The sequence below is a fragment of the Streptomyces naganishii JCM 4654 genome (assembly GCF_014650575.1).
In the GTDB taxonomy this organism is placed as follows: domain Bacteria; phylum Actinomycetota; class Actinomycetes; order Streptomycetales; family Streptomycetaceae; genus Streptomyces; species Streptomyces naganishii.
Genome location: NZ_BMVF01000008.1, coordinates 56584 through 114254 on the forward strand (window position 1 = coordinate 56584; position 57671 = coordinate 114254).

The window sequence follows — 57671 nt, forward strand, 5'->3', positions numbered from 1 at the left end:
TCGAACTCGTACTGAGTGCAGGCGCTGACGATGGCGAGAGGAAGATCACGGGTACGGGGGTCGGCACGCAGCCGGGCGGCGGTACGGAGCCCGTCGAGCCGGGGCATGACGACGTCGAGGGTGATGGCATCGGGCCGGACCTGATGCACGACATCAAGACACTCGGCACCATCGGCCGCGGTCACGACCTCGAGACCCTCGAGCTCGAGATTGACCCTGATCAACTGCCGGATCACCTTGTTGTCATCCACAACAAGCACCCGGCCCGGAGCGGCTGGCACAACTCGAGAGTAGGTCGCCCCCGGCCACCGCGTCCGGGTTTTCCCCACTTCCACCCCGTGCGGGGTACACCTCCACACAAAGTAGACGCGGAGGTCACTCGCGTCCGCCCCAGGAAAACGTTCATGACCACCCCCGCAGAGCTGGTAGTGTTCTACCCGTCACCGCGCAAACACCGCGCCCGACACGCCCCCGTAGCTCAGGGGATAGAGCAACGGCCTCCGGAGCCGTGTGCGCAGGTTCGAATCCTGCCGGGGGCACCCAGCATGAGGTGCCCAAAGACCCCGTCACCAGCGGAAACGCTGAGGCCGGGGTCTTCGCGTATGTGCAGGCGTATGCGGCCCGGAGCGGGCGTATGCCGGGGTCTGTGGACGAGGCGTGGACGGGATCTCGGCGAGCGCCAACCAGGAGAACGAGCAGTGGTGGTGCCGAAGATCGCAGGCTGACGGCAGGTTCGTCCCCACGCCGGTTCCCGCGGCCCGCCGACTCGGCACGTGGAGTCACATCCCGCGTCTAACCGGCTGAGGCGTTTGGGATCTATGCTCGGTACTTGCGCATTCAATCTTTTCCGGGGGGCCGTATGAGCCAGGAGCCCGAGTTCGTTTCGTACGCCAAGGGCTGCATGAGCTGCCTCGTCCTGCTGATAATCCTTGTCGTGATCGGCGAACTCGCAGTCCAGTCGATAGGTGTGGGAGGGGTGGTGACCTTCATCGTCGCAGGTGTGGCCATCTTGGGCGTGGCGCTGTACCGGTGGTTGTCAGCCTCCGCGAAAGAGGGACAGTAGAGGCACTGCCCCGTGTGAATCGTCATCTCGCGGGGCCACCCACGGGCGCCCAGGTACACGGCTGGCCCTTGCCGAGGCGCCCGCTTCAGCCCTCACTCCAGGCTTGCCGATGGCGAGCCACGCCGTACACCTGGTCGATCTGCTCGTACGTCAGCTCCTGTCGGACGGTTCGCTCACAGCTTCTCCGCTGTCTCGGGTTTGCCACAGCTCGCCCCCCTCGTACTTGCTCCGGAGCAGGGGAATCACCCCGCTGGGAATGCGGAACCCCTTCGCCCAGGAAGGGTCGGTGGCGTGGCCGTAGACGGTGGTGAGCAGGAAAGGCTCCCCTCCTGTCAGCACACCTGTCGCTTGCAGATCCCTCGACAGGGTGCCGATCGGTTGGGTGAAGCCGCGGAGTCTGCGTGTCTCGTCGTAGCCGGCAAGCTCGTACACCGTCTCCCGGTCCACGAAACCGCCGTTTGCCGCAGCTGCAACGATTGCTTTGACTCGGGATGGGTAGCGCCTCATCAGCTCGTCCATGAACGCGGCCAGCGACTCCGCCGTCCAGGCTTCATCTTCGGAGTCTTTGTCGGCCGATGCCTCGCCCAGTTGTTCCAGGTCGCGGACCGAGCCCTCGTCCACGTTCAGTTCAAGGAGTTCTTTGGCCCAGCGGAGCAGTTCGCTTGGAGTGAGCATGTAGAGTCCCACCCCGGCCTGCTCCCGCAGTTCCTGGAGAAGTTCGGCACGGGGACGAGGCGGGATGTCGTATCCGCGGTTGGTCCACCAGTCCTTCTTCACGTCCCCCGTGACCAGTAGAACGTCGCACCCGCGGTGCCGGGCCTCCGCCATGAGCTGTACCCACACGAGGTAGTCACCGGCAGCTAGCTCGGGTTCCTTGGTGCGGAAGTCCTCGTGCCCCGGCGGGATCCCCTCGTCGGCGCGCTCCTGTGCTTCTTTCACGGCCTTGTCGTATTCGTCCGACGACAGCGGCTCGCCGACACGGCCGTGCAGAAGCGGTTCGAGAGCGTTGAGCACGGGGTCAGTGTGAGTGGTGGCAGTCTCCTTGAGTGCGTCGCACTCGGCCTGCGCCCGGATGAACTTCTTGAGGCTGCCAGCTGCTTCGGCGAGCTCGGTCAGGTCTCGGTCAGTCCGCTCTACAGCCTCTTCGTTGTCCTTGAGTTGGACGGCGGTCAGCCAAGTGGTCACTGCTGTCCGGGCCGCGTTGACCGCCTTATCGAGCGTGGCGCTCGCCTCATTGGCCTTGGTCGCGTGGTGATGGCGTACGGTCGGCGACTCGCGGTTACGCCAGAACTCCGTGAGCACCTGGTGTGGAATCCACAGGCGCTCGCGAAGCCTAGCGAGGGCAGCAAGGGTGTCCCGGCGGGTGCTCTCGTTCGAGCGGTAGAGGTTGAGCAGCACATTGGTGTCAAGCACGATCAGACCGGAATCGAAGATCCGCTTGTAGTCGGAGCGGAGTGGGCTGCGATGGGCCTCGTCGCAGTCGAAGACGCCCCGGACTTGCGGCTGGTCGGACGTGGTGTGCGCTGCTGCCATGAAACGCTCCCCTGGAATCGTAAGGCGCATCAGCCCTCCCCGGCTGGGTGCGCGGGGGAAAGTCTAAGACGGGATCGAGCTACTGCGACCGAGGAAACAGCGGTGGTTCCGACACTCCGGACGTCTGCCGATCACCGACCGTCAGGGCATACTCATCCGACATGATCCACGGCGAAGTACCCGTGGCCCGGACAACGTCCAACTGGCCTGTCAGGCACGGCGGAGTTATACACCTCATTGTGCTAGCCGTTCTAAGACATCGCCCGCTAGCCGCTGTCCACAAAATCAGGCGTGGCTCCAAGCCTGACGATGGCGAGCAACGCTGTACAACTGCTCCACCTGGTCGGCCGTGAGAACGCCTGAGAGCGGAGCGAGGGCAGACAACTGGCGCTCCTGGTACACCCGGACATCGAGCTGCGTAGCGACCACCTTCAGCTCGGTGACACCGACGAAGACGAGCACCGGCTCCACCGGCACCGGGAAGTCGCAATAGCGCTCAAGCACTCGGGTGACACGCTTGGCCTCCGCCCGGCTCTTACGTGCGTAGGGTGCTGGTTTCCCGTGATCGACTTTCACGGAATCGTCCCCGACCCATACAGCCTTCTTGTCGTGGTGCTTCGTATTGATGCTGAACACCCCACCAGACCCGATCAATAAGTGATCGATATCCACTTCATTGGCCAAGGGGATAGAGTGCAGGACGCGCCAACCGTGGCGCCCCAAGCGGTTCAGCTCCGCTCCCACTCGCCGCTCCCCCGCCAATCCCGCCCTCCAGCGGTCCCATTCCGAGGGCCGCTGCAGAAGCCGTGAGACGACTCGCTCCATCAGCCCCGGGCCGGATTCGTCAAGCAGGTCCCGCAGGGACCGCCCAGGAGGGTTGACGGCCAGGTCGTCGGCCGGCGTCAGAGGTGGCAGCACCAGACGCGCCTGACTCTCCGGCGCCCTGCCCGACGAGACAGGCTCGGTGAGGTTCTGTAAGTGCTTCGTGAGTACGGCGACCACGTCGTCGCGATGCTCGGCCCGCAAGACCGTGATGTCCCCTGTCGTAACGTCCGCCCAACCGACCGCGGTGCCATCGGCCAGGTTGGCGTACAGACGGTCATGCCCGTACCGCTTCCAGCGCGTGACGTGCAACTCCACAAGGCCCCCCTGTGCTACCGCATTTGACGTTGCCAACATGCCAGCAGCAAGCGAGACGCGGCCACAAGACCGCAGAGCAAGCAGCGCGGCTCAGCTCGCTCGTTCCGAACGAAGCATCGCCACAGGTAGGGCAGAAGACGAGGGAGGCCCCAGGCGCCATGCCTGAGGCCTCAGTGTGGGTGCAGCTTGTCTTACTCGTACTCGCGGAGCAGATCCTCGATGCGCCGGTTGGCCACGTCCTGCCGTCCGTCGAGGCACTTCGCGTACCGGGTCAGCAGGACCTCAACGCTGTTGCCAGCGCGCTCGGCAATCTCGGTGGGATCCACGCCCGCATTGAGCCACGTCGACAGCGCCGAGTGCCGAAGGTCGTACGGCCTACTCGCGAGCGGCGAGGCCACGACAGCCGGCGGAAGCGCCAGGAGCCGAGCCTCCTGCCACACCCGGTAGTAGGTCGAGGACGGGACAACCGAACCCTTCTCACTGAAGAAGAGCCGCCCATCCTCCGCCGTGCCGAACGTGGCCAGGTGCTCGCGCAGCACGGCGACGAGCTGGGGCGGGATGGGCACACGCCGAACGTCCTCAGCCGGGCGATTCTTGAGCCCGCGGTCGTCGTGGGTCTCCCCCGAGTCGGTCCACTGCTTGCCGACCGAAGGACGGGTTCGGTGGAGCAGCGCCGACCCCCAACCCTGCTCGGGGAGGACGAGGTCAGTCTCAACCAGGCCGACCGCCTCAGCGGGCCGGAGGCCGCCGAAGTACATCGCCGCGAAGAGCCCGACGAGGCGCCGGCCGCGAGCACGCCGGTAGCCGCCCACGTAGGACACCGCCGCCAGGAGGTTGCGTGCCTGCTCCGGATTGGCGACGACGCGAGGATCGACCTGATTCGAGACCTTCGGCTTCTGCCAGCGAACCGCCGTGATCGGATTCTCACGGAGCTCCCCCAAGTCAATCGCGTAGTTCGCGGCGTTGACGAGGGTCCGCCGCTTCCGCTGCACGGTCTCAGCCGCTGCCGCGGTGCCGTCGAGCTTCAGCTTCAGCCCGTCGAGCACCGCACGGGCAGTTGCCGGTTCAGCGAGATCCGCAAGCGGTCGGCAGGCCTTTGCCACCCAGTGCAGAACGTTCCGGACGTTATCCGGGACCTCCTGCTCGTTGGGCCCTGGCAGCACGAAGGCCCAGTTGCGTAAGGCCTTACGGATCTCCTCGTCGGACGGCCGCCCTGGCCGCTCCAGGAGGAGTTCCATGGTCACGCTGGTAAGAGATTCGTTGATGCCGTCGCGCGTATTCGGCGCAGCATGGGGCCATTTCATCGCGAGGTACCTGAGGGCGAAGTCGTACCAGGACAGCGGCGACTTCTTCTGTTCCATCGAGCCCGGGAGACCACTCTCCGTGTCGAATTCTTCACCACCTCGCATGGCGCTCATGAGCTTCGCTCGGTAGTGATCAGCGAGCGCCTTGGTTCGGAACGAGTCCGAGAAGACGTTGCCCGCGACAGACCAGCGCACTCCGTAAGAAGGTGTCTTGGTGTCCCGCTTACGTACGCCCCAGACCTTGACGTCGAGAGATTTCACGCAGCCTCCTCCAGTTGCCGGAGCCACGAGGCGAAGTCACTACGCCAGACCCGAAGCTCGCCGTTGGGGAGCTTGAACGCGGCCGGCCCCTGTCCCAGCTCGCGCCAGCGGTAAAACGTCCGTCGGGAAACGCCGCCCAGCTCGGCCAGGACTTGGCGAACGGTCATCAGTTCGTCGCGGCGGGCGTCCATGTCGGTTCTCCTTCCGTTCCGGGGGCGGGCTCGAGAGACTCGGCAAGCCAGGCTTCGGCGCTCGACAGGCCGGTGCCGGCGAAGACCCAGTGCGCGAGGACGAGAGTGGTCTCACCGTCCTGCGAAACGGGCGACGCGGCTTGGGCCCGGCGCCAGTCGGCGCGAGCATCGCGTAGGGCGCCCAGGGTGGTGGAGTAGCGGCGGGACTTCGTGGAGAAGTGACCGCGGAAGCCAAGCATGTGAGCCCAGGCCCGCAGGCGGAGCTCTGCCAGTTCGGCACGGGCGCCCAGGGTCCAAGCGGTGCGGATCATCCGCCGGGCGTGTTCGCTGATCTGGACCTGTGCCAGCTCGGCGAGGAACTTGATAGGCCGGTCCAGGGTGCCGGTCGCGGTCTCTGCTCCCTTGGTGGCGTACTTGGCGATGTACGCCGCTACGGCCCGCTCGGTCAGCTCCTGGCCGTCGTCGAAGTCGGCGGAGCGGATCGTGCGGACGTCGAGCTGACGGCCGAAGACGAAAGTATGGGGCCGCCCGTCGACCACCGGCCCGCCGGCACGCGCCGTGGTTGCAGCTGCCCGAACGGCATCGGTCAGCAGCTCGGCGGTGGCCCAGGAGGGAGGAGCGGAGTCACCACCCTCGGGGCCGTCGAGGCGGATCACTGCGTGGAAGTGAACAGCACCCCTCTTCTGGTACTCGGCCACCTTCGCGAAGGAGATCCGGGCGTGGTGCCGGAATGCTCGCTGAGTGAGGCCGGCCCGCTTGGCGACCTCGCGGCGGAGATAGATCGAGAAACGCCGCCACAACGCCCCAGCATGAGCGTTCCACAGCACGGCCGCTTCATAGTCGTAGGTGTCCGGGTCGAGTGGCGTCCCCAGGACGGCGTCTCCTTCCTCGTGCCGGACGCCGCAACGGCAGTTCCGGCCGCCAGAGGGTCGGTTGTGGACCGGGCCGAAGCTCGGGGCGGTGAAGGTGGCAAAGACGCGCGGGTGTGTGCCGACCCTCTCCGGGGTGCCTTTGCCACCGCGGAGTCCGGCGGTGATCAGGTGGTAGGTGTCGCGACGGTAGGTCTCGGCGCAGGCCGCGCACCGGGTGGCCCGGCGGTTGTTGCAGCGGACGAGGAGCTGACCGGCGGGCAGGGCCGAGGAGTCCAGGTGGTGCAGGACGCGGCCGATCTCGCCGGTCGTCTGGTCCGCGGCGTACTCGGTGCGGTGGCCGTCGAGGCGGACGGGGTGGGTGCAGCCGCCCAGTCCGGACAGTTGGTGAGCCAGCTCGGGCATGGTGCCGAGGGAGGCCAGCATGGAGAGTTCCGCTAGCGGGGGCGGAGTCTGCCGGGTGATGATGGCAGTTCCTTTCGGCTGTTCTGACGGTTGGAAGGGACGGCCCCGGGCGGCGGGATGCTTGGCGGCTTGTTGCCGCCCCGGTGGCCGGTCAGCGCTTGTTCGCGCTGCTGAGGAGGGACCGCAGGACCACGGCGGCGACGGCCACGGACATGGCCGAGACGGCGACCGCCGCCAGGAGCGCGGTGAGCACGATGCCGACGACGACCACGGCGGCGACCGCGCCGATACCGACGCCCACGTACGGAGCGACCGTGCGGCCGGCGAAGAAGGCCGGAGCCTGCGTCTGCTGAGGCGTGACGGTTGTCGTCGGCAGAGTCGGGACGTCGGGCAGTCTGGGGCGGAGCACAGCGGACCTCCTTGTCACTTGTGGGTGCCATTTACGACGCCGACCCCGGAACGGGTGCCGGATTCGATGGCGGGAGCGAGGAAGGTGTGCGAGAGGAAGAAGCCGAACAGCGCGATCACGACGGCGACCCAAAGCCGGACGCCGAGAAACTTGATCGCGGCCCAAGCGATGACGCCCAGGACGAAGACGAGCGGCAGCGAGACGGTCACGGGAGCTCCCTGGGCGGATCAGCGGACGTGGCAGCGATGGGTGCGGGCAGCCAGTTCGGCGGCGGCGCGGCTGTCGTAGTCGGCCGAGAAGCCGCAGCGCGGGGCTGTGCAGACGGCGGCGTGCTTCTCGCGGCCCCGGCCGTCGTAGTACGTGCCGACCTGGACGGGACCGATGCGGATGACTCGGCGGAATCGGCGGTTGGCAGGCATGAGTGCTCCTCTCAGAGTTGTGCGGCGATGGCTTCGGCCAGTGGTGCCGGGATGCCGAGCCGAGCGCGAAGGGTTGAGGTGTCGATGGCCGATCCGGTCCGGGCGTGGTGTTCGTCGGCGACCTTGCGGGCGTGAGCGACGAGCGCGGCCGGGACCGGTACCGGGCGAGGGGCGACGGCCGGTCGTTGTTCGGGCTCCGGGGCCGTCGCGGTCGGCTCCGGAGCAGCCGGTGTGGACTCTTCGGCCGTTTCGTGTGTGGTGTGGGCGAGCAGCGTCCCGCCGAGGAAGGCGACCGCGGGCCATCCGGCGACGAGGATGCGCAGCCAGGCCGGCACCTGGTGCAGGTTGAGCAGACCGGCGGTGGCCACGTTGGCGCCGAGCGAGGCGGCGAGGGCGATCACGAACCAGCACCACCCGGATGCTTTCGCGTCGCCGAACCGCAGTCGGCGCCAAGCGGCGACGAGCAGGAGGTCGACTGAGACTGGGTAGGCCCATGCCTTCCACCCGGCTTGCCCAGCGGCCGAGGCGACATCGTGCAGGTGGGCGAAGGACAGCGCCGCCGCGATGAGCGCTTGGACGAGGACCGCGTCGACACGGGCCAGGTGAGCACGCATGACGCGGCTCCTTCCGGAATCGGGCATGACGGGGTAGGGACGTGGCGCGAGAAGTCACGCCGACCGAGGACTAAGCAGATGAGAGGGTCAGTCGGTGACCGGGACCGGTCGGACGCACGGTGCCGGGGTCACAACCGGACCGGCCGGGAGTTCGGGCCGGAACGGTTCCAATGCGGCCAGCTCGGGTGTGAGGTGCGCCGACTCTTGGCAGATGCGGGCCGCGTCGCCAAGGGAGAGGTACGGCGGACGGATGCGGGACCAGCCGCCCGAGGTGGCGCCGGCCACGGCCAGGCCCGGCCGCTCGGGAGCGATGGCACAGGCGGCCATGACGGCTTCGGGCGCGATGTCGCCGAGCGCCATCTTGGCGGAGGCCTCGTCGTTGACGCGATGACAGACGCGGCCGGTCAGTTGGGCGCGGAGCATGGTTGCGCCCTTGCCCAGCTCGGCGCCGAAGCGCTGCCCGCAGACTTCCAGGTAGATCCCCGCGGCCCGGCCGAGCTGGGCGAGGCGGATGAGCTGGGTGACCATCTCATCGCGTCGTTCCTCGTCCTTCTTCGTGGCGACGAGGAAGAGTTCCGCCACCTCGTCCACGAAGAGCACGACCGGCACCGGACGCTCGCTTTCGGGCAGACCCCAGATGTCCGAGGTGATGTCCTCAGCGGGAGTGCCGGGAGCGATGCCTTGCCGGGTCTTGATCAGGTCGTACCGATCCTCCATCTCCTTGATGAGCACGGGCAGGAGTTCGGCCGCCTGCTCCGGGTCGGTCGCGAGCGCCGACAGACGAGCGGCAAACGGCGCCAGCTCTACACCGCGCTTGCAGTCGATGCCGACCAGGGCGACCGGTTGCCGCGCCAGTCCGGTCACCAGGTGCCGCAAGTACATCGACTTGCCCGAGAGCGTTGCGCCGAGCGTTAGCTGATGTGGGACGGCGCGATAATCCCGTACGAAGGCCGTCGCGTCCTCCCTCAGCGCCACCGGCACTTTGAGATGCCCGCCTTCTGCTTTCCTTAGCATCCGGACGTCGCGCAGCACGTCGAAGCCGACGAGCCGCAGCTCCACCACTCCGGGCTTCACGTCCTTCACGTACACGGCGTGGACGCCCCAGGCATGCCGCAGCCGCTCAGCTGAGGCGGCGACATCCGCCGGTTCCTGCCCAGGAGCGAGGCGCAGCCGAAGCCGCAGGCCGGTCGAGGTGGGCCGGATGATGCCCCGACGCGGGGGAACCGGCCGGACCTCACGTCGAGTCGTCGCCCTGACGGCGAAAGCACGCAGCCGGGAAGGCTGCACCGTCAGGCCGCACGCCTCCATGACGGAGCCGTACGAGCCCAGGAGCCGGACCGTCGATAACGGCAGTCCGAACGTGGACCAGTAGACGCCCGGGTGACGAGCCCGGGTGTAGGCGGCCCCGCCGCCGAACGCGGCGAGGGGACCACCCACCTCCAGCAGTGTCATCCAGTCCGACATCAGGCCGATGCCCCGACGGCGGCCGGGAAGGCGGCCGGCGCGACCGCAGCGGCACGGAAGGCGATGCCGTGTCGCTGCTGGCCGTTGAACACACTCTCCCAAGGCCGTGCCACCAGGCCCACCAGCGAGACCGGAGCGCCCAGCGTCAGACCTTCGGTGACGCCGCTTTCCGGAACCGTGACCTTGATCAACGAGGACTCGCCATCCTCGATGTAGACGACGCCGATCGTCATCAGCGCTTCGCCGCTGTTGGCGTCCTTCGCGATCTCCCCGGTCTGCCTGTCCCGGATCTTCGGTTCCGGTGCCTCGGTCAGCAGGACGGTGGCCGACGAGGTCTCCACACGGATTACACGCACAGAACTGATCTCCCTTGCGCCGCACCGCACGCATGCACGGCGGTGCAATTAGTGAGGAATGACTACGCAACGGGAGGTTGACCGCATACCGACTGGGCGCGATACGCTCCAAGAGCGTTGATGCCAACGACGCACCCGGCCTGAGTGGGCTGCCTCCCGCTCAGGCCACATCTGCTTTCTGTGGCCCTTTCCGCTCACGTGCCGGCGCAGGTCTGCCTTCCTGCTCCGGCGCGTTCGCATGCCCGCATCACCAACTCCGCTGGACGCGAAGGGGCGTGCCGACAACAACCACAGTAACCCGTACTCGAAGTACTGTCTAGTACTTCAGGTACCAGTCCGTACTTCGTGTACGCCTAGCTCTCCTGCCAGGGCGCGCAGTTCCTCAGAGGGCGGCTGGCTCATGGTCAGCAGGTCGGCGATAAGTTGCTTCACCATCGGCAACGCTCGCACCAGCTCCGGTGACAGCCCACGGGCCGCCAGCAGCGCTGAAACGGCGTCAGCGACTTGGCGTCGCTGGGCATACGCCCTGGCAAGGTCGATCTGGAAGCGTGTCTGCCGTTCCGCCGACAGCCCAGAGGCGTCAACGGTCTGCGCAGCCCGCAGGGCGACTCCGGCGTCCCCCAGGTCCACCGCGACGGCCACCTCATGCAAGGCGACGTTGGTGGGCCCGAACTCGGTGTTGTAGTCGTTGCGCCCGTCACCGACCTGGTCACCCAACTCGCGGGCCTCACGGAGGTAACCGTAAGCGTCATCGGCAAGGTTCAACCGAGCCGCGGCCACAGCGCGTTGCAAGGTAAGCGCACCCCGCAGGGCGACTGCCTCAACCTGCCCGGACTCGGCCAGGGGCCGCAACGCATCAGCCGCGCTCCCGGACACCTGGGCCGCCTGATCAAATTGACGCGCGCCCAGGAAGACCAGCGACAGACGGAACTCGCCGGCCGCCATCAGCAGCGGATCATTCGCCCGCTCGGCAGCTACCACGGCCCGGTCTACGGCGATCCAGGCAGCTTCCGGCTCGCCCATGTTCGCCAGAGCGCCACTACACGTGTGGTACATGACCGCCAGGAGCCGGAACAGCTCGGGCCGTTCCGACTCGGAGACCGACCGGGTAGCCGCCTCCAGCCGGGGCACCAGCCCTTCGAGCAGTTCGGCCAGGTCGGCGTAGTTCCCCTCGTGGGTGAGCGACCAGGCGCGGTCGACTTCCGCGCGCAGTGCCGGCACGTCAGGGGAAACGTCCTTCCGACCGAGGACCGCTTTGAGTGAGTGAGCCGCGCTCAGCACCAGCCGCAGACGGCTCGCACCAGGCGGCTCTCCTTCGGCCACCGACGCGACGAGCGGTGCCTCTGCCGCCAGCTCAGCGATCGGGACTTCCAGGACGTCGGCGACCTTCTCGAGCACGGTCATTCGGTCGATGCGCCGTACGCCCCGCTCGACCTGGGAGACCCAGGCTTCCGAGCGTCCCAGCAGGCCGGCGAACTCCTTCTGCGACAGCCCCCGGCGTTTGCGGTTGAAGGCGATCTTGCGACCAAGCGCCTTCTGGTACTCAGTGCTCAACGTCCACGCCCTTGCCGGACACGAAGTCCAAGCGGTCCACCTCGACGGCGGACAGGTACTGATCCCGCTGAGAGAGGAAGGCGCGCACGTAGGCCTTCGACTCGTGTTCTTCGAAAGCCTCCTTGTCCCGGTAGAGCTCGTAGAACACGCGCTCCAGCGGACGCCCGTCAACGCGGTGCACGGCGTAGACCACCGTGCCGGGTTCGTTCGCCCGGATCAGCTCCCCTGTCCGCGCCACCAGGTCATCGAACGCAGCCGCCGCCGCGTCGTCCTTGCACGTGAAGCGCACAAACAGCCCGAACATGCGGAGTCCTTCCTCCCTCGGCATCAGGTCAGCACCAGACCATGCGGCGAACGCTATGTGCCCACCCGGCCGCACGAAAAGTACGAACCCGCACTCCCCGTACGCGCACATTCGGTACGGTGCTAGTACTAATTGTACGGCTCTGTGTGGTCCGTGTCAGCCAGTCGATCTGGCAGACACAGAAGCAGCAGGTCATCGCCATGGAGGACGCCATGCGCACCCACCAACGCACGTTCCCGGGGGACCCCCGAGCGCTCCGCAGCGCGCGCAACTGGATCCACGCCGCGCTGAATGGCCATCCCCGCTCCGACGACGCCGCGCTGATCGTGACGGAACTCGGCACCAACGCCCTCACCTACACGGCTAGCGGACGCGGCGCCGGCGCTTTCCACGTCACGCTCACCGTCTCCGAGCTCACTACCACGATCGCGGTGACCGACTCCGGCCACGCCAGCAGCACCCCGGAGATCCAGCATCCGCCTCTCAACGCCACTCACGGCCGCGGACTCGGCATGGTGGCCGCCCTCGCCGACAACGTCACGGTCCAGGGCGACGACTCCGGCCGCACGGTCACCGCGGAGCTCCGCGCAGACGGCCACCAAGGAGGACACCTGTGCTGATGCAAGGTCTTCGCCGCGGCTACTGGTGCGAGTGCTGGACAGAAGATCTCACCGAGCAGCAGTGGCCGGCGCTGTTGGCATCCTTCGATGCCTACACAGCGCCCCAAGCAGACCGATGGATCTCAGTCGCGCTCCGCACCATCTCCCCGGCTCTCGACGCGGACGCATCGGACGCAGCATGGGAGTGGCTGTACGACGGCCGCATCGAGACCAGACGAGCCCTCTTGCGCTCCAAGCCCAGCACGGTGTCAGTCACCCACGAGCAGTGCCGCATCACATGGACGATCCGACCAGTGATTTTCCTGCCGCTCGCACATCGCCAGAGCGCTGAACTACCAGTCTGCGCCTACGACTTCAAAGACCAGGCGCCCCAAGCATCCGACTGAGTAACAACCTTCTTCACGGGTTCAAGGCGGCTCGCTCCGCTCCCCGCGCGCGGCCCGGCCCCCGGCCGGGCCTGCGCTCCTGTCTCCGCCCCGCTCCAGCCCGACCGGCGCCCGTGCCGCGCGCACAGCAATCAGCCACCTGAAGCCAGAGGAGGGGTACGTCATGGCCGCGTCAGGGCTTGCTCTGCTTACGTAGCTCCTTGAGTGCGCTTCGCATCTGTTGGCGCACGATGCTGCGCTGTTGGGAGTCCTTGAGCAGATCTTGGCGCATTTGGGCGCCAGTCTTCTCTCTCAGCCACCTGGTGCACTCTGCTGAGGCTTCATCAAGTTTGAGGCCGTCGTCTTCCCGCTCCATGCACCACTCCTCGATCACGTCCGCCTCTTCGTAGACGCCGAGGTTGGCTTCCTGGAACTTATAGGTTTGCACGGTCACACGACTGAAGTGTTTGACCCTGCGCTGCAGCATGAGGTTGATACCAAGCGGGTTGAAGCAGGCAATTCGATTGCCAGACTCAAGCTGCTCGGGTGAGACATGGAAGCAGGAGTCGAAGAAGGCCGCGCATGGGTTCGTCTTGCCGTCGGCGGCCGGGAAGGGCGCAGGTAGCCACATTCTGTTGTAGTAGCCCTGTCTCCAGCTGCCCTGCGTCGTACGCCTGACCTCGGCCGTGAGGAGACGCCGTGTCAACTTGACCCCGTCAGCACGAAGAGAGCAGGGGTGATCCAAGATCATGACCGTGCGTATCGTCGTGGTGCCATCGAGGTCAAGGACGGGAACGCTCTCGAAGACATCACCCGTAAGAATCGGGCGTGCAGGGTTCACCTCGTTGCCGAGCGCTCGGTAGAGGTCTTCCGAGCGCTCAGGCTTCTCCATATCGTGCGGCACGTATCACGCATCCTTGGGGCGAATGGACATTTCGCCATCGACGTCGCGGTAGACCTCGAACGCAGAGCGGAACCGGTCCCGCCAGTCGGGGTCATACGCGGTCAGGATCTGCTCGCTGTCACTGTGCCCGCTTGCGTGCTCCAGGACGAGGTCGTGCTGGCCCTCGGTATAGAGGTCGACGGGCGTGATGGGTGCCAGCGAGGAGATCGGCATTTCGAACCACGATGCGACGTCTTGAACCATGTATCGCTCAGTGACCACATCGCAGAGAGCGAGGATGCTGGCGAGTCGCCGGCGGTTCTCGCCAGTAACGCCACCGGCTCGGCGCCACTTCTGTACGGCGGGAACACTTACCCCGATCATGCGAGCGACGTCGCGCCAGGCGAAGCCAAGGTCTGCCAGCTCCTCGAGCAGCGTCTTCGGCGCGAGTCGTCCACGCTGGTTGACGCGGTACTGCCAGTCCTCAAAGGAGGCTCGCTGGTGCAGCTCGGTCGACGTCTCGGCGATGTACCTGGCCTGGCTGCGTAGCGAGCCAGTCTCTTCCGTCAGCTCGCTGAGCTGGCTGGCGACCGTAGCGGTGGGTTCTGATGGCTTAGCGAGGTTGGCGGTCGGCCGAGTTGCACCCTGGACGGGGCGGTGGGTCTCACTGCTCAGGCTGTTCACGCAGGACCTCCTCGCGGTATTCGTCGGTGATGAGCTGCTCGAAGAGACCGTAGGCACTCAGCGCGGCCTTGTCGTAGTGCGGCTCGATGTTGGCCCAGTCGAGGGGGGGCATCTCGTTGGCCGGGACCCAGTAACTGTCGAGGTCCAGGAGGTAAAAGGGGCCAGGCGGGGGGGTGGGGCGCCTCAGCTCGCCTCCGGGGGCCACGGCATACCCGTCAAGATTGCCGTGACGGAGCACAATGCCACGCTGCTGATCCCCGAAGGAGGCCATCCCCTGCCAAGCTTGCGTATGGCTTCCCTCGTCTACGCGTAGGCCGGAGACGCTAGTGAGGGCAGGCGAAATCCACTTTGACCAGTCCGCTGGACCCTCGATGTCCGCGCGGATCTCATTGATGTAGCGAATACCCAGTCGGGCGATGCCATCAGCAGGAGCTACGTGCTGCCGTGCGTCGACAGCGCGGTGCAGAATCTCTCGTAGGACGCTCCGACGCTTGTAGGTGGTGGTCTCCACCGCGATGGCGTCTGCACGGAAAGTGACCGCAGTAGTGGTGTCGCGGGTCATGTAGCGGGGGTCGAATGTTTGCTCCGTCGTTGGAGCGACCCCGGGCGCAAGCGTGACATTCAGGGCTCTGGCAGCCGGACGGGCTAGCGGGAAGGTGTCCGCGAGCAGCTTTTTTAGGACTGCCTGGTCTGCCTCACTGAGCGGTGGCGTGGCTGTGTGGCGTAGCTCCACGACGGTCAGCGCCAGCGGCGCGTTCGAGTAGATCTTGCGTTGCCCCATACCTGCAATCTACCTGAGCAGAAACCCAAACGACAACCGGAAATACAACTTGGCGTGTCCACAGGGACGCGGAGAGCAGTCGAGCCACGATCCGGCCGGCGCGCCTTGCTCCCGTCGACGCACTGCACCTTGGCTGAGGCCGGTAGGGGTGCAGCGAGACATACGCGCGCCTGTTCGGCCGACGCACCCGCCGTCGTGGCTGACTGTCGTCGGTCGGGGGTTCGAGCGCGGGTCCGCCGCACTCCGGGGCACGCGATCAGCTCGCTGCCGCCTTCGGTGACGAACAACCGGAACGTTTAGGCGCCATCGGCAGCCCTGATTCGCCCCACACGGACCCGTTGCTGATGCCAGCTGAGCAGCCTCCGAGGCGTATGCCAGTTCATGCTCTCGATGCCCCGGCGGCGCTGTCCACAGTCAACGTCCATAGACAAGGGCGAGCGACTTAGCAGACCTCGTCCCGTCCAGGCCTCATGGGAACCACCGCGGCAGAGCGCACCGCGGCCACGGCCGCCTCACCTCTGCCGACCAGCGGGAATGTGAGTAAATCCCACTCCAGCGATCCCCGCCAGGATCCTGCTATACAGCAGCCGGATACAGCAACCAAAGCGCCCAGCCTCACCCCGTAGCGTCTCCTCTAGGCCGATGCGCGAACTGTACGACCGACTGGGACGTGCCGCTGAGGTTCCCGGACGGGCGCAGCAAGTGGTCAGAGGGCGCCAAAATCGGGATGAGCACTGGGGACCACCAGCGTGATCCTGCACGAATGGGGTCAATGTTGGCGACAGGCTGTACCGTCCACGCAGACGTGGCGTGAGGGAGATATCTAGAGCATGGCAGCAGTGATCGAGAACCCGATCATCAATTCGCCGTACGCGGAGCCGGCCTGGCACTGGGAACTGGACGAGCGGGGCCAGCCGACCGGTGAGCGGGTCCCTGGGCGTCGTCCAAGCGAGACCTGGATGCCCGTCCCGCGCGCCCGGAAGGGACGCAAGACGTCGGCCGGCGTCCAGCACGAGCTGTTTTTCGACGGCATCCTGGAGGAGCGTAAGGGCCAGGACGTCATCGGTAACATCCGCAACGAGGTCGCCCGCTGGCGCACCGCGGGATACCCCAACATCACGCCGACGACCCGCCGTCTCCTGGAGTACTGGACCGACCCGGCCCGGGAACGGAAGCTGTTCTTCGCTCAGGTTGAAGCGGTGGAAACCGCCATATACCTGACGGAGGTGGGCACGAAACTCGGCAGGCCGTGGATCAAGACCCACCTGGAAGAGACCAACCAGGACCACAATGCGGGGCTGCCCAGGGTCGCCCTGAAGATGGCGACGGGCGCGGGCAAGACCGTCGTGATGGCGATGCTCATCGCTTGGAACACCCTTAACAAGGTCGCCAGCCCAAAGGACCCTCGGTTCGCCAAGCGCTATCTCCTGGTCGCGCCCGGTGTGACCATCCGGGATCGGCTGCGGGTCCTGATGCCCTCCGATCCGAACAACTACTACAAGGAACGGGACATCGTCCCGGCGGACCTGTGGGGTGCGCTCGGCCAGGCGCAGGTGGCGATCACCAACTACCACGCGTTTATGCTCAAGACGACGCGGGAGGGCCAGGGCCTCGCGTCCAAGACCAAGAAGCTGCTGCTGGCCAAGTCGAAGAGCGACCCCTTCGTCGAGAATCCCGACATGATGGTCAACCGGGTGCTGCGTGATCTGGGCGGAAGCAAGGGCGAGATCATCGTCATCAATGACGAGGCGCACCATTGCTACCAGACCCGCGGGGCCGCCCTGGAGGGGGCCGTCACCGTCGACGACCTGAAGGGGGAGGAGAAGAAGCAGGCCGAGGAGGAGAACAAGCACGCGCGCCAGTGGTTCGACGGCCTGAACCACATCATGCGCAAGACCGGCATCAAGGCGGTCTACGACCTCTCCGCGACTCCCTTCTACCTGAACGGCTCAGGCTACCCGGAGGGCACCCTTTTCCCCTGGGTGGTCAGCGACTTCGGGCTCCTGGACGCCATCGAATCGGGCCTGGTCAAGATCCCGCGCGTACCGGTGGACGACGACGCGAAGCACAAGGAAGTCTCGTACCTGAACCTGTGGGAGCACATCAGGGACGAGATGCCGAAGCGTTCCCAGAAGCCGGAGACGCTCGCGGACAAGACGCTGCCGGCCGTCCTGGATGGGGCAGCCCACAGCCTGTACCGGAACTATGCGGAGGCCTTCGCACGCTGGGAGGAGGAGACCCGGGGCACCGGCTCCACTCCGCCGGTGTTCATCGTCGTCTGCAACAACACGACGGTATCGAAGTGGGTGTACGACCAGATCGCCGGGCACGAGCTGCCGGATACTGACGGCCTCGGCAAGAGGGGCATGCTGGACCTCTTCTCCAATTACGACGAGCAGGGCCGCCGTTATCCCGTGCCGCGCACCATCCTGGTCGACTCGGCGCAGTTGGAGTCCGACAACCCCCAGTTGGACGCCCAGTTCAAGGCTGCGGCGGCCGAGGAGCTGGAGGCGTTCAAGGAGGAGTACCGCACCCGATTCCCGGACCGTGATGTGGAGGCGCTGACGGATGCCGACCTGCTTCGCGAGGTTCTGAACACCGTCGGCAAGAAGGGCAGACTCGGGCAGGACGTCCGGTGTGTTGTGTCCGTGTCCATGCTGACGGAGGGCTGGGACGCCAACACGGTCACCCACATCTTGGGAGTCCGGGCCTTCGGCAGCCACCTGCTGTGCGAGCAGGTGGTGGGCCGTGGCCTTCGCCGCATCTCGTATGCGGTGAACGACGAGGGGCTGCTGGAGCCGGAGTACGCGGACGTGTACGGCATCCCCTTCCAGTTCATTCAGACCGACCCGAACCGTGAGCTGAAGACCAAGCCCCGCCCGGAACCGAAGCACGTCCGAGCCATGAAGGACCGGGAGGAGCTGCGCATCACCTTCCCGCGCCTGGAGGGGTACCGCGTGGAGGTCGAGGAGGCGCGCTTCTACGCGGACTTCACTCAGGCGGAGCCGTTCAAGGTGAACGACCAGGTGGCGACGCGGGCCGAGCTGGAAGGTCTCATCGGGAAGAGTGCCACACACACACTGGTCGACGGCCAGGGCGTCCGCCTCCAACAAGTCGCCTTCCAGGTGGCCAAGCTGGCTCTGGAACTCTTGGAGGATCCGAAACAGGGACGCAAGCCGTGGATGTTCCCGAACCTGGTGAGGCTCGCTAAGGACTGGATCACGCACTGCGTCGGAACGGAAAACCAGCGAGACTTGGTGATCATCTCCAAGGTCTCCGAGGAACAACTGCGCGCTGCTCAGCAGTTCTTCGCTGCGCTGAACCGCCAAGAGGGCAACAACTCGTCCAAGGTGGTGCCCATCTTCGCGCGGTACACACCGGAGGGTTCCACGGACGAAGTGAACTTTTACACGACCAAGGCGGTCTACGAGGCGGAACCCGACAAGTCACCGGTGAACTACGTCGTCCTCGACGGGATAGGCGGCAACACCTGGGAGCAGACTTTGGCGAGGCTGCTCGACGCCAGTAAAAGCGTGGAGTCGTACGTCAAGAACGACCACCTGGAGTTCGCGATCCCGTATCTCTTCGCCGGGCGCACGCACCGGTACCTGCCTGACTTCATCGTCCGGCTGAAGCGGCGCGACGGAGAGGATCAGCAGCGTCACCTCATCGTGGAGGTATCGGGTTCTCGAAAGTCAGCCGGCAAGCGAGCCATGAAGGCGGAAACCGCGCGCATGTGGTGCGCGGCCGTCAACAACCACGACGGATTCGGGAAGTGGGGCTACGTCGAGCTGTCGCAGGACCCGACTACGTTCAAGTCCGGGCTGAGCGCTGCGATCGAGGCGCTGTACGGTGACGGTGCCGTTACGGGCTTGCACGAGGACGGGCTCAAGAGCGTGGAGAGGCTCAAGAGCGACGATGACGATGCGGACTGGGGCGACGACGACTACCCCTGGGACGACCTGTTTAGCGCGGCGCGCGAGGCGGAGGCCGAGCAGCGGCGGCACGACGGCAACGACGAGGAAGGGAAGTAAGGACGATGGCCGCTCCCCGCAGAGACAACGCGAAGACCGCCGCGAACCGCACTAAGGCCGTGCAGGCTATAAGCCATGAGGACAAAAGAGTGAACAACCCTACGGCGGACGCCATCGACCTTGTCACGGAAGACGTCGAGCAGTGGAAGACACTGCTATACCCGCGTGACCCCTCACTCGACCCTCAGCTCGTGTGGAAGGGCAAAGACGAGCAGGACGCACAGGACTTGGAGGTCCCGGCGCCGCCGATCTTCCGCCAGGAGTTGATCGAGCCGCGGTATCTCGTCAAGCAGCTCATGGACGAGACGAAGAGGCGACAGAATGACGGGGAAGACGATGGTACCGAGGAGGCATTGTCACTCTTCGGTACCGACTTCTTCGATGACGGCATCCCGGATGAGCTGGAGAAGATCGAATGGTATAAACACCAGATGAACTGGACCAACCGCATGATCCTGGGCGACTCGCTCCAGGTGATGGCGAGCCTTGCAGAGCGAGAGAATCTGCGAGGAAAGGTCCAGATGGTGTACATCGATCCGCCGTATGGGATCAAGTTCAATTCGAACTGGCAGGTGTCAGCCCGATCACGTGATGTCAAGGACGGGAATCTCGCTTCAGCGACGCGGGAAGTAGAGCAGCTCAAGGCGTTCAGGGATACGTGGGACTTGGGCATTCACTCATATCTTGCGTACCTTCGGGATCGCCTCCTTGCAGCACGAGACCTACTGACGGAGTCCGGATCGGTCTTCCTGCAAATCGGTGACGAGAATGTTCACCTTGCCCGTACACTTCTAGATGAAGTGTTCGGAGTCGAAAACTTCGTAACACTGATCACCGTAAAGAAAACCTCTACGGGGACGGGTGATTTCCTAGCCAGCGTTTCCGATTACGTGATTTGGTATGCAAAAGACCGCTCACTCCTTAAATATCGTCAAATCTATAAGCTGAAGTCAGTTGGGGGCGAAGGCGCATCTGCCTACAATCAACTTGAGCTTCCCGACGGGAGACGCCGTCGTGCCACCAAGGAGGAGAGGGAAGACTCATCTCTCGCACCTACGGGAGCTAGATTCTTCCGCCCTTCTCCACTCACAAGCGACTCCGTTGGCCGGGAAAAGGGTGAGGGTGCGGCAAGCTGGTTTCCGGTGATCTTCAACGGCCAGGAGTTTCTTCCCTCGATCAAGGTTCGTTGGAAAACGAACGAAGTGGGAATGAGCCGCCTCAAAGCAGCGAACCGCTTGGTCGCAACAGGACGGTCACTCAACTACCTGCGTTACCTGGACGATTTCCCGGCCTATCCGATCAATAATCTATGGGAAGACACCCAGTCCGGTAGTGGCATGGATAAGATTTACGTCGTTCAGACCAACACCAAGGTCGTCGAACGCTGCATGCTCATGGCCACTGACCCTGGTGATCTAACCCTCGACCCCACCTGTGGATCTGGCACAACCGCCTATGTCGCTGAACAGTGGGGCCGCCGCTGGATCACCATCGACTCCTCCCGCGTCGCCGTCACCCTCGCCAGGCACCGTCTCATGGGCGCCAAGTACTCGGCCTACCTCCTCGCCGACTCCCCGGAAGGAAGGGCCAAGGAAGCCGAACTAAGCCAACAGCCGCTCGACCGTTCGCCCTCGAACCACGACATCCGTCGCGGCTTCGTCTACGAGCGCGTCCCGCACATTACGCTGAAGTCGATCGCGAACAACCCTGACATCAAGGAGGGGATGACCCGCGAGCAGATCGACAAGGCGATCAACAAGCACGCCGAGTACGAGACCCTGTACGACCGCCCCTACGAGAACAAGAAGGCCGTACGGGTTGCCGGAGCCTTCACCGTCGAATCCCTGTCGCCGCACCGCTCCGTCTCCTTCGACCAGGAGGTCCCCGCCTCTGAGAAGGCCGCCGAGATGATGCCGTCCGGCGCCTCGTACGAGGAGACGATTCTGGAGCACGTCAAAAAGGCCGGCGTACAGAACGGGTACCGAAACGAGCGGCTGCAGTTCGAGTCGGTCGAGCCGGTCTCCGGCCGCATACTGACCGCCGTCGGCATCCGCAAGGACGCTGAGGAGGGCACACCGGCCCGCGTGGGCATCGCGCTCGGCCCCGAGTATGGAACCGTCGACTCACTCTTCATCAAGAACGCGGCCCGTGAGTCGCTCCGGTTCGGCAAGATCGACCTCCTACTCATTCTCGGTTTCGCCTTCGACGCTAACGCCACCGAGGCGACCAACGAGATCAACGAGGAGAGGGGCGAGTTCTCTGTCATCCAAGAGCGGCACGTCGGCAAGATGACCGTGCTTAACGTCCGCATGAACCCGGACCTCGCTATGGGTGACGAACTGGCCAACACCGGCACGGGTAACCTGTTCACCGTCTTCGGTGAGCCCGACATCGAGGTGACCGAGGCGGACGACGGCCAACTCGTCGCCGAAATCAAGGGACTTGACATCTACAACCCGACGACGGGTGACGTCCGCGCCGAGGGCCCGGACGACATCATGATGTGGTCTATCGACACGGACTACGACGCCGAAGCCTTTATCGTGCGCCACGTCTACTTCTCGGGAGAGAACGGGAAGTCCACAGGACTTAACCCGTACGAGCGGCTCGGCAAGGCACTCAAGGGACAGATCGACGAGGAGGCGCTGGCCACCCTCTTCACCACGAGGTCGCGTCCCTTCCCCAAGCCCGAGTCAGGCCGAATCGCGGTCAAGGTTGTCAACTACTACGGCGACGAGGTCCTCAAGGCCATCGAGGTCTGAGGCCGCCAATGGGCGGGGCGGGGTGGGGTGGGTGCCGCCACAGCACGCACCCACCCCGTCCGTGACTGGTCATGCCACCACACAAAAGTGGCAGGTCACCACGCCATCACAAGCAAGTTCCGGGGGGGACTAATGAATTTCACGGATGCTCAGCGCACCGCCATCAACACCCACGACGACAACCTCCTGATCGTCGCCTGCGCCGGCTCGGGCAAGACCGAGGTCATCTCGCAGCGAATCGCCGGCCTGATCGGGCGGCCCGATATGCAGCCCAAGAACATCGTTGCCTTCACCTTCACTGAGAAGGCCGCAGGTGAGCTGAAAGAGCGTGTGCACACCCGCATCCGCGAGCTCCACGGCGAGGTACACGGCCTTGCCGAGATGTACATCGGAACCATGCACGGCTACGCCCTGGACCTGCTACACAGCCACGTTCCCGAGGCGTTCAAGTACAACGTCCTCAACGACGTTCAGACCCGCCTGATCATCGACAAGTACAGCAAACAGTCCGGTCTGACTACGACAAATGCGATCGTCAACGGCTCTGCGAAGCCCCTGCGGCGCTGGGTCAACTCCAAGCTGTACCAGCAGGTCATGTCGATCCTCCGCGAGGACGAAGTGGATCACGACGGCCTGCGCGCCGATGTATCAGAGGGTCTCGAAAAGTACATGACGCTTCTGAGAGATCGGTCGTACTTCGACTACACGGCCATCCTCCACTACGCCGCCGTCCTGCTAAACGACGACAACGGCGAAGGCGATGAGTCCGTCCTGAACCTTCAGCGACACATCAAGGAGACTGTCAAATACGTCGTCGTCGACGAATACCAGGACACCAACCCGGTCCAGGAGCAGGTAATCCACGGGCTCACCCGTCACGGGGCGAATCTCTGCGTGGTCGGCGACGACGACCAGACGATCTACCAGTGGCGTGGCAGTGCCGTCGAGAACATTCTCACGATCGAGAACCGCTACCCGGACGTTCACCGCGTCACTCTTAACGAGAACTTCCGCTCCAGTTCCGCCATCGTCGACCTCGCGCGCCGCGTCGTCGAGCATATTCCGCCCGGCGAGCGTCTTAACAAGGCTATGACGGCTGCGGGCCACCAGACCTTCGAGCGCGGTGACCTGCTCGCGCTGGAATTCCCAGACACCGAGGCTGAGGCCACATGGCTCGTCGACCGTATGGAACGGTTGCGCGGCGTCGCGTTCCAAGACCGGGAAGGCGGCGAGCCGCGAGGACTCGACTGGTCGGACTTCGCCGTCTTGTTCCGCTCCGTCAAGGCCGACGCCGGGCCGCTAGTCGAAGAGCTCCGCCGTCGTGGTATCCCCTACGTCATTAAGGGACTGACCAAACTCTTCGAAACGCCGGAGGTGCAGGCGGCCGTCACCTGTTTCCGGTTCGTTGCTGGGCTAGTCGACGAGCAAGACCTCATCGACGCCTGGGTCGACGCCAGCATCGGGCTCACGGAGGCCGACGTCCGGGTCGGGCTTCCCGTGCTCAACACCGCCATGCAGTGGGATGCCTCCAAGCCCTGGGACTCCACCACACTCCAGGGTGTCTTCCTCGAGTTCCTCGAAGCCGTAGAGCTGCGGGAGGAGCGTGTTCCGAACGAGCGAGGCGAACTCATCTACTACAACCTCGGTCGCTTCTCCACCGCGATCGGGGACTTCGAGCGCATTCACCTCACCAGCGAACCTCAGCAGCGGTTCGACGCCTTCGCCAAGTGGGTCGAGCACCAGGCACCCGACTACTACGAGGAATCCGACGGGGACAACGGCTACGCCCAACCCAACGCCGTCGTCATCGCCACTGTCCACCAGGCTAAGGGCATGCAGTGGCCCGCTGTCTTCCTCCCCGCCTTGCGTAAGAACACCTTCCCCACCTCCGGCCGGGGCGGTCTGGGTGTGTTCCATGTGGTGGAGGCAAACCTCGTCCCGGGCGCCGCCCGCTACCGGGGCACCGAGGCGGACGAGCGGCGCCTGTTCTACGTAGCCGTCACCCGCGCCCAGAAGTACTTGGCGCTCTCCTTCGCACCCAACGATAAGCGCACCGGAAAGAAGCGCTCGGACTTCTTCAACGAGGCCACGCAGGTCCACACCGTCCTGACCCGCGAGGTCGTCCCCTCTCCCGACGGTCGGCTGACACCGGCCCCCAGGCGTGGCACTCCCGAGGTCGTCATGTCCTTCTCGGATCTGAAGTACCTCTTTCAGTGCCCCTACTCCTTCAAGCTCCGTCTGCTCTACGGCTTCGACTCGCCGCTGCAGAAGGAACTCGGCTTTGGCAAGTCTCTCCACGACGTTATGGCGGAGATCCACAAACGCGCCATCGAGGGTGACATCGCCACCCCTGACGAGGCGGAGGATCTCGTGGACCGCCACCTCAACCTCCCCTTCGCAAATCCGGCGGCGCAAGACCAGCTCCGCCCAGCCGCCGAGACGGCCGTGCGACGCTATCTGGAGCGCCATGGTGCAACGTTGCATCAGACGAGGTACTCGGAGCAGCCCGTTGAGATCCACCCGGTCCCCGGCGTCACCGTGACCGGCCGCGTCGACCTGATCAAGCGACTCGACACGAACGAGACGTCGGTCGTCGACTTCAAGTCCAGCGAGCGCGCCCAGGCCGAGGACCTGACCCGTGACCAGCTGCACCTGTACGTGCTCGGATACCAGGAACTAACCGGACAGAACGCGGACGTCGTCGAGGTCCTCAACCTCGACAAGGCGGGGCGGGACACCCGCGAGCTGGTGGATCCCGAAGTCATGACCGACCTCGGCAGGCGCGTCACGGAAGCAGCGGATTCGCTGCGCACCAACCAGCTCTCCCGCCTTGACAACTGGTGCTCATCCTGTGCCGGCTGCGACTTCGCGGGCATCTGCCGGAGCCGCGAGAGCTGACGGCCACCGATCCGTTGCCGAAGGGGTTGGAAGCAACGGTCCACTGGCACGAAGCCGTTGGCTATGAATTCAGCTCCGCTCATAGCGCCTTTCCGTCGGGGTGGTACGGACGGGTGTTGTCGAGCTGACCGCAGCAGTACCCTGCAAGGTAGAGGCTGTTCAAACCCGGGGAGGGTGACACGAGTGCCCGCACGATGCACTGGATGGATCCGCGAACTCCGAGGCCAGACACTCATGTTCACCGGTAAGACTCTGGTTGATGGGGAATGGGTATTCCGTAAAGACTGTATCTCTCGGGCCGGGACCTTAGGAGCCGCCTGTCAAGATAGCTTCTCTAAGCGAGTAACACTCGTTGTTCACGGGGAGTTGGCAGGCAACGTCAAGGACACAGACCGGGGGCTAAGTCGAAAGCTCCTCAAAGTGATAGAGTCACGCAGAGCCGGACAGCACATTCATGTAGTCGACGCCGCCGGCTTCTCGGATCTTCTCTTCGGAGCCCCCGCCCGTTGCCGAGATCTTAAGATGCAAGGTGACCAAGTCACAGTATTGCCCGAAGTCGGCGATGGAATCCTCGGCGGACCGTTCGATCGGCTTGGTCTACGCAACCGCAGGATCAGCCAGCTTGAGGCACACATCTTCGGGCGGGGAACACCTCGACATGAGAGGCTTTTGACGAGTCTGGTTAATCAGGTGGCAGGACGGACGCACCTCGAAGTCCGAGGTCCAGCCCGTCGCGCTCCACAATTCGACCTCGGTTGGGTCGACGGACCCACCGCTTACGGTGCTTGGGTAGCAAGCCCGGAATCCCCGAACGGTGAGGGACTAGATCCGCTGGAAGAGGCCGCCCGGCAAATTGGCCGGTCACTCCGCTCTATTCGCTCGCAGACTCAGCTTCGACCCCTAATGGCGCTGGATAATTCCGTCGACATCAGTTCTAGGCTCCGGCAGACAGCTAAATCCGCCGGTGTTCACGTCAGCAGGATTAAGGATCTTCCCGGCTGAAGCTAAAAGGGGCATTTCCATACCGGGTGCGCCTCAGCCTGTATGTTCACATGAGTGGCCTCCAAGCCCCGGAGGCCATCATCCTCACGGCTCTGCCCACAAGGCGTATCGAGCCCCCTAGAGGTCCATGGGGCAGTTGCACTGCCCCATGGACCATCCGTGGACAGGCACCACCTGATTCGTCGGGATCAAGCCCCTGACCAGCATGTTGCCTGGAGACCAAAACGGCCTCCGGAGCCGTGTGCGCAGGTTCGAATCCTGCCGGGGGCACCCAGCATGAGGTGCCCAAAGACCCCGTCACCAGCGGAAACGCTGAGGCCGGGGTCTTCGCGTTTGTGCAGGCGTGTGGGGGCCCGAGCGGGCGTATGCCTGGGTCGGTGGACTGTTCGTCGACAGGATCTGGACGCATCTGCCCAGGTCACAGCGGCTACCTCGGAGCGGCCACAGCTTGGCGTGCCGGTTCCGCTTCAGGTTCGCGGGGCCGAATACGCTGGGAGCATCCGCCCTGACGTCCTTGGTAGTGCGTGCACACGGCTCAGTGCCGCACGACGGCGGCTCCTCACGTCGGGCCGGCCGGCACAGCTGCCGCATACAGGATGGGGTTCGGCATGAGGTCTCCAGGCGTGCACCTGCGGCAGATCACCGACGAGAACCGGGATGCCGTTCGTGCCCTTCGCGTCCGACGCGACCAGAAGCAGTTCGTCGCCTCCGTGTCCAAGTCGCTCAAGCAGGCGGCACAACAGCCGGAGGCCAATCCGTGGTGCCGCGGTGTGTACATCGGCGACGAGCCAGTCGGCTTCGTGATGCTGTCGTGGAAGCCGCTGGCTGGTCCCTACAAAGGGCGGCACTTCATCTGGCGCCTCCTCATCGACAAGCGGCACCAGAGGCGAGGGATCGGCCGAGAGACTCTCAAGCAAATCGCCGCTTTGGTTCGCGCGGACGGTGCCACCGAGCTACTGACCAGCTACGATCCCGGCGACGGCGAACCGTGGCCCTTCTACCAGAAGTTCGGATTCGAGCCCACCGGGGAGATCGACGACGGCGAGATCGTTCTGCGGCTCACCTTCTCCGCTCAGTAAGCCCGCACGGGAAACCGCAGACAGTCTTCCGGTGGTTGCCTGACCAAGCATGTGATGTGCTCTGGAAGCCGACCAGGAAGTCGACGCCCTGCCACCGGGACACGGCGAAGCCCTCACGGTTGGCGATTTCCTGCCGTCCATCAAGGCATTTGGCGTAGCGGCTCAGCAGCACCTCCATACTGCTGGCCGTGACGCCAGTGCGCTGACCACGACGGGGGTGGCCGTCGGCACGCCGGCCTTCATGGCGCCCGAGCAGCTCACCCAGGATCACCCCGTCGGGCCGGCGACGGACGTGTTCGCACTGGGGGGCGTGCTGACGTTCGCGGTGACGGGAGTGGGGCCGTTCGGTGAGGGGCCTACGCATGGGGTTACGTATCGGATCGTGCATCAGGAGCCTCAACTCGACCGTCTGCCACCGCCATTGCGTGATGTGGTGGCGGGGTGTCTGCGGAAGGATCCCCGCGAGCGGGTGAGTGTGGGTGAGATTCTTGAGGTGATGGGGAGCCGCCCGGGGGCGGAGGCGTTCCGTGGTGGGGTGGGCTGGCTGCCCGGCTCCGTCGCGGATCTCGTCACCCGTCGTGCCGCGGTGCCTCATCCGCCGACGCTCCTCGATCCGGACCCCGAGCCGCGTCCGTCGGCACTGCCCGGTCCCGGTCCGACGCCGCGTCCGTCGGCACTGCCCGGTCCCGGTCCGACGCCGCGTCCGTCGGCGCTGCCCGGTTCCGGGCCGGAGGCGCGTCCGTTGGGGCCTCGCGATCCCTCCGATCCGCTTATTCCATCCAGCAAGTTCGTGCCGTTGGTCTCCGCCCATTCCGGTGAGGGGCGGTCGTCGGTCGCGGGGGGCCGGGGCGCCGGCCGTCCCGGTGTCGCGTGGTGGGGTGGGCGGGTTCGGCGGGGGCCGGGTGGCCCGGCGGAACGTGCTGCGGATGGGCGGGGCCGCGGTGGCCGTCGGCGGGCTGGGCTTCGGCGGGTGGAGGGGGGTGAAGTGGCTGGTGGGGGTCGCCGAGGGAGGTGTCTTCGGGGACACCTTCGTGCCCGACGCGAAACGGCGGTGGGTCTTCACCGAGGGGATGGACGACACGTACGACAAACGATTCCTCCCCCGCGGTGTCCGGGGGCCTCGTCTACGTCGGCGCTCGGGCCTCCGACTCCACCGAGCGCCTGTGCGCGCTCGACGCCCGAACGGGACGGCTGCGCTGGGCGTTCCGCACCCGGGGGCGAGCCGGGTCTCCGGTCGTGTCGGGCGGCACCGTGTGCGTCGCCGACGAGGTCTCCTACCTGTACGCCCTCGACGCCGCCACCGGCCGCCGGCGATGGACCTTCGCCACCGGCGACCAGGTGGAGACCGCTCCGGCGGTGTCCGGCGGGACCGTCCTCGTCGGCGGCGACGACCGCCGGCTGTACGCGCTGGACGCGGCCACCGGCCGCAAGCGCTGGGAGTTCTCCGCGGGAGCCGCGGTGAACGTTTCGCCGGCCGTGTCCGGGGACGTCGTGTGCGCGGGCGTGGGCAGGAATCCCGGGATTCTGTACGGCGTTGACCTCGCCACCGGCCGGCAGCACTGGAAGTCCACCTTCGGGTCCGGCATCGCGTCGGCCGGTCTCACCGTCGCCGGGGGGCTGGTCCTCCTCGGGGTGGACGGGCGCCTGTTCGCGATGGACGCCGGGAGCGGTCGCAGACGGTGGAAGTGCGACATGGGCAAGGGTGGCGTCAACTCGCGTTCCGTCCCCGCGGGTTCCGGGTCCGTGGCGTACGTCAGCGGATACGGCGGCGTGTACGCCGTGGACGCGAAGGGGACTTGAGCGCCACCCGTGCGGCGGGCGCGGCTTCGTTCGCGCTGAAGCCGCGCCACCACATCCCCGGGGCCCGCAGGGTCCCGGAAACCCCTGTCAGGCCGCCAGGTGGATCTCCGTGCCCGGGGCCGTGTCCCCGTACGCGGCCACGACCAGGTTGAGCTGGCGCTGCATGTACCAGGTGTTCAGGCCGAAGACGAAGGTCAGGAAGGTGCTCGCGGCGGGGCTGCAGGTGACCGGGAGGCCGGCCGCGCGCTGGGCGTCGGCGATGGCCTTGCCCGTGTTGTGGAAGGAGATCAGGGGGGCGATCAGCGTCCAGCCCAGGAAGATCATGACCAGCAGGCTGCCGGTCGGGTTGAGCACGCGGCGCCGGTCGAACTCCTGCAGCTCCTTGTGGATCTTGTAGTACCAGACCAGCTGGTAGATCCCGAGGGTGACCAGCGGCAGTCCGAGCCACACCGCGACCGGGCCGCGGCGCTTCATGGCCAGGCCGGTCGGGCGGACGGATACGGCCGCGCCGGCGGCGGCCGCGACGGCGCCTCCGGCCGGGGCGACGGCGCCGGGGGTGGCCTCGGCGGTGGGCTTGATGTCGTCCATCAGTTGAGCTCCGTTTGGTGACCTTGGTTACAGGTGGAGCAGCTTCGCAGATGAAGTAAAGGTTTTGTGAAGTCAGTTGTCGGTTCGTGATCGTTCGTCATGCGATCGTGATCAAGTCGGCTCAACCAGAGGCCCGTTCGGCCCTCTCATGGGGCCCTGCGGCCCACTCCCCCGCCGTTCCGGGGCCGCCACCATCGCAGGGCGGAGCCCCAACGGACCCCGCTCGCTGGTAAGAGGGCCGAGGGAAGGGGGCGTTCGGTGTCCGACGCGGGCGCGCTGCTTGCCGACGCCGTGGGTGCGCGGCACGTGCTGAGTGGTGAGGCGATCGCCGAGGAGTACGGCGGTGACGAGTCGTTGGCCGTCGCACGCCGGGCGCCCGCGTACGCCGTCCGGCCCGCCTCCGCCGCCGAGGTCGCGGACGTGCTGAGGATCGCCGGGGAGCGGCGGATTCCCGTGACCGCGCGGGGCGCCGGGACCGGGATGTCGGGGGCGTGCGTGCCCGCGCCGGGCGGGATCGTCGTGTCGTTCGAGCGGATGAACCGCGTCCTGCAGGTGGACGCGGTCAATCACGTGGCCGTCGTGCAGCCCGGCGTCAGCCTGGAGGCGCTGGACCGGGCCGTCGCCCCGGCCGGGCTGTGCTACCCGGTGCGGCTCGGCGAACCCTCGGCCAGCGTCGGCGGGACCATCGCCACCAACGCCGGTGGGATGCACGCCGTACGGCACGGGGTCACGCGGCACCATGTGCTCGGCCTTGAGGCGGTGCTCGCGTCCGGGGCGATCGTGCGCAGCGGCGGCAAGTACGTGAAGACGTCCGCCGGTTACGACCTCACGCAGTTGCTCGTGGGCTCCGAGGGCACCCTCGCCCTGGTGACCGAGGCGACGCTCCGGCTGCGGCCCAGGGCCGGGCGTTCGGCCACCGTGCTGGCGGCGTTCGGGTCGGAGGAGGACGTCTTCCGGGCGGTTCCGCCGCTGGCCGGCGGGGGTCCAGAGCCGGGCGGGGGCCCCGCACCGAGCGGAGGTCCCGAGCCGGTCGCGCTGGAGTACGTGGATCTGCTGGCCATGGCCGCCATCGCCGCGGACGGTCCCGAGGGGACTTCCGGACTGGGCATCCCCGAGGACGTCCGTCGCGCCGCGCTCGGCTACCTGCTCGTCGTACTGGAGGACCGCTCCGCCTCGCGGCTGGAGGAGGACGTCGAGTCGGTCGCCACGCGGCTGCTCGGACTCGGCGCCCTGGACGTCTTCGTACTGCCCGCGGGCGCGGCCAGGAAGCTGACCGAGGCGCGGGAACGGGCCTTCTGGACGGCGAAGGCGGCCGGCGCCGACGACGTCGTGGACGCGGTCGTGCCGCGCGGCGCCCTGCCGGAGTTGCTGGCCGCCGCCCGCGCCGCCGCCGAGGACACCGGGTCGCTGGTGACCGGCTGCGGACACGCGGGGGACGGCAACGTGCACCTGTCGGTCTTCCAGCCGGACCCGGTCCGCCGCGACGAGGTGCTGCGCCGGCTGTTCCGCGCGGCCGGGGAGCACGGCGGCGCGGTCTCCGGCGAGCACGGCGTGGGGCGGGCCAAGAAGCCGTACTTCCTGGAACTGGAGGACCCTGCCAAGGTGGAGCTGATGCGCGGGATCAAGCTCGCCTTCGACCCTCGCGGCATCCTCAATCCCGGTGTTCTGCTCGATCCCGGTCCTCAAGCCTCGACCTCGGTGGGCTCGGCCCCGCTGGTCTCCCCGGTGACGGAAGTGACGTGACGTGACGTGAACGGTGCCGAAGCGGTCGTCGCCTCCCTGCGCGCGTGCGGGGTGGAGGTGTTCTTCGCCAACCCCGGGACCTCCGAGATGCATCTGGTCGCCGCGCTGGACGCTGAGCCGGGGGCGCGCGCCGTGCCCTGTCTGTTCGAGGGCGTGGCGACCGGGGCGGCGGACGGGTACGGGCGGATGACCGGCCGGCCCGCGGCCACCCTGCTGCACCTGGGGCCGGGCCTCGGCAACGGCCTGGCCAACCTGCACAACGCGCGCCGCGCGGCCACCCGGCTGGTCAACCTCGTCGGCGACCACGCCACGTACCACAAGCCCCTCGACGCCCCGCTCGAGTCGGACATCGACGCGGTGGCCGGCACCGTCTCCGGCTGGGTCCGGCGCTGCCGGGACAGCCGTACGGCGGGTGCGGACGCCGCCGCGGCCGTGGCCGCCGCCACGGCGGGGCGCGGCCGGGTGGCCACCCTCATCCTGCCCGCCGACGTCTCCTGGTCCCCGGGGGCGGCCGCCGCCGGCGCGGTACCGCGGGCCTCCCGGCCCACGACTGGCCCGTCCGCGGAGACAGCGACCGAGTACGCCGTAGCGGACGACGCCGTGGCCGAAGCCGCCGCCGCCCTGCGCTGCGGCGAGCCCGCCGCGCTCCTCCTCGGCGGTCCCGCCTTGCGTGAGCCCGCGCTGCGCGAGGCGGCCCGCGTCGCCGCCGCCTCCGGTGCGCGGCTGCTGTGCGAGACCTTCCCGGCCCGGCTCGAACGCGGTGCGGGCCTGCCCGCCGTGGAGCGGCTGGCCTATCTGCCCGAGGGCGCGCTGGCCCAACTCCGTGGCGCGCGGCACCTGGTGCTGGCCGGGGCCCGCTCCCCGGTGTCCTTCTTCGCCTACCCGGGGACGCCGGGCCGGCTGGTCCCCGAGGACTGCCGGGTGTACGACCTCACCGGGCCCGACAGCGACGTACGCGGGACTCGGGAGGCGCTCGCCCACCTCGCGGACCGCCTCCCCGGCTCGCACGGCACCCCCGCCACACCCGGCCCGGCCGAGCCGCTGACGCCGACGGGCCCGCTCACCGGTGAGACGGTCGCCGCCGCCGTAGGGGCGCTGCTGCCCGAGGGCGCTGTCGTCGTCGACGAGGCGAACACGTCCGGGCTGTGGCTGCCCGCGGCCACCGCCGGCGCCCCGCGCCACAACTGGCTGTGCCTCACCGGGGGCGCGATCGGGCAGGGGCTGCCGCTGGCCGTCGGCGCCGCGCTGGCCTGCCCCGGGCAGCCGGTGGTGTGTCTGGAGGCGGACGGCAGCGCGATGTTCACCCCGCAGGCGCTGTGGACCATGGCCCGAGAGGGGCTCGACATCACGGTCGTCGTGTACGCCAACTCCTCTTACGCGATCCTGGAGATGGAGTACGACCGGCTGATCGCGCCCTCGGCCGCGCCGGGATCCGAACCGGGGTCCGAACCGGGATGCGGGCCGGCCCGCCGGGACCTGCTCGACCTGTCGCGGCCCGTGCTGGACTGGGCCGGGATCGCGCGGAGCATGGGGGTGCCGGCCGCGCGGGCCACCAGCGCCGAGGAGTTCACGGCCGAGTTCGCCAGGGCGCTCGCCGAACCCGGTCCACACCTCGTCCAGGCGTGTGTGCCCGCGCTGTTCGGGCCGCCGTCACCGGCCGGCGCACCGAAGGCCGACCGAGTGCCGTAGGTCACGTGCGCCAGGTACGTGCCCCAGGTCACGTGCGCCAGGTCACGTGACCTGCCACACCTGCCCCAGGGCCGCGTGCTCCAAGGCCGCGTGCTCCAGGGGCGCGTGCTCCAAGGCCGCGTGCTCCAGGGGCGCATGCCGCAGGTCACATACCCAGAGCCGCGTGCCGCAGGTCACGTGTGGTGCGGCACCGTGCCCCAGGTCACATGGCATCACATCCGGCCATTCACCCCCAAATCGCCCCGCACGCAGGGGGATCACCGCCCCATGCGCCTCGGCCCCCGAGTGACCCGGCACACACATCCAGGCCACCGTTTGCTCAACTTCGCGCGTATTCATGGCGATTGCGGGTATTCGTACACGCGTCCTGTTTGCGGCCCTCATCTAATCCCATGGTTTTTCGCTCGTTCGCCCCTTTCACTCGGAATGGTCCGCGATACGACACTTCGGGTAACAGGAAGCTGCACGGTATGTCCCATTCGTCCGAGATGCCGCAAGTCCCCATCAACCCCCACGCAGTTACCGCCGCAGAGGTGGTCCCCGGCGATCTGCTCGCCGTGACGCGGGCCGAGGCGGAGCAGCGGCAGTGGTGTGTCGTGACGCACACGCTGCCGGAGTCGCCCGAGACGATCCGCGTGACGCTGCGCCCGCCGCTCGGCGGCCTGGACCGCGACGAGGTGCTGGAACGGGGTCAGGAGGTGGTGGTCGCGGGCCGGCGGGTGGACGCGGCGGCCGTGCCGGCCGTGTCGTCGCCGCGGCTTGACGCCGTGGCGTTCCGGGACGGGGACCGGGTGACCCGGCTGCGCGCCGTGGACCCGGAGGGCGTCGAGGTGACGTACCAGCGGCGCTGGGGCGTCTGGCACCAGGACCTCGACGCGGTCGCCGCCCCGGGCGGCGCCGGGACCGTCTCCGACGACACCGTACGGGCGTGGGCCGCGGACGCGGACCACGAGGGGTACGTCGTACGGCACCACGCGCGGCCCACGCGCGAGACCGCACCGGCCGCGCCGCGGCGGGTCGTCGTGACCGGGCTCGGCGCGGTCACCCCGCTCGGTGTCGGGGTGGACGAGCTGTGGCAGGGGCTGCTCGACGGGCGGCACGGGATAAGGGAGTTGGAGGACGAGGAGTTCGACGGTCTGCCCGTGCGGGTCGCGGGCACGGTGCCCGTGGACCCCGCCTCCCTGCTGCCCCGGGCCGCCGCCCGCCGGATGAACCGGGCCGCGCAGATGGCCGTGCTCGCCGCCCGCGAGGCGTGGGCCGACGCCGGTTTCACGGCCGGCGGGACCGTCGAGAGCGGGCTCGACCCCGAGCGGGTCGGGGTCAGCCTCGGGGCCATCCTCGGGGACGCCTCGATCCTGGTCGGCGGCGACCGCAAGCTGCGGGAGAAGGGGCCGCGGGCTGTGTCGCCGCTCACCACGCCCATGACCGTGCCCTCCCAGGCCGCCTCCCAGGTCTCGCTGGACCTGCACATCACCGGCGAGGCGCGGACCGTGACCGCCGCCTGCGCCTCCGGCACGGAGGCGATCGGCGAGGCCATCGACCGCATACGGTACGGCCGTGTCGACGTCGCCCTCGCCGGTGGCGCCGAGGCGGTCGTCACGCCGGCGATCATGGCGTCCTTCTCCGCCATGCGCGCCCTGTCCGACCTCGGGCTCGAGGACGGCGAGTCGCCCTCACGGCCCTTCGCCAAGGACCGCGCCGGGTTCGTCAACGGCGAGGGCGCGGGGCTGCTCGTACTGGAGTCGGAGGAGCACGCGCTCGCCCGCGGGGCCCGGATCTACTGCGAGGCCGCCGGCTGGGGGCTGTCGGCCGACGCCCACCACATGGCCGCGCCCGACCCCAGCGGGAGCGGGGTCGCGCTGGCGCTGCGGCGGGCCGTGCGGGACGCCGGCGGTCACATCGTGGACGTCGTGCACGTCAACGCCCATGCCACGGCCACGGTCGAGGGCGACCTCGCCGAGGCCGGCGCCCTGCGGGCCGTACTGGGGCAGCCGGGGGTGCCGGTGACCGCGCTGAAGGGCCACCTCGGGCACCTCCAGGGCGCCGCGGGCGGCGTCGAGGCCGTCGCCGCCGCGCTCACCCTGCACCACGGGGTCGTCCCGCCGACCGTGGGCTGCGCCGAGGTCGACGAGGCGATCGGGCTCGACGTCGTCACCGGCAAGCCGCGCCCGCTGCCGGGCGACGGCGACCTGGTGCTCAGCAACTCCTTCGGCTTCGGCGGCCACAACGCCGTACTGGCACTGCGGCGCGTGAACCAGTAGCCGCACGCCAGACCGCGCCAGGGCCAGGGCCAGGACCAGGGCCAGGGCCACCGCCACCGCCACCGGCGCCGGGCAGGGCCCCGCGGGACTCGCTCCAGCGGGGCCCTGCCCGAACCTCTTAATTCGGCACGGCCCGGGGGCCTCAAGCCGTGCGCTTGCGGGACGCCGTCTTGGCCGCGGGCTTCTTGGCGGGGGCCTTCTTCGCCGTGCCGGTGCTGCCCCCGGCCGTGGCGGCGGAGGCAGACGCGGAGGCGGTCTTCTTCGTGGTCTTGGACGACTTCGCCTTCGAGGCCGTCTTCTTCGCCGCCGAGGCGGACTTCTTCGCCGTCGTCTTCCTGGCCGCGGACGCGGACTTCCCCGTGCCCGTCCCGGCCTTCCCCGCCCTCCCGCCGACGGAGTCCGGGGCGGCCTCGCGGGGCGCCAGGTGTCTGACCTCCGCCTCCTCACCCCGGGACTCCCTGGCCGCGCGGACGCTGTTCTCCAGGGCCGCCATCAGGTCCAGGACCTTGCCGCCGCGGGCGGGCTCGGGGGCCTCGGGGGGCGCCTCGCCGGAGGTCTTGGCCGCGATGACCTCCTCCAGGGCCTCGCGGTACTCGTCGTGCAGCTCCTCCAGGTCCACCTCGCCGAGGGTGTCCATCAGGGCGTCGGCGAGGTCGAGCTCCTTGTCGCGGACGGTGACGTCGGCGTCGGGGGCGACACCCTGGGGGGCGCGGATCTCGTCCGGCCAGAGCAGGCCGTGCATGGCGATCACGTCGTCCACCACACGGAGCATCCCCAGCCGCTCGCGGCCGCGCAGGGCGAACTTGGCGATCGCCACCCGCCTGCTGCGCTTGAGCGCCTCGCGCAACAGGGTGTACGGCTTGGCGGCGGGGGCGCCGCTCGCGGCCAGGTAGTAGGCGTGCTCCAGCTGGAGCGGGTCGATCCGGTCGGCGGGCACGAAGGCCACGATGTCGATCGTCCGCGTGGTCGGCAGCGGCAGATGGGCCAGGTCCTCGTCGGTGATCGGGATGATCGAGCCGTCCGCGTCCTCGTATCCCTTGCCGATCTCGCCCTGGGTGACCTCGCGGTCCTCCAGTTCGCACACCTTGCGGTAGCGGATGCGTCCGCCGTCCTCAGTGTGGATCTGGCGGAAGGAGATGGTGTGGCTCTCGGTGGCGTTCACCAGCTTGATCGGGATGCTGACCAGGCCGAACGAGATGGCGCCGTTCCAGATCGATCGCACGTGCAGCACCTGCCTCGGGGCTGTTTGCCCTGTTTTACGAAGTATCCGTGGTTTTCTTATCGTATGGCGCCGATCACAGAGGTGGAGGGGCGACGGGTCGCGCTGAGCAACCTGGAGAAGGTGCTGTATCCCGCGACCGGGTTCACCAAGGCGGAGGTACTCCACTACTACGCGACGATCGCCGAGGCGCTGCTGCCGCACCTGCGGGACCGGCCGCTGTCCTTCCTGCGGTATCCGGACGGGCCGGACGGGCAGCTGTTCTTCGTCAAGAACGTACCCGCGGGCACGCCCGAGTGGGTGACGACGGCGGAGGTGCCGCGCTCGGACGGGCCGGCGCGGATGGTGCTGGTGCAGGATCTGCCGAGCCTGATGTGGGCGGCCAACCTGGTGACCGAGTTCCACACCCCGCAGTGGCTGATCGGGGATCCGGAGGAGGCCGACCGGCTGGTGTTCGACCTCGATCCGGGGCCGCCGGCGACCGTGGTCGACTGCTGCCAGGTGGCCCTGTGGCTGCGGGAACGGCTTGCGCGGGACGGGATCGAGGCGTACGCGAAGACGTCCGGGTCCAAGGGGCTGCACCTGCTGGCGGCCGTGCGCGGGGCGTCCAGCGAGCGGACCTCGGAGTATGCGAAGGGGCTCGCCGTGGAGGCGGAGAAGGCGATGCCGCGGCTGGTGCTGCACCGGATGACGCGGAGTCTGCGGCCGGGGAAGGTGTTCGTCGACTGGAGCCAGAACGCGGCGCGCAAGACCACGGCCGCCCCCTACACCCTGCGGGCCCGGACGGAGCCGCTGGTCTCCGCGCCCGTGACCTGGGAGGAGGTGGCGGAGTGCCGGACGCCGGCCCGGCTGGAGTTCCGCGCCCCCGACATCGCCCCGAGGCTCCAGGACTACGGGGACCTGATGGCACCCCTGATGGACCCGGACCGCGCCCCCGAACTGCCGTGAGCGCCGACGCCCCACGGGCTCACCGGGCACAGGCGCCCACCGGCTCCCGCAAGCGGCGGCGCCCGGCCCCGCCCGGAGCGCAGGCACCCCCGCCCGGAGCGCAGGCACCCCCGCCCGGCCCGCGACCGGCGCCGCCCCGCTCGCACCGGTGACCGGCGCGGCGTCACTCGCACCCGCGAGCCAGGATGGCGCGCCAGGCCCCGCCGGACGGCGGCGACCCGCCACGCCGGCGAGCGGCGGCACCGCACCCGCACCCGCGAGCGACGGCGTCCCCGTCCGCCCCGCCCGGTCAGACCCGCTCCCAAGTCCCCCGGTCCCGGGCGATCGCGTGCAGGGCCTCCACGTCCGCCGGCTTCAGGACGCCGCCCATGCGGGCCAGGCCCCCCAGTTCCTCGTCGCGCAGGACGCGGACGCCCTTCGGCGGGGCAGTGACCCGCACGGCGGCCGGGCCGTCCAGGACCAGCAGGGGGCGTACCTCCGCGGTGAGCGCGTAGGAGGCGCGGTCGGCGCAGGAGCGGACGCGGCGCAGGACGGGCTCGGCCTCGTGGCGGCCGAGGGCGACCATGGGGTCGGCGACGTGGACGCGCTGCCTGCGGGCGTTGAGGCTGTGGACGGCGAAGAGGCCGCCGGGGCCGATCACCAGGTGGTGGATGCGGTCGCCGCCGGGCAGCGCGACGGAGTGCAGGGCGTGCCAGCCGGCGCCGTCCAGGCGGTCCAGCGCGTCGCCGACGCTCTGCTCGGCGGCCAGGGCGCGGCGGCGCGGGTCGGGGCGGAGGCGGTGGGCGGGGGCCGGGTCCCGTTCGAGGGCGACCAGGAGGGCCTCGCCGGGGCGGTTGGGCGCGAGGTCGTCGTCCGGGTGGAGGCTGAGGCGGGCGAGTTCGGCGGGGGTGGGGACGGGCGGCGGGCCCACGGCGACCGGGCCGGTGAGGAAGGGGGCCAGGGCCTCCAGTACGGCCTCCCGCTCCTCCTCGTCCTCGCCGAGGAGGTTGACGCGGGCGGCGTCGCGGTCGTACCAGGCGGCGTTGCTGCCGTCCGGGCGGCAGACGTAGAGCCTTTGCTGTCCGTGGCGCCAGGTCGGTATGACGCGCAGTCCGCGGTGTCCGCTCATGCACCATCACCCCCACGACCATGGGAACAGGCGGGGTGCTCCCGGGGCAAGAACCCGGCTACCTTTGAGGGGCGGTTGGGAGCGGAGTGGGGGAGGCGCCCGTTGCGTACCCGCAGGAAGCAGCCCGACGTACCGGCTCCGGACAGCCCGTGGAGCGAGATCGTGCCCGGCCTGTGGATGGGCGGGCACGAGTTCAGGAGCCGCTCGGGAAAGCTGGAGCTCGCCGTCGTGCGGGACGAGTTCGACCTGGTGCAGAGCCTGCTGAGGCTGCCGGGGTACGGTCCGGACGCCGGGGTGGAGCACCACGTGTGGCCGATTCCCGACGGGCCGCTGGACGGGACGCAACTGGCGGGGGTGATGCGGCTGGCGCAGGCGGCCTGTGAGGCGGTGGAGGCGGGGCGCCGGGTGCTGGTGCGCTGCTACTCGGGGTACAACCGGTCGGGACTGGTGGTCGCGCACTCGCTGATCCGGCGGGGGCTGACCGCCAACGAGGCGATCCGTCTGATCCGGGCCCGCCGCTCGCCCTGGGCCCTGCACAACGAGCTGTTCGTCGAGTATCTGCGGGCCGGCCTGTCGACGGCGAGGCTCCTGGAGGAGCTGGCCGAATAATCGTTTTACCTTCGAGTGCGTACGCTCTGCGGGCAGCACCGCGCGGTCACCGCGCCGCCGTCACGCCGTCCCCCGGGACACGGACGACGGGCGGCGGCGGACGGCGGCGGTGAACAAAAAGGACTTCCGTACTAATAAGGTGTACCAGTGTCCCGCAGACCCTCCTCCACCGCCCTGACCACCGCCTTCGCCGCCCTCGTGCTGGTGACGGCGGCGGGCTGCGGCGACGCGGGCGGGCTGCGCGGCGCGGGTGCCACGCCGACCGCGATCAGCCCGGCCCGGCTGTGGCCCTCGCTGCGCCCGGCGGCCAGCCCCGCCTGGCCCTACGACGAGGTGCAGATCGAGACGGTCAAGGGCATAACCGCCCCCGGCGACGACATCCGCAAGGTCGATCCGGTGGCGGTCGTACGGGCGGAGATCGCCGCGCATCCGGACGACTACACGGTGGCCAAGGCGCCCTACCGCGAGACGGTCACGCGGCTCGCGGACTGCGGCCGGCACAAGAGCGCCGCCGAGCGGAGGCTGTGCCCGGTCATGCAGCCGTACTACCGCGACCTGACCGGGGACGGGCGCGAGGACATGACGCTCGGTTTCCGGCTGTACCCCACCAATCAGACGGCGGTGCGCGTCTACACCTTCGAGAAGCACCGGCTCGTGCAGGTGTTCGCCAACGACGACGCGGTGATCGGCGTCGAACTGGCCGGGCGGGCGGTGATCATCCGGTCCCCCGCCGGGATCGCCGGCTACGAGTACCGCACGACCTGGTCCTGGGACCCCGACCAGCGGGCGATGGTGTTCTCGCGCGACGAGTTCCTGCGCACCGGCACCCACAAGCCGACCCGCGCGCACACCCCGGCGCCCTCCGCCTCGCTCTCGCCGGTGCCCAGGCCCTCCCTCACCCCGGACGTGCCGTCCGAGTCCCCCGCCGACTCCCCCGCCGCGAGCACGCGATGAGAGCCGTGCTGCCCCGGTGGGCCGGGACGCTCGCGGCCAAGGCCGCCGCCTTCATCACGGTCATGTGCTGTGCGCTGGCCGCGCTGCTCGGCGTCCTCGTGCACGTCTCGGTGACCGACCAGACCGTGGGCCAGGCGCGCGCCCTGGCGCTGGCCCGGCTCAAGGACGCGACCAGCGCCTTCGAGTCCGGGGACACCATGCTGCCGGGCGCCGGGGTAGACCCGCCGGGGCTGCCGGGATCGCTGCGGCACCTGGCGGCGCGGGGGCAGCGCGGCACGGTGGTCGACCAGCACAACGGGCGGCCCACCATGTGGGCGGCCGGCCCCGCCGACCACGGGCGGGCGCTGGCCGTGGAGGTGGACTACTCGCAGCAGGCCCGCACCATCGCGGCCCTGGACCAGTCGATCCTGTGGTCCTCGGGACTGGCGATCGGCGTGACGCTGCTGATCGGCGCGTTCGCCGTGACCCGGGTGACGCGGCGGCTGCACGCCACCGCCCAGGTGGCCCGCCGGATCAGCACCGGTGACCTGGACGCGCGCGTGCACGACCCGCTGACCCGGGACCCCTCGCGCCCGCAGGACGAGGTGGCCGCGGTCGCCGCCGCGCTGGACTCGATGGCGGCCTCGCTCCAGGGCAAGCTGCTGGCCGAGCAGCGGTTCACCGCGGACGTCGCGCACGAGCTGCGCACCCCGCTGACGGGACTGCACGCGGCGGCCGAACTGCTCCCGCCGGGCCGGCCCACGGAGCTGGTGCGCGACCGGGTGGCCGCGCTGCGCACCCTCACCGAGGACCTGCTGGAGATCTCCCGGCTGGACAGCGGGCGGGAGCGGCCCGCGCTGGACGCCGAGCACCTGAGCACGGTGGCCGAGCGCGCGGTGCGGGCGGCGGGCGCCGCGGCCGGGACCGGCGCGGAGGTCAGGATCGTAGGGGACGTGTACGTCGAGACCGACCGGCGGCGGCTGGAGCGGGTGCTGGGCAATCTGGTGGCCAACGCGCACCGGCACGGGCGGCCGCCGGTGGTGCTGACGGTGGACGGCCCGGTCGTCACCGTGCGGGACCACGGCGACGGCTACCCGGACTACCTCGTGGCGCACGGCCCGCAGCGCTTCCGCACCGAGGGCGGGGCCACCGGTCACGGGCTCGGGCTGACGATCGCGCTGGGCCAGGCCGAGGTGCTCGGCGCCCGGCTGGAGTTCGCCAACGCTCCGGACGGCGGGGCGGTGGCGACCCTGACGCTGCCTCAGAGCCCGCCGGAACCGGAGGACGGGCCCGGGCAGGCGGGCGGTCCGGGCGTACGGGCGGCCACCGGCGGCGGCCCGGGCGACGGCGCCACCCGGTGACAGCCGCCCGCCCGGCCCGGCACGCAGGTGACGGTGGCTCAGGTGGCGCAGTGTGACGGGCGGCCGGGGTGCGACGCTCCTAATGTGGCGATTAGTCAGATCTGCCCGTGACCGTACGGCCGGCGGGCTTCGCCACCTCAGGTGGAGGTACCACCCCATGTCCCTGCACTCCCCCCTCACCCGGCTGGCCGTGGCGGCCGCCGCCGGCGCCCTGCTGACCGCCGCGGCCGTCGTGCCGGCCGTCGCCGACGACGGCCGCGGCGCCGCCCCGGACCCCGCCCCAGGCCACGCGGCCCCGGCCACCCCGGCCCCGGCCCCGGCGCCGGGCGGCACCGGCACCACCGCGGGCAAGAGCACCACCCCCGGCAAGACCGACGCCACCGGCAAGACCCACGCCGCCGGCACCACCGCGAGCGAGAGCACCGGCAAGACTGCCGTCCCCGCCGGCCAGGACGACCCCCGCTTCTACCGCGGCCGGGTCGTCGCGCGCGGCGGGCTCGCCCTGCACACCCGGCCGGACCGGGGCAGCCGGGTGCTCCGGATCGCACGGCCGGGCGAGATCGTGTGGATCTACTGCAAGACGCTGGGCGGGAACGTCCTCGGCAATCGCGTCTGGTACCTGCTGGCGGACGGCACCTGGACGTGGGGGTCGGCCCGCTTCATCCGGAACATCGGGCCCACGCCACGCTGGTGCTGACGTCCGAAGCGGACGCACCACCTGATTTGGGTAAGTTCCGGACATGACCAAGACCGGCACCACCGTGACAGCGGCGGCCCCGCCCGCGCCCGCCGCCCGCCTCCCCAGGCGCCGCGGCGTCGAACTCGCCCTCATCGTCCTCGCGGTCCTGCTGTCGGTGTACGGCTACTGCGCCGTCGGCCTGGCGAGGTACGGCACCGTCCCGCCCGGCGCCGCCGGTTACGGCGCCGGGCTCGGCGTGCTCGCCCTGCTCGCGCACGGCGCGGTGCGGCTGCGGGCGCCGTACGCCGACCCGCTGCTGCTGCCCATCGCGGTGCTGCTCAACGGGCTGGGGCTGGTGCTGATCTACCGGCTCGACCTGGAGACGCCGGGCGCGCGGGCCGCGCCGGTGCAGCTGGTGTGGTCCACCCTGGGCGTGGCGCTGTTCATCCTGGTGGTGCTGGTGCTGCGCGACCACCGCTGGCTCCAGCGCTACTCCTACGTCTGTGTCGTCGCCGCGCTGGCGCTGCTCACCCTGCCGATCCTGTTCCCGCCGGTGAACGGCGCCCGCATCTGGATCCGGCTCGGCGGGTTCTCCTTCCAGCCGGGCGAGTTCGCGAAGGTGCTGCTCGCGGTGTTCTTCGCGGCGTACCTGGCCGCGGGCCGCAGCGCGCTGGCGTACACCGGCCGCCGGGTGTGGTGCCTCCAGCTGCCCACCGGGCGGGTGCTGGGTCCGGTGGTGGCGATCTGGCTGCTGAGCGTGGGCGTGCTGGTGCTGGAGCGCGACCTCGGGACCTCGCTGCTGTTCTTCGGCCTGTTCGTCGTGCTGCTGTACGTGGCGACCGGGCGCACCGGCTGGATCGCGGTGGGACTGCTGCTCGCGGCGGCGGGCGCGGTGGCCGTGGGCTGGCTGGAGCCGCACGTGCACAGCCGGGTGGAGGAGTGGCTGCACCCGTTCGCGTCGATCGAGGAGGGGCGGGGCCCGGGCCAGGTGGCGCAGTCGCTGTTCTCGTTCGCGGCGGGCGGGGTGCTGGGCACGGGACTGGGCCTCGGGCACTCCATCCTCGTCGGCTTCGCCGTCAAGTCGGACTTCATCCTGGCCACGGCCGGTGAGGAGCTGGGGCTGGCCGGGCTGTCGGCGGTCTTCCTGCTCTACGCCCTGCTGGTCGAGCGCGGCTACCGGGCGGGCCTGGCGCTGCGCGACCCCTTCGGGCGGCTGCTCGCGGTGGGCCTGGCCTCGATCGTGGCCCTGCAGGTGTTCGTGATCGCGGGCGGGGTGACCGGGCTGATCCCGCTGACCGGCATGGCGATGCCGTTCCTCGCCCAGGGCGGCTCCTCCGTCGTGACCAACTGGGCGATCGTGGCGCTGCTGATCCGGGTGAGCCATGTGGCGCGCCGGCAGTACGACGGGAAGGTGGCGCCGTGAGCAGGTACATCCGGCACGCGGCCGCGTTCTGCGTCCTGCTGCTGGGCGCGCTGCTGGTCAACACCGCCTGGTTGCAGGTGCTCCAGGGTCCCTCCTACGGCGGCAACCCGGCCAACCGGCGTCCCACGATCGCGCGTTACGAGCAGCCGCGCGGCCAGATCCTGGTGGGCGGGCGGGCGGTGACCGGCTCCAGGGACACCGGTGAGCAGCTGCGCTACGAACGGACGTACACGGACGGGCCGTTGTACGCGCCGGTCACCGGCTTCGTCTCGCAGCGGTACGGGACGACGTTCCTGGAGCACGCCGAGGACCGGGTGCTCGCGGGCACCGATCCGATGCTGGCGGGCTTCCCGCTGTGGAACGACTTCACGCGGGCGCGCAATCCGGGCGGCAACGTGGTGACGACCCTCGACCCGGCCGCGCAGCGGGCCGCGTTTCAGGGTCTGGGCACGCGCAAGGGGGCGGTCGTGGCGATCGAGCCGACGACGGGCCGCATCCTGGCGATGGCGTCCACGCCGTCCTACGACCCGGGCGAACTGTCCGGCAACGGCCCCGCGGTGGCGGCGGCCTGGGCGCGGCTGAACGACGACCCGGAGAAGCCGATGCTGAACCGGGCGGTGCGGCAGACCTATCCGCCCGGTTCGACGTTCAAGGTGGTCACCGCGGCGGCGGCGCTGGACGCGGGCCTGGTCACGGACCTGGACGCGCCGACCGACTCGCCGGACCCCTACCGGCTGCCGGGGACGAGGACGAGCCTGGCGAACGAGGCCGAGGGGTGCGAGAACGCCTCGCTGCGGTACGCCTTCGAGTGGTCGTGCAACACGGTGTTCGCCAAGCTCGCCGTGGACGTGGGCGTGGACCGCATGCGGGAGGCGGCGCGCGGCTTCGGGTTCAACGACGAGGGGCTGCGGATCCCCTTCTCGGTCGCGCCGAGCACGTTCGACACGCATGTGGACCGGGCGCAGCTGGCGCTGTCCTCCATCGGGCAGTACAACACGCGGGCGACCCCGCTGCAGATGGCGATGGTGGCGGCGGCGGTCGCGAACGACGGGCAGGTGCGGGCGCCGTACCTGGTGGAGCGCACCACGCGCCGCGGCGGGGGCCTGGTGTCGGCGGCGGGCTCGCGGCCGCCGCGGCAGGTGATGCGCCCGCAGACGGCGGTGCGGCTGCGGGAGCTGATGTGCGACGTGGTCGCCGACGGCACCGGCCACAACGCCGCGATCCCGGGCGCCACGGTGGGCGGCAAGACCGGCACCGCCCAGCACGGGGTCGGCAACTCCGGTACGCCGTACGCCTGGTTCGTCTCGTGGGCGCAGGGCCGGGACGACATGGACGCGCGGGTCGCGGTCGCGGTGGTGGTGGAGGACGCCTCGGCACGGCGCGGCGACATCAGCGGCGGCGGTACGGCCGCGCCGATCGCCAAGGCGGTGATGCAGGCGGTGCTGCGCTCCCGGCCGGCGGGGTGAGGGCGGCGCCGGTGGGCGTCAACCGGCCACGTTCTGGCCCTCCTTGATCGCCTCCTCGACCTCCGCCACGCGCTCCTGCTCCTCGGCCGCGAAGCGTTCCGCGTCCAGCTTCTCGGCGATCTCCTCGTCCTGGGCCATGAGGAGGTCGAGGTTGGAGTCGCCCATCTCGAAGACGCCCATGTCGACGTAGGCCTGCTGGAGCCGTTTGCCCCACAGGCCGATGTCCTTGACGCACGGGACGATGCGGCTGAAGAGCAGCCGGCGGAACAGCTGGAGGAATTCGGAGCGCTCGCTCAGCTCCTCGGCCTCGGCCCTGGGGATGCCGAAGTTCTCCAGGACCTCCACCCCGCGCAGCCGGTCGCGCATGAGGTAGCAGCCCTCGATGACGAACTCCTCGCGCTCGCGCAGTTCGGCGTCGGTGAGCTGCTTGTAGTAGTCGCGCAGCGCCATGCGGCCGAAGGCGACGTGCCGGGCCTCGTCCTGCATGACGTAGGCGAGGATCTGCTTGGGCAGGGGCTTGTCGGTGGTGTCGCGGATCATGCCGAAGGCGGCGAGCGCGAGCCCCTCGATGAGGACCTGCATGCCGAGGTAGGGCATGTCCCAGCGGCTGTCGCGCAGGGTGTCGCCGAGGAGGGACTGGAGGTTGTCGTTGATCGGGTAGACCAGCTGGATCTTCTCGTGCAGGAAGCGGCCGTAGATCTCGGCGTGCCGGGCCTCGTCCATGGTCTGGGTGGCCGAGTAGAACTTGGCGTCGAGGTCGGGGACGGACTCCACGATCCGGGCGGCGCAGATCATGGCGCCCTGCTCGCCGTGGAGGAACTGGCTGAACTGCCAGGAGGCGAAGTGCTGGCGCAGCTCGCCCTTGTCGCGCTCGGTCATCCGGTCCCAGTGGCGCGTCCCGTAGAGGGTCATCGCCTCCTCGGGGGTGCCGAGCGGGTCGTACGGGTCGACTTCCAGGTCCCAGTCGATCCGCTTCTGCCCGTCCCACTGCTTGTCCTTGCCCTTCTGGTACAGGGCGAGCAGTCGGTCGCGTCCCTCGTCGTACTCCCAGCTGAAGCGCGCGGCGCCGGAGGCGGGGACCTGCCAGTGGGGGTCGCCGGGGTCGTTGGCGTACAGGTCGTAGGTCGGCATACCGGCAGGCTCACACGTAGACGCCGAGTCAACAAGTCATGTGCAAGGGATTGACGAGCTTGCTGACAGGCAGTCTCATAAGACTCGGAAGAACTGACCCGCGGGTAACCAGCGATCCCAGCCGCACCCCCGTACGACGAGGTGGACAGCCATGACGACCGTGACGGAAGCCGACGCGCTCGCCGGACTGCGCGACGCACTCGGCCTGCTCAAGGACCGGGAGCAGGTGGCGGAGCGGCTGCTCGACTCTTCCGCCAAGCACTCCTTCGACCCGGACAAGGAGCTGGACTGGGACGCGCCCTTCGAGGAGGGCAAGTGGTTCTGGCCGCCGGAGCTGGTGTCGCTGTACGACACGCCGATGTGGAAGCGGATGAGCGAGGAGCAGCGGATCCTGCTCTCCCAGCACGAGGCGGCCGCGCTCGCCTCGCTCGGCATCTGGTTCGAGCTGATCCTCATGCAGCTGCTCGTGCGGCACATCTACGACAAGGCGGCGACGAGCGCGCACGTGCGGTACGCGCTGACCGAGATCGAGGACGAGTGCCGCCACTCGAAGATGTTCGCCCGCGTGATCCAGCGCGGCGGCACCCCCTGGTACCCGGTCAGCCGGGCGCACCAGAACCTCGGCCGGCTCTTCAAGACCATCTCCACCACGCCCGGCTCCTTCACGGCGACGCTGCTGGGCGAGGAGGTCCTGGACTGGATGCAGCGTCTGACGTTCCCCGACGAGCGGGTGCAGACGCTGATCCGGGGCGTCACGCGCATCCACGTGGTGGAGGAGGCGCGGCACGTGCGGTACGCCCGCGAGGAGCTGCGCCGGCAGATGATGACCGCGCCGAAGTGGTCGCAGGAGTTCACCCGGGTGACCTCCGGCGAGTTCGCCCGGGTGTTCTCGGTGGCCTTCGTCAACCCCGAGGTCTACACGAACGTCGGCCTGGACAGGCGCGAGGCCATGGCGCAGGTGAAGGCCAGCGGGCACCGGCGCGAGGTCATGCAGACGGGCGCCAGGCGGCTGACGGACTTCCTGGACGACATCGGCGTGCTGCGCGGAGTGGGCCGCCGCCTGTGGAAGTCCTCCGGGCTGCTGGCCTGACCCCTGCCCGAAGCAGGCCGGCGGCTCCCCGCTGCCCGAGCCGCCGGCCTTCGCCGCCCGGGCCGCGGGCGGGCGGCCTCGGGGGCGCTCGCGTGGATGACGCTCCCGGTGGGTGACGCTCGCGGTGGGTGGCGCTCGCGTGGGTGGCGCCGCCGGGAGGCGATTACGCTGCCGGGCATGAGTGCTGCCGCGTCCACGCCCGCCTACCGCCGCCTCAGCGTCGAGGAGCGGCGGGCGCAGTTGCTCGACGCGGCGCTGTCGCTCTTCGCGCACCGCGCGCCCGAGGAGGTCTCGCTGGACGACGTGGCGGAGGCGGCCGGGGTCTCGCGGCCACTGGTGTACCGGTACTTCCCCGGCGGCAAGCAGCAGCTGTACGAGGCCGCGCTGCGCTCCGCCGCCGAGGAGCTGCGGCACTGCTTCGACGAGCCGCACGTCGGACCCCTCCTCCCCCGCCTCGCCCGCGCCGTGGACCGCTATCTGGCCTTCGTCGACGAGCACGACGCCGGGTTCTCCGCGCTGCTCCAGGGCGGCAGCGTCGTGGAGACCTCGCGCACGACCGCCATCGTGGACGGCGTGCGCCGGGCCGCCGCCGAGCACATCCTCAGCCACCTGGGCGTCAAGGACCCCGGGCCCCGGCTGCGGATGACCGTACGGGTGTGGATCACGGCCGTGGAGGCGGCCTCCCTCATCTGGCTCGACGAGGACAAGCAGCCGCCGGTGGCGGAGCTGCGGGACTGGCTGGTCGAGCAGTTCATGGCGGTGATGGCCGTGACCGCCGTCCGGGACCCGCAGACCGCCGCGCTCGTGGAGCGGGTGCTGTCCGCGCAGGATGGCTGACACTGGTGCCGTGAAGAGCCAAGACACCCCCTTCGAGGGCGGCCCCATGGACGGCAGGGTGCTGCCCGTGCTGCTGGGACCCACCGGGCACCCGCCCAAGACGTACCGCATCCCCGTGCCGGACTCGGCCGGCGGCCCGCCGACCGTGCTGGTCTACCGCAGGGTGCCGCGCGGGCAGAGCAAGCGGCTCGGGGTGCCGCTGGGGTGGAAGTACGAGTTCGATCCGGAGGGCGCCAGGAGCGGGCGGCTCAGGTGGCCGTGGTCCAAGCCCGGGCCCCGGAGCGCGCCGGAGGCCCAGGAAGGGCCCGAGGGCAAGCCGGGTGACACCGGCGGGTGAGCGCGTTGGGCCAGGCGGCCCACAACGGGCACACAAGTCGGTTCATACGTCCAATCCTCACGGTGTGGAGCGGAAGGGCCGCCCCGCACCGGAGGTGATGGCGTGTCAGGAAGGATGCTGCGTCTGGTGTGCACGGCCGCGGTGGCGGCGCAGGCCGCCCTGGCCCCGGTGGGAGCCGTGGCCGTGCCCGGACCGACGGGGCCCGGACAGCGTTCGGTGGCCGACCTGCTGACGGACCTTCAGAAGCTGTACCGGCAGACCGAGGAGGCCACCGAGACCTACGACACCGCCGCCGAGCAGATGGCACGGCAGCGCTCCGAGGTCGCCCGCCTCGACGCCGGCCTCGCCCGCGCCCGGCTCGCCCTGCACGACAGCCGGGGGGACGCCGGACGGCTGGCCCGCGAGCAGTACCAGGGCAGTTCCGGCGCCCTCTCCCCGTACGTACGGCTGCTGCTGGCCCGTGATCCGCAGCGCGCGCTCGACGAGGGGCACGTGATCGGGCGGCTGGCGCGGGAGCGGGCCTCGACGGTGGGGCGGCTGGCCGGCAGCGAGAAGCGGGCGGCCGACCTCGCCCGCGAGGCCCGCAAGGCGCTCGACACCCAACTCGCCCTCGCCCAGCGGCAGCAGCGCGCCCGCGACGACGTCCGGTCACGGCTGCACGAGGTCGAGCGGCTGCTCGCCTCGCTGACCCCCGAACAGCTGTCCGCCCTCGCCGCGTTCGAGCGCGACGGCACCGCCGAGGCGCAGCGAAAGCTCCTGGCCTCCGGGGCGCTGGGCGACGACCGGCCGCCCACCGAGAAGGGCGAGGAGGCGGTCGGCTACGCCGTGCGGCAGGTCGGCAAGCCGTACCAGTGGGGCGCGGCCGGGCCGAAGGCGTACGACTGCTCGGGGCTGACCTCGCAGGCCTGGCAGCACGCGGGGACGCCCATCCCGCGCACCAGCCAGCAGCAGTGGGCCCGGCTGAAGCGGATCCCGCTGAACGAGCTGCGGCCGGGCGACCTGGTGGTCTACTTCCCCAAGGCCACCCATGTCGCCCTCTACCTGGGCGACGGCATGGTGGTGCAGGCGCCGAGACCCGGCGCGCAGGTCAAGGTGTCACCCGTCGCCGTCGCGCCGGTGCTGGGCGCCGTACGGCCCGACCCGGGCGGGAAGCCCCTGGCGCGCTACACGCCGCCGAAGCTTCCCGCGGGCGCCCCGCACGGGCCGGACGCCGCGCTCTAGACGGCCGGGGCTCCGGTGACCGAGGCCAGGTAGGCGGCTGTCTTCTCCGGCTCGTAGAAGAAGTTCTCGAAGTCGGACGGGTCGTTGAACGCGTTGGCGAAGCGGTCGGCGACCGGCTGGAGCTGACCGGCCGCACCGATCAGGTTCAGGACGTGCTCGGGCGGCGGGGCGAGCATGGCGTTCGTCCACTTGGTGACGTGCTGGGCGGTGTTCCAGTACCGGTCGAACGTCTGCTGCATCCACTCCTCGTCGAACGGCTTGTCGCCGTGCTCGAGGATCGAGGCGAGGTAGGCGGCCGCGCACTTGGAGGCCGAGTTGGAGCCCTGCCCGGTGATCGGGTCGTTGGCGACGACGACGTCCGCGACGCCGAGGACCAGGCCGCCGCCGGGCAGCCGGCCGACCGGCTTGCGCACGGTCGGGGCGTAGCGCCCGGCCAGCGTGCCGCCGGCGTCCGTGAGCTCGACCTTCGTGGCGCGCGCGTACTCCCAGGGCAGGAACTTCTCCAGGAGCTCCAGGGTCAGGCGCAGGTGCTCGCCCGGGTCCTTGACGCCGTTGAAGACGTCCAGCGGGCCGCCGGGGACGCCCTCCCAGAAGAGGATGTCGGCGCGGCCGGAGAGGGTGTACGTCGGCATGACGAACAGCTCGCCGACGCCGGGGACCAGGTTGCAGCGGACCGCGTCGAAGTCGGGGTGCTCCGGGCGCGGGCCGAGCCCGTGCACGTAGGCGACCGCCAGCGCGCGCTGGGGCTCGCTGTACGGGGAGCGGGAGGCGTCCCGCTCGAACATCGACACCAGCTCGCCCTTGCCCGCGGAGACCAGCACCAGGTCGTAGGCGCGGGAGAAGTAGTCGAGGTCGCCGACGGCGGCGCCGTGGATGACCAGTTGGCCGCCGCGCTGGGCGAAGGCCTCCATCCAGCCGGCCATCTTCACCCGCTGGTCCACCGACTGCGCGTACCCGTCGAGGCGGCCCACCCAGTCGATCGCGCGCTGCGAGGGGCCCGGGTCGAAGGAGCCGGGGGCGGCGACGGAGACGCCGAGGCCCTCGATGCGCGGGGCCTGCGACTCCCAGAAGTTCAGCTTCAGGTCGCGCTCGTGCTGGAGCGCGGTGTGGAACATGCACTGCGTCGACATGACCCGGCCGGAGCGGATCTCGTCCGCGGTCCGGTTGGACATCAGGGTGACCTCGTACCCGTGCGACTGAAGGCCGAGGGCGAGCTGGAGGCCGGACTGGCCGGCCCCCACGACGAGTATCTTGCGCATGCGGGTGGTGCCTCCTAGGACTTCTGGACGGCGGGAGGAGTGCTACGGGCGGTCACCCGTTCACTCGGGGGTTTCCTCCAGGGCGTGGGCCACGAGGGCCAGCAGGGTCTCGATCGCCGAGATCCGGCGCCGCGCGTCCATGATCATGACAGGTATGTGCGGGGGGATCGTCAGCGCCTCCCGCACGTCCTCCGGCTCGAACAGCTCGGTGCCGTCGAAGTGGTTGACGGCGACGACGTACGGCAGCCCGCAGCTCTCGAAGTAGTCCAGCACCGGGAAGCAGTCCTTCAGCCGGCGGGTGTCGGCCAGCACGACCGCGCCGATCGCGCCGCGCACCAGGTCGTCCCACATGAACCAGAACCGCTGCTGCCCCGGCGTGCCGAACAGGTAGAGCACCAGGTCGTCGTCGAGCGTGATGCGGCCGAAGTCCATGGCCACCGTGGTGGTCAGCTTGCCCGGCGTGGCGGTGAGGTCGTCGGTCTCCTCGCTCGCCTCGGTCATCAGCGCCTCGGTCTGCAGCGGCGTGATCTCCGAGACGGCGGTGACCAGCGTGGTCTTGCCGACGCCGAAGCCGCCGGCCACCACTATCTTCGTGGCGATCGGGGCGCGGGTGCGGTCCGTCTGCCAGGACTTCAGGTCCTCGTCGGCCTCGACGAGGGGGGCGACGCCGGCGGCGTCAGAGACGGCGGAGTCCACTCAGCACCCTTTCCAGCAGAGCGCGGTCCGGACGGCCGGTGCCGTGACCGGTCCCGGTTCCGTACACACGGATCTTTCCCTGGTCCGCGAGGTCGCTCAGGAGCACGCGGACCACACCGAGCGGCATCTTCAGCAGCGCGGCGATCTCGGCCACCGTGCGCATACGGCGGCACAGTTCGACGATGGCCCGCATCTCCGGCATGACCCGGGTGGTGAGCGAGCCGTTCGTCAGTTCCCTGCGCTCCTCGGGCGCCTCCAGCGCGGCCACGAACGTCTCCACCAGCAGGACGTGGCCGAAGCGGGTACGGCCGCCGGTGAGCGAGTAGGGGCGAACGCGGGCGGGCTTGCGGTCCCCGCCGCGCACCGGGAGCCGGCGTTCGTACGCGGCGTCGGCCGGGCCGCTCATGGGACTGCTCATCGGTGACTCCCCGCCGGATCGGACTCCAGGGACTTCCTCAGCTCGCTGCGCAGTTCGGGCGTCAGCACGTGCCCGGCGCGGCCCACGAAGAGCGCCATGTGGTACGCCACCACGCTCATGTCGCAGTCGGCGGAGCCGTGCACGCCGAGCAGCGAGCCGTCGCTGATCGACATCACGAACACACTGCCCTCGTCCATGGCGACCATCGTGTGCTTGACGGCCCCCGAGTCCATCAGCTTGGCCGCGCCGATGGTGAGGCTGCCGATGCCGGAGACGATGGTGGCCAGGTCGGCCGAGGAGCCGCGCGGGCCCGTGCGGGCCACCGCGCCCTTCTCTCGGGCCTCGGAGTTGCGGCCGGGGTCGGAGGAGAGCAGCAGCAAACCGTCGGAGGAGACCACGGCCACCGATTCGATGCCGGGTACCTCCTCGACGAGGTTGGTCAGCAGCCAGTGCAGGTTGCGGGCCTCACTGCTCAGTCCGAAGGTACTGGGCGCGGTCAACTGCTTGCCTCCTCGACTGTGCCCCCCGTGGCTTCTTCGGCGTGTTGGCGGCCGTGGCCGGGTGCGGGGACGGCCGGCCGGTCGTTGCCGGCCGTCTGTTCCGCGATCTCCGTCGCCACGGCGCGCTGGCCGGCCTGGGCGCCCTGACGGAAGCCTCCCAGCCGGCGGCGGAGTGCCTCGGCGTCCACGGAGCCGGTGCGCCGGCGGGGGGCCGGGGTGGGTGCGGTGATCTTGGGAGTGCGTTTGGGCAGGCCCTTGGCGGTGACGGGCTCGTCGTCCGCCTCGTCCTGGGCACGGTGGTGCTCCGCCTCGGCTGCCGCGTCCTTCGCGGTTCCTGTCGCGGTTTCCCTCACGGGCTCTGCCTCGGGCTCCGCTTCGGGCGCGTGGGTGCGGCTCGGCGGGGGGCCCTGCGGGAAGGGTGCGTCGTCGACCCGCGGGGCGTGGACGCGGAAGGGCTCCTCCGGATGACCGGAGGGGGCCTCGGCCTGCGGCTGGGGCTGGGCCATGGCCTGCGGCCGGCGCTGAGGCTCGGCCTGCGGCCGCGGCTGCGGCTGGATGGGGAGCAGGAGCTCCATGGTGGTCTCGGCCGGGGACTCCGCCGGGAGGTCCGCGGTCGCCGGCGAGCCGGTGGTGGACGTGGTCTCGCCGGCGGAAGCCGCCTCGCCGGTGGGGGCGGGCGCGTCGGTGCGGGTGGGCGCGTCGGACGGGTGCGTGTCCGGCGTTTCCCGCTCGGCCGGTGACTTGGCCTCCGCCTGGCGGGTGGCGTGCTCGGCCAGGGCGACCAGGGGGTCGGCCGACTCCGAACGGCCGTGCAGGACGTTGGAGTTGACCTCGGCGTTGGCGCCGGGCAGGGAGTACGTGCGGGGGCCGCCGTGGGCCTGGCCGGAAGCGGGGACGCCCTCGGCGGGCGCCGCCGCGAGCAGGGTGCGGGGGACGACCACGACCGCCGCCGTGCCGCCCTGCTTCTGCTCGCGCAGCCTGACCCGCACCCCATGCCGGTGCGCGAGCCGCGCGACCACGTACAGGCCGAGACCCAGGCCGTCCTCGCCCTCCTGGTCGTAAGGGGAGTCGGGGTCGAATTCGGCGAGGCGGCCGTTGAGGCGGGCCATGCGCTCGCCGGCCATGCCTATGCCCTCGTCCTGGACGGAGAGCATGATCTCGCCGTTCTCCAGCAGCCACCCGGAGACCTCCACCGGCTGGTCGGGCGGGGAGAACGACGTGGCGTTCTCCATCAGCTCGGCGAGCAGGTGGGAGAGGTCGTCCGCGGCGAAGCCGGCCACGTGCGCGTGCGGGGGCAGCGCGGCGATGCGGACGCGCTCGTAGCGCTCGATCTCGCTGACCGCGGCGCGCACCACGTCGACGAGCGGGACGGGCCCCGCGTGCTGCTGCACGTGCTCGGTGCCGGCCAGCACGAGGAGGTTCTCGCTGTGGCGGCGCATCACGGTGGCGAAGTGGTCGAGCCGGAAGAGCGTGGCGAGGCGGTCGGGGTCCTGCTCGCGCTCCTCCAGGCCCTCGATGACGGCGAGCTGCCGCTCGACCAGGCCGAGGGTGCGCAGCGCCAGGTTGACGAAGGTGCCACCGATGCTGCCGCGCAGCCGGTCCAGCTGGGCCGCGGAGGCGGCGAGTTCGGCGCGCAGCTCCTCGCGGGCGTCGGCCATCTTCTGGCGCTGGCCGACCAGGTGCTTGCGGTCGGACTCCAGGGTGGCGACCCGCTCGGCGAGGGCGGCGGCCCGGGCGTGCAGTTCGTTGACGGAGCGGACGACCTGCGCGAACTCGTCGTTGCGGCCGGTGAAGGCGATCGGGTCCGCGGTGGTGACGTCCTCGGCGCCCGCCAGCCGGGCGGAGCCCAGGCGCAGTACGGCGAGGGGGCGGGTCAGGGTGCGGGCCAGAGCGGTGGCCACGGCGATGGTCAGCAGCAGGAGGGCGCCGAGCAGGGCGATGCGCAGCTCCAGGGCGGTGACATCGTCGTCACGGAGCTTGGCGAGGTCCTTGGTGCGGTGGTCGTAGAGGGAGGACTCCACGCCGCGCATCAGGTCGATACGGGCGGTGAGGGCCGCCTCCGCCTTCGTGGTGCTGGTGTTGAGCTCGGAGTCGGACAGGGTGGGCCGGTCGGTGAGCTTGGTCAGGTAGGACTCGCCGGAGTCGGCCTCGGGGCCGGTGACGGTGGAGTCGTAGGACTCGCGGGCCGCGTCGGGCGCGGTGTCGCGGAAGCCGGCGAGGGCCGCGTCGGAGCGCACCCGGGCCTGCTGGGCGGCGGCGCTGAGGGCGTCGCGCTGCTTGGCCGCGGCGGCCGAGGAGGTGCTGGTCGTGGTGGGCAGGCCGGTGACGGGGCTGATCACGGTCTGCGTGGAGTGGGGCACGCTGAGGGCCGCGAGCAGCAGTCCGCGGGCGGCGGCTGCCTGCTGGACGGCCGTGTCGAGCTCGGCCAGGGAGTGGGCGCCGGACCCGGCCCGCGGGGGCATGCTGTCGGCGAGCTGTTCGGCCAGCTTGTGCAGTTCGGCGATGGCGGCGGAGTACGCCTGGTGGGCCTGGAGCGCGGTGCTCTGCCCGGTGAGCGCGGCGCGGCGCACGGCGGCGATGCCGTCGAGGTCGGTGCGCAGCCAGGCGGGCGTGTCGGGGTCGGCGCGCAGGTCGTCGACCTGGCGGTCCACGCGGGTGCTGCGCTGCTCGGAGGGCGCCTTGGACTTGGGGCGGCCGGCGGCGACGTAGGAGGTGACCTCGTCGCGTTCGTCGGCCAGGGAGTGGGCGAGGGCGAGCGCGTCCTGGGTCCGGCCGGCGAGCGTCACCAGGTCCTGGGAGTCGCTCAGCTGCCCGGAGGCGGCGACCAGGGAGGGTGCCCCGGCGCCGGCCACGGCGGCGGCCACCACGGCCACGGCGGCGATCAGGCGGTTGCGTACGTGGGTCGGCCGGCCCTTGCCGACAGGGGTGGCGGGGGCGCCGGGAGCCGTGCCGGGCACGGGCCCGGGCCCGGGGATCCCCGCCGGAGCCGTCTGCCTGTCTGGGCGCCGAGGCCGCGTCTTCTGCACCGGTGCTCGCATTCCTGACTCGTGTACTCGTGGGTCCGGGTGACGTTCCGTCAGTTCTGGACGACGGGTGCGTACACCCTCCCCGTGCTGCCGGATTCGCCGGAGCAGGGGGCCTGCATCGGTTTCCGACCCTCCCAGTGCCGGTGGGCGGTGGTCCCGCATCGTCCGACCGGCCACCCGAAGGAGTGAACATCGGAGGGGAGTTGGCGGGCAAGTCCCGACGGCACGTGCGACGGCCCGGCGCGGCGGGCCGGTTGGACGTGCGCCGCAGGCTTTGGCAGGATTCGCCGCCACGGGTCGGCCGAGCCCGCCATTCCGGGCCAAAACAGGCGTCTGACCTGCGTCGCCGCATCAATTCAGGGCCGGTTGCCAGCCTTTGGCGAACCTTGTGAAGGCCTCGTGCAGACTGGCCGGATGCGCACTGAAGTTGTTTCGGAGCCCGGCCACGAGGACCGCCCCAACGAGGACTTCGCGAGCGTCGGAGTATCCGCCTTCGGACAGGGCGGTTGCCTGGTCGTCCTGGACGGCGTGACACCGCCGAGGACCGGTACGGGATGTCTGCATTCGGTTCCCTGGTTCACCGCCCGGCTGGGCGGCGCGCTGACCGAACTGACCGTTTCCTACCCGGATCTGACGCTGCCGGAGATCCTCGCCCGCGCGATCTCCACGACCGCCGGGGCCCACAAGATCACTTGTGACCTTTCTCACCCGCGGACACCCCAGGCAACCGTCGTCCTGGCCCGCTGGTCGGCCCGGACGCTGGACTACCTGGTCCTGTCGGACTCGGTGCTGCTGCTGGAGTCCCCGGGCGGGCAGGTCACCGCGGTCCTCGACGACCGTCTGGCCCGCCTGCCGCGTGCCTCGCTGGCCACCGACGCGCTCATCGACGCCGAGATCCGCAACAAGGAGGGCGGCTTCTTCACCGCCGCCGCGGATCCCTCGGTGGCGGCCCGCGCCGTGACGGGCAGCGTGCCGCGCTCCGGGGTGCGCGCCCTGGCCGCGCTGACGGACGGCGCGGCGCGCTGGGTGGAGAAGTTCCACGAGGGCGACTGGGCCCAGTGCCTGGGCCTGCTGCGCAAGGAGGGCGCCCGCGCCCTGGTGGACCGGGTACGGGCGCTGGAGACGGCGGACGAGGAGGAGCGCGCGTATCTGCGCCGCAGCAAGACCCACGACGACGCGACGGCGGTGTTCGTGGAGCCCTGAGCCGCCGGCGCCCCGGGTCTACTTCTCCGCGACCTCGTTGAGTTCGTGGAGCAGGCGGGCCAGTTCCGCGACCTCGCCGCGGTCCCAGTGGGCGAGCTGGCGGACGTAGCGGGCGCGGCGGGCCTCGCGGACGCGGCCCACGCGGCGGCGGCCCTCCTCGGTGAGGGCGACCAGCCAGGCCCGGCCGTCCGCCGGGTCGGGTTCCCGTGCGACCAGGCCCAGTTCCTCCAGGGCGCGCAGCTGGCGGGACATGGTGGCCTTGCCCACGCCGATGTACGCGGCGAGCTCCGTGGCCCGCCGTCCGCCGCACTCGTCCAGCCGCACCAGCAGCCCGTAGGCGGCGGACTCCAGGTCCGGGTGGACCTCGCGGGCCATCTCCCCCTGGCTGGCCCGCGCCCGCCGCAGCAGCACCGTCAGTTCGCGTTCCAGGGCCAGGAACGGCCGGTCCGGTCCGGTCGGCGACGCGCCGGGCCCGGCCGCGCGCCCGTCGCCTCTCGCGTCTTCCTGCACGTCAGCCCCTGCCTCGAGTTTCCCGGTCCTGAAAGTTTCCGTCAGGCGCGGCCATCGCCGCAGCTCCGTCAGTATTTCGCAGGCGTAGACCAACGGCAGCCACCGGACCCCCTTCCCAGCCCCGTTCTACGTGCGTAGCGTCTTCGTCAGGCAACGAATGGCATGCCCACGCCAGCCGTGACCCGCACCTCGGCGAGCGGCGGCCCACCCTCCCCAGCGGTGCCGGCCGGCATGCCCCGCACCTCCCCCCCCCCACCGTGCACCACCGAGCTTCGGAGGCACGTCATGCCCGTACGCAGATCCAGCAGGTTCAGATCCGCCAGGCCCGCCGCCCGCGTCCGGCGGCTGACCCTCGCGGGAGCCCTGCTCGCCGCCTGCTCCCTGCTGGCCACCACCCCCTCCTCGGCCGCCACCACGCCCGCCCGCGGCTCCGCCCACATGGGCATGGGCGTACTGGCCCACGACGGGCAGGCCGGGACGCCGACGAGCGACCAGGCCACCCAGACCGAGGGCGTCGACGTCGCCGGCTACCAGGGCAACGTCGCCTGGTCCACGCTGTGGAACAGCGGCGTCCGCTGGGCCTACACCAAGGCGACCGAGGGGACGTACTACACGAACCCCT

At 69.6% G+C, this 57671-nt stretch carries 51 protein-coding genes, 2 tRNA genes and 1 pseudogene (2 of these 54 only partly in view); 27 read left to right on the plus strand and 27 right to left on the minus strand.

Annotated elements, in window-relative coordinates:
- Positions 1-329, minus strand: partial view of a response regulator gene (locus IE217_RS16485; RefSeq protein WP_229865358.1) — the 5' portion only. 190 nt of this gene lie to the left of the window's left edge; the window shows 329 of its 519 coding nt (coding positions 1-329); the start codon lies at positions 327-329; its stop codon lies off the left edge, out of view.
- A 138-nt stretch (positions 330-467) separates the two neighbouring features.
- On the opposite strand from IE217_RS16485, the gene IE217_RS16490 reads away from it, so the two are divergent.
- Positions 468-539: transfer RNA gene (locus IE217_RS16490), tRNA-Arg, on the plus strand.
- Positions 540-859: 320 nt separating this feature from the next.
- Positions 860-1063 carry a hypothetical protein gene (locus tag IE217_RS16495; RefSeq protein WP_190178631.1) on the plus strand — a complete coding sequence of 68 codons (204 nt, stop codon included), beginning with the start codon at positions 860-862 and terminating at the stop codon, positions 1061-1063.
- Positions 1064-1213: 150 nt separating this feature from the next.
- On the opposite strand, the gene IE217_RS16500 is transcribed toward IE217_RS16495, so the two are convergent.
- The 13 genes from IE217_RS16500 to IE217_RS16560 all read right to left on the minus strand — a co-directional run bounded on the left by IE217_RS16500 (position 1214) and on the right by IE217_RS16560 (position 11886).
- Complete coding sequence (locus IE217_RS16500; protein WP_190178632.1) at positions 1214-2596, minus strand: PIN-like domain-containing protein; 1383 nt, start codon at positions 2594-2596, stop codon at positions 1214-1216.
- Positions 2597-2881: 285 nt separating this feature from the next.
- Positions 2882-3736 carry a nuclease-related domain-containing protein gene (locus tag IE217_RS16505; protein ID WP_229865338.1) on the minus strand — a complete coding sequence of 285 codons (855 nt, stop codon included), beginning with the start codon at positions 3734-3736 and terminating at the stop codon, positions 2882-2884.
- Between the two features lie 191 nt (positions 3737-3927).
- Positions 3928-5301, minus strand: a complete 1374-nt coding sequence (locus tag IE217_RS16510; protein WP_190178634.1) for a tyrosine-type recombinase/integrase — start codon at positions 5299-5301, stop codon at positions 3928-3930.
- Complete coding sequence (locus tag IE217_RS16515; protein ID WP_125214118.1) at positions 5298-5492, minus strand: helix-turn-helix transcriptional regulator; 195 nt, start codon at positions 5490-5492, stop codon at positions 5298-5300. The genes IE217_RS16510 and IE217_RS16515 overlap by 4 nt, the downstream gene beginning before the upstream one ends.
- Positions 5468-6787, minus strand: coding sequence for a replication initiator (locus IE217_RS16520; RefSeq protein WP_190178635.1), 1320 nt, complete (start codon positions 6785-6787; stop codon positions 5468-5470). The genes IE217_RS16515 and IE217_RS16520 overlap by 25 nt, the downstream gene beginning before the upstream one ends.
- A 130-nt stretch (positions 6788-6917) precedes the next feature.
- Entirely contained in the window at positions 6918-7175 is a 258-nt protein-coding gene (locus IE217_RS16525; protein WP_190178636.1) for a SpdD protein, read from the minus strand.
- Positions 7176-7189: 14 nt separating this feature from the next.
- Positions 7190-7384: a hypothetical protein gene (locus IE217_RS16530; RefSeq protein WP_190178637.1), complete on the minus strand. Its 195-nt coding sequence runs from the start codon at positions 7382-7384 to the stop codon at positions 7190-7192.
- An 18-nt stretch (positions 7385-7402) separates the two neighbouring features.
- Positions 7403-7594 (minus strand): mobile element transfer protein, encoded by a 192-nt coding sequence (locus IE217_RS16535; protein WP_190178638.1) that lies wholly within the window; start codon positions 7592-7594, stop codon positions 7403-7405.
- An 11-nt stretch (positions 7595-7605) separates the two neighbouring features.
- Complete coding sequence (locus IE217_RS16540; RefSeq protein ID WP_190178639.1) at positions 7606-8208, minus strand: DUF2637 domain-containing protein; 603 nt, start codon at positions 8206-8208, stop codon at positions 7606-7608.
- 87 nt (positions 8209-8295) lie between these two features.
- The gene (locus tag IE217_RS16545; RefSeq protein WP_190178640.1) at positions 8296-9672 is read right to left on the minus strand and encodes an FtsK/SpoIIIE domain-containing protein; all 1377 of its coding nucleotides are present in this window, start codon (positions 9670-9672) and stop codon (positions 8296-8298) included.
- Complete coding sequence (locus tag IE217_RS16550; RefSeq protein WP_190178641.1) at positions 9672-10028, minus strand: SCO3933 family regulatory protein; 357 nt, start codon at positions 10026-10028, stop codon at positions 9672-9674. Before IE217_RS16550 ends, IE217_RS16545 begins: the two co-directional genes overlap by 1 nt.
- Positions 10029-10352: 324 nt before the next feature.
- Positions 10353-11582, minus strand: a complete 1230-nt coding sequence (locus IE217_RS16555; protein WP_190178642.1) for a helix-turn-helix domain-containing protein — start codon at positions 11580-11582, stop codon at positions 10353-10355.
- Positions 11572-11886 (minus strand): putative quinol monooxygenase, encoded by a 315-nt coding sequence (locus tag IE217_RS16560; RefSeq protein WP_190178643.1) that lies wholly within the window; start codon positions 11884-11886, stop codon positions 11572-11574. The genes IE217_RS16555 and IE217_RS16560 overlap by 11 nt, the downstream gene beginning before the upstream one ends.
- Before the next feature lie 146 nt (positions 11887-12032).
- Between IE217_RS16560 and IE217_RS16565 the strand changes: the two genes are divergently transcribed.
- Positions 12033-12506, plus strand: coding sequence for an ATP-binding protein (locus IE217_RS16565; protein ID WP_229865339.1), 474 nt, complete (start codon positions 12033-12035; stop codon positions 12504-12506).
- A complete protein-coding gene (locus tag IE217_RS16570; protein ID WP_190178844.1) occupies positions 12506-12892 on the plus strand; it encodes a hypothetical protein in 387 nt (128 codons plus the stop codon). The genes IE217_RS16565 and IE217_RS16570 overlap by 1 nt, the downstream gene beginning before the upstream one ends.
- A 172-nt stretch (positions 12893-13064) precedes the next feature.
- On the opposite strand, the gene IE217_RS16575 is transcribed toward IE217_RS16570, so the two are convergent.
- From IE217_RS16575 to IE217_RS16585, 3 genes are read right to left on the minus strand one after another with little or no spacing between them, the layout of a single operon-like run.
- Positions 13065-13775, minus strand: a complete 711-nt coding sequence (locus IE217_RS16575) for a hypothetical protein (protein WP_190178644.1) — start codon at positions 13773-13775, stop codon at positions 13065-13067.
- 3 nt (positions 13776-13778) lie between these two features.
- Positions 13779-14438 carry a hypothetical protein gene (locus IE217_RS16580; RefSeq protein ID WP_229865341.1) on the minus strand — a complete coding sequence of 220 codons (660 nt, stop codon included), beginning with the start codon at positions 14436-14438 and terminating at the stop codon, positions 13779-13781.
- Complete coding sequence (locus IE217_RS16585) at positions 14419-15219, minus strand: TIGR04255 family protein (protein WP_190178645.1); 801 nt, start codon at positions 15217-15219, stop codon at positions 14419-14421. Before IE217_RS16585 ends, IE217_RS16580 begins: the two co-directional genes overlap by 20 nt.
- Before the next feature lie 830 nt (positions 15220-16049).
- Between IE217_RS16585 and IE217_RS16590 the strand changes: the two genes are divergently transcribed.
- The 7 genes and pseudogenes from IE217_RS16590 to IE217_RS16620 all read left to right on the plus strand — a co-directional run bounded on the left by IE217_RS16590 (position 16050) and on the right by IE217_RS16620 (position 28794).
- Positions 16050-19253, plus strand: coding sequence for a BPTD_3080 family restriction endonuclease (locus IE217_RS16590; RefSeq protein WP_229865343.1), 3204 nt, complete (start codon positions 16050-16052; stop codon positions 19251-19253).
- A gap of 5 nt (positions 19254-19258) precedes the next feature.
- Positions 19259-22015 carry a site-specific DNA-methyltransferase gene (locus tag IE217_RS16595; RefSeq protein WP_190178646.1) on the plus strand — a complete coding sequence of 919 codons (2757 nt, stop codon included), beginning with the start codon at positions 19259-19261 and terminating at the stop codon, positions 22013-22015.
- 132 nt (positions 22016-22147) lie between these two features.
- Positions 22148-24913 carry an ATP-dependent helicase gene (locus tag IE217_RS16600; RefSeq protein ID WP_190178647.1) on the plus strand — a complete coding sequence of 922 codons (2766 nt, stop codon included), beginning with the start codon at positions 22148-22150 and terminating at the stop codon, positions 24911-24913.
- A gap of 1194 nt (positions 24914-26107) precedes the next feature.
- Positions 26108-26185, plus strand: a tRNA-Arg gene (locus IE217_RS16605).
- A 353-nt stretch (positions 26186-26538) separates the two neighbouring features.
- A complete protein-coding gene (locus IE217_RS16610; RefSeq protein WP_190178648.1) occupies positions 26539-26994 on the plus strand; it encodes a GNAT family N-acetyltransferase in 456 nt (151 codons plus the stop codon).
- Between the two features lie 139 nt (positions 26995-27133).
- Positions 27134-27475, plus strand: a pseudogene (locus IE217_RS35400) (protein kinase domain-containing protein); the annotation flags it as partial.
- A gap of 530 nt (positions 27476-28005) precedes the next feature.
- Positions 28006-28794 (plus strand): PQQ-binding-like beta-propeller repeat protein, encoded by a 789-nt coding sequence (locus IE217_RS16620; protein ID WP_268249149.1) that lies wholly within the window; start codon positions 28006-28008, stop codon positions 28792-28794.
- Positions 28795-28881: 87 nt separating this feature from the next.
- On the opposite strand, the gene IE217_RS16625 is transcribed toward IE217_RS16620, so the two are convergent.
- Positions 28882-29382 carry a DUF4234 domain-containing protein gene (locus tag IE217_RS16625; RefSeq protein ID WP_190178650.1) on the minus strand — a complete coding sequence of 167 codons (501 nt, stop codon included), beginning with the start codon at positions 29380-29382 and terminating at the stop codon, positions 28882-28884.
- Between the two features lie 258 nt (positions 29383-29640).
- On the opposite strand from IE217_RS16625, the gene IE217_RS16630 reads away from it, so the two are divergent.
- From IE217_RS16630 to IE217_RS16640, 3 genes are all read left to right on the plus strand, one after another.
- Positions 29641-31125, plus strand: a complete 1485-nt coding sequence (locus IE217_RS16630) for an FAD-binding oxidoreductase (protein WP_190178651.1) — start codon at positions 29641-29643, stop codon at positions 31123-31125.
- A gap of 6 nt (positions 31126-31131) precedes the next feature.
- Complete coding sequence (locus tag IE217_RS16635; RefSeq protein ID WP_190178652.1) at positions 31132-32814, plus strand: acetolactate synthase large subunit; 1683 nt, start codon at positions 31132-31134, stop codon at positions 32812-32814.
- Positions 32815-33284: 470 nt separating this feature from the next.
- Positions 33285-35075 carry a beta-ketoacyl-[acyl-carrier-protein] synthase family protein gene (locus IE217_RS16640; protein ID WP_190178653.1) on the plus strand — a complete coding sequence of 597 codons (1791 nt, stop codon included), beginning with the start codon at positions 33285-33287 and terminating at the stop codon, positions 35073-35075.
- Positions 35076-35217: 142 nt separating this feature from the next.
- Here the strand turns inward: IE217_RS16640 and ku are convergent, their stop codons facing one another.
- A complete protein-coding gene (ku, locus tag IE217_RS16645; RefSeq protein WP_190178654.1) occupies positions 35218-36297 on the minus strand; it encodes a non-homologous end joining protein Ku in 1080 nt (359 codons plus the stop codon).
- A gap of 63 nt (positions 36298-36360) precedes the next feature.
- On the opposite strand from ku, the gene ligD reads away from it, so the two are divergent.
- The gene (ligD, locus tag IE217_RS16650) at positions 36361-37242 is read left to right on the plus strand and encodes a non-homologous end-joining DNA ligase (RefSeq protein ID WP_190178655.1); all 882 of its coding nucleotides are present in this window, start codon (positions 36361-36363) and stop codon (positions 37240-37242) included.
- A gap of 289 nt (positions 37243-37531) precedes the next feature.
- Here the strand turns inward: ligD and IE217_RS16655 are convergent, their stop codons facing one another.
- Positions 37532-38350 carry a nuclease-related domain-containing protein gene (locus IE217_RS16655; protein WP_190178656.1) on the minus strand — a complete coding sequence of 273 codons (819 nt, stop codon included), beginning with the start codon at positions 38348-38350 and terminating at the stop codon, positions 37532-37534.
- Between the two features lie 102 nt (positions 38351-38452).
- Between IE217_RS16655 and IE217_RS16660 the strand changes: the two genes are divergently transcribed.
- The 6 genes from IE217_RS16660 to IE217_RS16685 all read left to right on the plus strand — a co-directional run bounded on the left by IE217_RS16660 (position 38453) and on the right by IE217_RS16685 (position 44821).
- A complete protein-coding gene (locus tag IE217_RS16660; protein ID WP_190178657.1) occupies positions 38453-38959 on the plus strand; it encodes a protein-tyrosine phosphatase family protein in 507 nt (168 codons plus the stop codon).
- A gap of 147 nt (positions 38960-39106) precedes the next feature.
- The gene (locus tag IE217_RS16665; protein WP_190178658.1) at positions 39107-39913 is read left to right on the plus strand and encodes a hypothetical protein; all 807 of its coding nucleotides are present in this window, start codon (positions 39107-39109) and stop codon (positions 39911-39913) included.
- Positions 39910-41253, plus strand: a complete 1344-nt coding sequence (locus IE217_RS16670) for an ATP-binding protein (protein ID WP_229865345.1) — start codon at positions 39910-39912, stop codon at positions 41251-41253. The genes IE217_RS16665 and IE217_RS16670 overlap by 4 nt, the downstream gene beginning before the upstream one ends.
- A gap of 157 nt (positions 41254-41410) precedes the next feature.
- Positions 41411-41950, plus strand: coding sequence for an SH3 domain-containing protein (locus IE217_RS16675; RefSeq protein WP_190178659.1), 540 nt, complete (start codon positions 41411-41413; stop codon positions 41948-41950).
- Between the two features lie 43 nt (positions 41951-41993).
- Positions 41994-43355, plus strand: a complete 1362-nt coding sequence (locus IE217_RS16680; protein WP_190178660.1) for an FtsW/RodA/SpoVE family cell cycle protein — start codon at positions 41994-41996, stop codon at positions 43353-43355.
- Positions 43352-44821 (plus strand): penicillin-binding transpeptidase domain-containing protein, encoded by a 1470-nt coding sequence (locus IE217_RS16685; RefSeq protein WP_190178661.1) that lies wholly within the window; start codon positions 43352-43354, stop codon positions 44819-44821. The genes IE217_RS16680 and IE217_RS16685 overlap by 4 nt, the downstream gene beginning before the upstream one ends.
- Before the next feature lie 18 nt (positions 44822-44839).
- Here the strand turns inward: IE217_RS16685 and IE217_RS16690 are convergent, their stop codons facing one another.
- A complete protein-coding gene (locus IE217_RS16690; protein ID WP_190178662.1) occupies positions 44840-45952 on the minus strand; it encodes a ferritin-like domain-containing protein in 1113 nt (370 codons plus the stop codon).
- A gap of 151 nt (positions 45953-46103) precedes the next feature.
- Here IE217_RS16690 and IE217_RS16695 point away from each other — a divergent pair, with 151 nt between their 5' ends.
- The 4 genes from IE217_RS16695 (at position 46104) to IE217_RS16710 (ending at position 49437) form a co-directional block, all read left to right on the plus strand.
- On the plus strand, positions 46104-47042 hold the full coding sequence (locus IE217_RS16695; RefSeq protein ID WP_190178663.1) for an AurF N-oxygenase family protein: 939 nt from the start codon (positions 46104-46106) through the stop codon (positions 47040-47042).
- Positions 47043-47219: 177 nt separating this feature from the next.
- Positions 47220-47879, plus strand: coding sequence for a TetR/AcrR family transcriptional regulator (locus IE217_RS16700; RefSeq protein ID WP_190178664.1), 660 nt, complete (start codon positions 47220-47222; stop codon positions 47877-47879).
- Between the two features lie 10 nt (positions 47880-47889).
- Positions 47890-48216 (plus strand): DUF8847 domain-containing protein, encoded by a 327-nt coding sequence (locus IE217_RS16705; RefSeq protein WP_506004907.1) that lies wholly within the window; start codon positions 47890-47892, stop codon positions 48214-48216.
- Positions 48217-48318: 102 nt separating this feature from the next.
- Positions 48319-49437: a C40 family peptidase gene (locus IE217_RS16710; protein ID WP_190178666.1), complete on the plus strand. Its 1119-nt coding sequence runs from the start codon at positions 48319-48321 to the stop codon at positions 49435-49437.
- On the opposite strand, the gene IE217_RS16715 is transcribed toward IE217_RS16710, so the two are convergent.
- The 5 genes from IE217_RS16715 to IE217_RS16735 are packed head-to-tail and all read right to left on the minus strand — an operon-like array spanning position 49434 to position 55348.
- Positions 49434-50696 (minus strand): styrene monooxygenase/indole monooxygenase family protein, encoded by a 1263-nt coding sequence (locus IE217_RS16715; protein WP_190178667.1) that lies wholly within the window; start codon positions 50694-50696, stop codon positions 49434-49436. The two genes, IE217_RS16710 and IE217_RS16715, sit on opposite strands and share 4 nt — an antisense overlap.
- Positions 50697-50756: 60 nt before the next feature.
- Positions 50757-51392, minus strand: a complete 636-nt coding sequence (locus IE217_RS16720; RefSeq protein WP_190178668.1) for a GTP-binding protein — start codon at positions 51390-51392, stop codon at positions 50757-50759.
- Positions 51373-51810 (minus strand): DUF742 domain-containing protein, encoded by a 438-nt coding sequence (locus IE217_RS16725; protein WP_229865346.1) that lies wholly within the window; start codon positions 51808-51810, stop codon positions 51373-51375. Before IE217_RS16725 ends, IE217_RS16720 begins: the two co-directional genes overlap by 20 nt.
- Positions 51807-52310, minus strand: coding sequence for a roadblock/LC7 domain-containing protein (locus IE217_RS16730; RefSeq protein ID WP_190178669.1), 504 nt, complete (start codon positions 52308-52310; stop codon positions 51807-51809). The genes IE217_RS16725 and IE217_RS16730 overlap by 4 nt, the downstream gene beginning before the upstream one ends.
- Positions 52307-55348, minus strand: a complete 3042-nt coding sequence (locus IE217_RS16735) for a sensor histidine kinase (RefSeq protein WP_190178670.1) — start codon at positions 55346-55348, stop codon at positions 52307-52309. The genes IE217_RS16730 and IE217_RS16735 overlap by 4 nt, the downstream gene beginning before the upstream one ends.
- A gap of 402 nt (positions 55349-55750) precedes the next feature.
- Here IE217_RS16735 and IE217_RS16740 point away from each other — a divergent pair, with 402 nt between their 5' ends.
- On the plus strand, positions 55751-56539 hold the full coding sequence (locus IE217_RS16740; RefSeq protein ID WP_190178671.1) for a protein phosphatase 2C domain-containing protein: 789 nt from the start codon (positions 55751-55753) through the stop codon (positions 56537-56539).
- An 18-nt stretch (positions 56540-56557) separates the two neighbouring features.
- On the opposite strand, the gene IE217_RS16745 is transcribed toward IE217_RS16740, so the two are convergent.
- Positions 56558-57049, minus strand: coding sequence for a MarR family winged helix-turn-helix transcriptional regulator (locus IE217_RS16745; protein ID WP_190178672.1), 492 nt, complete (start codon positions 57047-57049; stop codon positions 56558-56560).
- Positions 57050-57334: 285 nt separating this feature from the next.
- Here IE217_RS16745 and IE217_RS16750 point away from each other — a divergent pair, with 285 nt between their 5' ends.
- Positions 57335-57671, plus strand: the beginning of a protein-coding gene (locus IE217_RS16750; RefSeq protein WP_190178673.1) for a lysozyme. 503 nt of this gene lie beyond the right edge of the window; only the first 337 of its 840 coding nucleotides appear in the window; it begins with the start codon at positions 57335-57337; its stop codon lies off the right edge, out of view.

Coding starts and splice junctions, on each gene's coding strand:
- IE217_RS16600 (WP_190178647.1), top strand. CDS start 22,148: ATGAATTTCACGGATGCTCAGCGCACCGCCATCAACACCCACGACGAC.
- IE217_RS16560 (WP_190178643.1), bottom strand. CDS start 11,886: ATGTTCGGGCTGTTTGTGCGCTTCACGTGCAAGGACGACGCGGCGGCG.
- IE217_RS16640 (WP_190178653.1), top strand. CDS start 33,285: ATGTCCCATTCGTCCGAGATGCCGCAAGTCCCCATCAACCCCCACGCA.
- IE217_RS16625 (WP_190178650.1), bottom strand. CDS start 29,382: ATGGACGACATCAAGCCCACCGCCGAGGCCACCCCCGGCGCCGTCGCC.
- IE217_RS16695 (WP_190178663.1), top strand. CDS start 46,104: ATGACGACCGTGACGGAAGCCGACGCGCTCGCCGGACTGCGCGACGCA.
- IE217_RS16585 (WP_190178645.1), bottom strand. CDS start 15,219: ATGGGGCAACGCAAGATCTACTCGAACGCGCCGCTGGCGCTGACCGTC.
- IE217_RS16670 (WP_229865345.1), top strand. CDS start 39,910: ATGAGAGCCGTGCTGCCCCGGTGGGCCGGGACGCTCGCGGCCAAGGCC.
- IE217_RS16590 (WP_229865343.1), top strand. CDS start 16,050: ATGGCAGCAGTGATCGAGAACCCGATCATCAATTCGCCGTACGCGGAG.
- IE217_RS16570 (WP_190178844.1), top strand. CDS start 12,506: ATGCAAGGTCTTCGCCGCGGCTACTGGTGCGAGTGCTGGACAGAAGAT.
- IE217_RS16595 (WP_190178646.1), top strand. CDS start 19,259: ATGGCCGCTCCCCGCAGAGACAACGCGAAGACCGCCGCGAACCGCACT.
- IE217_RS16515 (WP_125214118.1), bottom strand. CDS start 5,492: ATGGACGCCCGCCGCGACGAACTGATGACCGTTCGCCAAGTCCTGGCC.
- IE217_RS16655 (WP_190178656.1), bottom strand. CDS start 38,350: ATGAGCGGACACCGCGGACTGCGCGTCATACCGACCTGGCGCCACGGA.
- IE217_RS16690 (WP_190178662.1), bottom strand. CDS start 45,952: ATGCCGACCTACGACCTGTACGCCAACGACCCCGGCGACCCCCACTGG.
- IE217_RS16735 (WP_190178670.1), bottom strand. CDS start 55,348: ATGCGAGCACCGGTGCAGAAGACGCGGCCTCGGCGCCCAGACAGGCAG.
- IE217_RS16520 (WP_190178635.1), bottom strand. CDS start 6,787: ATGCTGGCCTCCCTCGGCACCATGCCCGAGCTGGCTCACCAACTGTCC.
- IE217_RS16680 (WP_190178660.1), top strand. CDS start 41,994: ATGACCAAGACCGGCACCACCGTGACAGCGGCGGCCCCGCCCGCGCCC.
- IE217_RS16725 (WP_229865346.1), bottom strand. CDS start 51,810: ATGAGCAGTCCCATGAGCGGCCCGGCCGACGCCGCGTACGAACGCCGG.
- IE217_RS16535 (WP_190178638.1), bottom strand. CDS start 7,594: ATGCCTGCCAACCGCCGATTCCGCCGAGTCATCCGCATCGGTCCCGTC.
- IE217_RS16495 (WP_190178631.1), top strand. CDS start 860: ATGAGCCAGGAGCCCGAGTTCGTTTCGTACGCCAAGGGCTGCATGAGC.
- IE217_RS16545 (WP_190178640.1), bottom strand. CDS start 9,672: ATGTCGGACTGGATGACACTGCTGGAGGTGGGTGGTCCCCTCGCCGCG.
- IE217_RS16675 (WP_190178659.1), top strand. CDS start 41,411: ATGTCCCTGCACTCCCCCCTCACCCGGCTGGCCGTGGCGGCCGCCGCC.
- IE217_RS16715 (WP_190178667.1), bottom strand. CDS start 50,696: ATGCGCAAGATACTCGTCGTGGGGGCCGGCCAGTCCGGCCTCCAGCTC.
- IE217_RS16740 (WP_190178671.1), top strand. CDS start 55,751: ATGCGCACTGAAGTTGTTTCGGAGCCCGGCCACGAGGACCGCCCCAAC.
- IE217_RS16700 (WP_190178664.1), top strand. CDS start 47,220: ATGAGTGCTGCCGCGTCCACGCCCGCCTACCGCCGCCTCAGCGTCGAG.
- ligD (WP_190178655.1), top strand. CDS start 36,361: ATGGCGCCGATCACAGAGGTGGAGGGGCGACGGGTCGCGCTGAGCAAC.
- IE217_RS16500 (WP_190178632.1), bottom strand. CDS start 2,596: ATGGCAGCAGCGCACACCACGTCCGACCAGCCGCAAGTCCGGGGCGTC.
- IE217_RS16540 (WP_190178639.1), bottom strand. CDS start 8,208: ATGCGTGCTCACCTGGCCCGTGTCGACGCGGTCCTCGTCCAAGCGCTC.